Raw genomic sequence first — 57671 nt, 5'->3', positions numbered from 1 at the left:
ACGATCCCGGCAAGGCCTACCGGAAGGCATGCGAGAAGATCGACAGAATAGTCGAAAAGCTCAAAAAAGATCTGCCGGAGCCTGAAGATCTTCCTGTTAAGGACTCCCGGCATGAAACCGATTCCAATTTCACTGAGGAGCAGTTCCGGGAAGCGGTCGAAAGAACAAAGGAATACATCCGCTCGGGAGAGGTCATACAGCTTGTCCTTTCCCAGAGGTTCCGCAGAAAGACCGAGGCCGATCCATTCATGGTCTACAGGGCGTTAAGGTCTATAAATCCTTCGCCGTACATGTTCTATCTTAAGCTCGACGGTTACAGGCTGGTCGGTTCTTCTCCTGAGATACTCGTAAGATGTGAGGATAGCCTCGTGGAAGTAAGACCCATAGCCGGCACGCGCAAACGGGGAAAAGACGAAGAGGATGACCTTACAATGGAGAGGGAGCTCTTGGCCGATCCCAAGGAAAGGGCCGAACATATCATGCTCGTCGATCTGGGGCGTAACGACATCGGAAGGGTCTGCGAATATTCTTCGGTCAAGCCAAGAGAGCTGATGCGTATCGAGCGCTATTCACACGTTATGCATATCGTGAGCGACGTGGTGGGCAAACTGCGGGAAGGGGAGGATGTTTACAGTTTGATACGCGCCACTTTCCCGGCGGGTACCGTGACCGGCGCTCCCAAGGTCCGGGCCATGCAACTCATAGACAGCCTGGAGAAGACAAGACGGGGGCCTTATGCCGGTTGCGTGGGGTATATAAGTTTTTCAGGCAATATCGACCTGTGTATTACCATAAGAACGATAATCATGATAGACGATACCGCGTATATACAGGCCGGTGCCGGTATAGTGCTCGATTCCGATCCCAGATTGGAATACAAGGAGACGAAGAACAAGGCCAGGGCCATGCTCAAGGCCATCGAGTTCGCCGAAAGAGGGCTGCAATGATCTTCGTAATAGATAACTACGATTCTTTCACTTACAACCTTGTTCAATACCTTGGTGAACTGGGGGAAGAGGTCGCGGTCTACCGTAACGACAGGATAGCCCCCGAACAGATCGAAAAGATGTCACCTGAAAGGCTGATCATATCCCCCGGCCCGGGGAATCCGGATGACGCCGGCATATCAAAGGAGGCCATAAGGCTTTTCGCGGGGAGGGTACCCATCCTCGGGGTCTGTCTCGGGCACCAGTGCATAGGCGAGGTCTATGGAGCACAGATAATACAGAGCGACAGGATAATGCACGGTAAGGTCAGTAAAGTATACCACGAGGGAGAAGGTATATTCAGTGGGATACCGTCCCCCTTCGTGGCGACAAGATATCATTCGCTCGTCGTTGATCCCGCTACCGTCAAGGACCCGCTCAGGGTTATAGCGAGGACCGGGGATGAGGAGATAATGGCTGTGGTCCACAAAGATCATCCGATCTGGGGGGTGCAGTTCCACCCCGAATCCATACTGACCGCCGAAGGGATGAACATATTGAAGAACTTTATCGAGGTATGAGGGGAAAAGCATGAAAATGAAGCAAGCCATACAGAAGATCGTTGAAGGAGTGGATCTTACCGAGAAGCAGACCCGTTCGGTCTTCACCGGCATTATGACCGGTAAAGCAACGCCCTCGCAGATAGGGGCCTTTATTACAGCCCTCAGGATGAAGGGAGAGACCGTTGAGGAGATAACAGGAGCCGCCAAAGCCATGAGACAGAAAGCGGTCAAGATCAGGGTTCCGGGAACTGTTCTGGATACCTGCGGTACCGGCGGCAGCGCAAAACACACCTTCAATGTTTCGACCACGGCGGCGTTCGTTCTTGCCGCCTGCGGGGTAAAGGTGGCCAAACACGGCAACCGGGCCGCTTCCAGCAAGTGCGGCAGCGCGGACGTTCTGGAGGAGCTGGGCGTAAAGATAACAGCTTCGAAAAGGGTCATGGAAAGATGCCTGAAAAAGATAGATATCGGCTTCCTTTTCGCTCCGCTTTACCACGGCGCGATGAAGCACGCGTTGATGCCGCGCAGAGAGATAGGTATCAGAACTGTTTTTAATATACTTGGGCCATTATCCAATCCGGCTTTCGCGAACTGCCAGATACTGGGAGTCTATGACAGGCGCCTTACTGATACCATGGCCCGGGTGCTGAAAAAACTCGGCACCAAGTCAGCCTATATCGTTTGCGGGGACGACGGTCTGGACGAGGTCAGTATAGCGGACAGGACGAAGATCAGCCGCCTCAAGGACGGGAAGATACGGTCATTCCTTGTCAGCCCCGAGTCTTTCGGTATAAAACGCAGGCCTCTATCCACCATAAAAGGCGGAACAGTGAAGCAGAACGCGAAAATGGTCAAAGATGTTCTTTCCGGGGGGAAAGGTCCCAGGCGGGACATAGTTCTTATGAATTCCAGTGTTGCGCTCATGGCCGCGGGTAAGGTGAAAAGTTTTAAACAGGGCATGCGCATGGCCGAGGAAGCTATTGATTCGGGCAGGGCGATGGAGAAGCTCGAGCAGCTCAGGCGCCTGGCGGGGTGACCGCACCGGGTGCGCGATAAAATGTAAGGAAGGATAAATGATACTTTCAAAGATAATTGAGGAGAAGCGCAGGGAGATAGACAGGTCTCAGAAACAGGTGCCGCTCAATGAGCTTAAGGATAAGGCCTCTTCGATGTACACCAAGAGCATGTTCAGAAAGAGCATTTCAAGGAGAGGGCATATTAACCTGATCGCCGAGATCAAAAGATCCTCTCCTTCCAAAGGGATAATACGCCAGGACTTTGATCCGCTGAGGATCGCTCTTGCTTACCAGGCTTCGGGTGCCAGCGCGATCAGCGTTCTTACGGATGAAAGGTTCTTTGACGGAAAACTGGAATATCTGAAGCTGGTCAAGGAGAGAGTGACCATACCGGTTCTCAGAAAAGATTTCATTATCGATGAATACCAGATCTATGAAACACTAGTAAGCGGCGCGGACGCGCTTCTTCTCATTGCGCAGATCCTCACGCAGGAAGAGCTGACCAGGTACCTGGCTTTTACAAGGGAACTGGGGATGGACGCTCTGGTCGAGGTCCATAACGAGGAGGACGTCGAGAAGGCACTTGCCAGTAACGCCGCCATAATCGGTATAAATAACCGTGATCTTTCCGATTTTAACGTGGATATTTCCAATACCCAGAGGCTTATACGTCTTATACCGGAGACAAAGGTCATAGTTTCCGAAAGCGGGATCGAGACCTACGAACAGGTGATGTTCCTCAAGAGCCTCGGGGTGAACTGCGTGCTTATAGGGGAGACTTTCATGCGTGCGGAGAACATCGGGCAGAAAGTCAGGGAGCTTATCAGGGAATAGAGGGACCGTCAAGAAGGAGCTTTTATTTTGGTCAAGGTGAAAATATGCGGTATAACCAATTTCGAGGATGCCAAAAGGTCCTCTGAATACGGGGCGGACCTTCTGGGGTTCATATTCGTTAAAGGGACTCCAAGGCATATCGAGCCCGATGAAGCTGTGGGTATAATAGATCGCGTTAAGAAAAGATACCCGAAGGTGGGCATGGTGGCTCTTTTTAAGGATGAGCGGCTGGAGACGGTAAAGCAGTTCCTCTCCGGCCAACGGTTCGACCACGTCCAGCTTCACGGAACTGAATCGCCGGAATACTGCATGTCGGTTGCCGGATCAGCACCTGTTGGCGTTATGAAGGTCTTCAAGGTCGACCGTGCTATCGTGCCCAACGGGGGTAATTACCCGGAAGACTACAAGAACGCTGATTATTTTGTGTTCGACACATACCACCCCGAAAGGGACGGGGGTACCGGATTAAGGTTCGATTGGGATGCGCTGAATGACCTGTCGGAGGACGTCCGGGGCCGCACTTTCGTGGCCGGAGGACTCGACCCGGATAACGTGGCCGATGCGGTCAGAGCGGTTGCGCCCTACGGAGTTGATACTTCAAGCGGGGTTGAGAAGCAGCCCGGGAAAAAGGATGCCACATTATTAAAGGAGTTCATCGAAAATGCGAAAAACACCTAAATTACCCGATAGTAAGGGATACTTCGGTCAGTTCGGGGGCGAATACGTGCCCGAGACGCTTATGCCTGCCCTGAGGGAACTGACAGACGCCTATAAGAGGATATCCCGGTCAGCTTCGTTCAAGGAACGTTTCCGGTATTTCCTGCGCGATTATGCGGGAAGACCGACGCCTCTTTATTTCGCGGAGAACCTTACTAAACGGCTGGGAGGGCTGAAAATATACCTCAAACGCGAGGATCTCCTGCACACCGGAGCCCACAAGATAAACAATACTATCGGTCAGGGGCTTCTGGCCGTTGAGATGGGCAAGAAAAGGCTTATCGCTGAGACAGGCGCCGGGCAGCACGGAGTGGCCACCGCTACCGTTGCTGCGCTGTTCGGTCTTGATTGCGACGTGTACATGGGCACCGAAGACATACACAGGCAAAGCCTTAATGTTTTCAGGATGAAGATGCTGGGAGCGAACGTTATACCGGTTGAAAGCGGTTCCCGCACCCTCAAGGATGCGATGAACGAAGCTATCAGGGACTGGGTCACTAACGTGCGTGACACTTTTTATGTTATAGGTTCGGTCGCGGGCCCCCATCCCTATCCCATGATGGTAAGGGATTTCCAGACAGTGATAGGAAAAGAAGTGCGCGAGCAGATCATGGAAAAGGAAAAGAAACTTCCCACGCATCTTGTTGCCTGCGTCGGAGGAGGTAGTAACGCGATGGGTCTTTTCCATCCTTTCTTTGACGATAAGAAGATAAAGTTCATAGGCGTCGAAGCTGCTGGTCTGGGTATAACTACGGGCAAACACGGGGCGGCCCTTCTGAAGGGTAAAATAGGGGTGCTTCATGGGAGCAAAAGCTTTCTTCTTGAGAACCGGGACGGACAGGTGCATCTGGCACATTCTGTTTCAGCGGGGCTTGATTACCCCGGAGTGGGGCCTGAGCATTCGTACTACAAGGTGACCAAGCGGGCCGAATATGTTTATGCGACGGATAAGGAAGCGCTTGATGCCACCAGGCTGTTGTCCGAGGTGGAAGGTATAATACCCGCTCTGGAAAGCGCCCATGCCATCGCCTATCTTCAGACCCTTGTCAAGAAGACCCACAAGAACGATTTGGTTGTCGTATGCCTCTCCGGCAGGGGGGATAAAGATATAGACATATTGAGGGAACATTTGTACGTAAAATGACGGGACAGCAAATGAACAGAATAAACAGAAAATTCAAAGAGCTCAAGGAAAAAGGCCATAAGGCTTTCATAGCTTATGTTGCCGCGGGAGACCCAGACCTTAAGACCTGCAAGACGGTCGTTACCTCTCTGGCTAAGGCGGGAGCGGACATTATCGAGCTGGGCATACCTTTTTCGGACCCGCTCGCGGACGGGCCGACCATCCAGAAAGCCACCCAGCGGTCGCTCAAGGCGGGATGTACCGTAAGAAAGGTCATGGATATGGTCAGGCAGCTAAGGCGCGAGGTTGATGTCCCCATGGTCTTCATGACCTATTATAATATAGTTTTTAACTACGGCATCCGCGATTTTATTAAAGACGCCAAGACATGCGGCGTGGACGGGGTCATAGTCCCGGATCTACCGATGGAGGAATCCGGCGAACTAACCGAACACGGGGACAAGGAGGATTTCAACGTCGTATTGCTTGCCGCGCCGACGACCCCGCTTGAGCGGTTCAAGAAGATAGCGGCCCGTTCTCGCGGGTTTATTTACTATGTCTCGCTTACCGGTGTTACCGGTGCGCGGAAAAAGCTTTCCGCCAAGGTAAAGACCGAAATAAATATACTGAAAAAAATGACGAAAAAACCCGTTTGCGTGGGATTCGGTGTATCCACCCCTGAACAGGCCAAGGACCTGGCTGGTGCCGCCGATGGTGTCATAGTGGGAAGTGCTATCATCAAAGTCATTGAAAAGAACCTTGCCAGCAAGAGAAGGATGGTCTCGGGCGTCGAGAAGTTCGCCCGGTCCATGGCAAGGGCGGTTCATGGGGTTAAATGAGAATGAGGATAATGGGCCTTGATCTGGGTACCGAGAGAATAGGGGTTGCCGTAAGTGATGAAAGCCGGACACTGGCGCAGGGCAGGGCTCTTTTGCGGAGGGAAAGCGACACAGCCGTAATAGATCGCTTGATCAGCATGATCGGAGAACTGGGCGTGGGCGAAATAGTTGTCGGCCTTCCTGTAAACATGGACGGATCAAAAGGCGAACGGGCGCTTGACAGTGAACGGTTCGCCGATAAACTCAGGCGAAGAGCTGAATTGCCTGTACATTTATGGGACGAAAGATTAAGTACCAGGGAAGCCGAGGCGGTAATGCTCGAAGCCGACCTGTCGAGGAAAAAGCGCAAGAAATCCGTGGACAAACTCGCGGCGCAGTTAATCCTGCAGTCGTATCTTGATAGCAGAAAGAGGACTGATGTATAAAAAAACGCTGGGAAAGAACGGTCTAAAAGTTGTCGTATCCAGGATGCCGCAGATGAGTTCGGTATCGCTAGGGATCTGGATAGGTGTCGGGGGCAGGTACGAATCTGACCGGCAGAGCGGTATCAGCCATTTTATTGAGCATATGCTGTTCAAGGGCACCCATACCAGGACGACCAAGGACCTGAAAGAGACCATAGAGGGCGTGGGTGGATCGTTCAACGGGTTTACTTCGGACGAGGTGACCTGTTTCATGGTCAAGGTTCCCGCTAAATACATGGAACTGGGCATGGATGTTCTTGCCGACATGGTCATGAACGCGAAATTCGATAAGGAAGATATCCTCCGCGAGAAATTCGTGATATGCGAGGAAATCAAGATGTACCGCGATCAGCCTGCCGAACACGTGCTTGACGTTCTAAGCGGCATCATGTGGCCGGGGAACGCTCTGGGCCGTCCGCTTACCGGCAACATGGGTACTGTAAAAAAATTCACCAAGGACGAACTGGTGAGCTTCAAGGAGGAGAACTACCATCCGGGAAATATAGCCGTTGTTGCCGCAGGGAACATTCATCCCGACAGGCTCAGCCAGTATGCCATGGAAAAGTTCTCTGGGGAGAAAAGAAAGAAGAAGATCACGTTCGATAGGGCCGGGGTTTTTCATAAGGGACCGCGGATGAGGGTGTGCCGGGGCAACACCCAGCAAACGCACATAGCCCTGGGTTTTCGTGCGGAGGACCGGAATATACGCCAAAGGTTCGCGACTAAGATGATGAACATTATCCTCGGCGGGAACATGTCTTCCCGGTTGTTCGAGGAACTTCGGGAGAAGTACGGCTTGTGTTATGATATATCGTCTACCTACAAGCGTCACAGTGATGTTGGAGAGATACAGATACACGCCGGTGTGGATAATTTCAGCGCGAAACGTTCTTTGACGGCCATACTCGATGAGATCAAGCGGCTGAGGGATCTCGGGGTCACTGAAGAAGAACTCGATCGGGCAAAAAGATACGCGAAGGGACAGTTTCTCCTGGCCATGGAGGCGACGTCGACCAGGATGCTGTGGCTTGGGGACAGGCTTATGACGCATAATCTCATACCCGAGGTGAGTGATGTGCTGCGGAGGATAGACCAGGTCAGTATCGCTGACGTACAGAGGACATGTGACCGGCTTTTTTGCTCCAGCGGGGCCCATCTTGCCATGATCGGCAGCTTAAAAGACAACGTTAAAAGAGCTATCAAAAAGGAGCTGGGCAAACTATGAGGGGTTCATTCAGGCTGACCAGGGTTTTCGGAATAGATATAAAGATACATGTCACGTTTTTCCTGCTTCTTGCGTTTTTTGCCCTGATACTTGGGGCAAAGGGGCTGGTGCTTATAATTGGGATATTCTTTTTCGTGACCGTACATGAGCTTTGCCATAGTCTGGCCGCCGCTCATTTCGGTATAAAAGTAAAGAAGATCACGCTTCTTCCTATTGGCGGGGTCGCTTCCATGCAGGAAGTTCCAAAAAAACCTTATCAGGAGATGATCATTTCCCTTGCCGGTCCTTTATCGAATCTTGTCATAGTGGCGGTATTTTTTTATCCCCTTTACCTGTTCCTCGGCAGGGAGACCCTTATGTACCCGTTCAGGGTATTGACCGGGCAGGCCGAATATACCGGAGGTTTCAATGTATGGGCACATATATACTGGATAAATCTTGTGCTTGCCGTCTTCAACCTGATACCCGCATTCCCGATGGATGGAGGAAGAGTGTTAAGGGCGATACTTACATCCAGGATGGGTTTCAAGCAGGCCACCGCCGTTGCGGTAAGGTTGGGACACATATTCGCGCTTATGTTCGCTTATCTGGGGATAGTATACGGACATATATTCCTTTTGATCATAGCCGTTTTCATATATATGGCCGCTTCCAGCGAGGGGCTGCAGGTAGAGGTCGTAGAAACCATCAAAAAATATACCATAAAGGACGTTCTCCCGCGAGATTACATACATGTAGACCCGGAAACCAGACTGTCGAAACTTCTTGAGTTGATGTTCCACGCGCATCAGGAGGATTTCCCGGTTTTGGACGACGGCGAGTACATGGGGTTGATCACAAGGAAAGAGATCCTTCATGGCATGCATGTCAAAGGCAAGGAGATAACAGCCCAGGAGATAATGAGGACGGATATTGAGCCGGTAAGTGTCAGCGAAAGGCTCCACAAGGCAAGAAAGCTAATGATCGAACAGGCTACCAACGCTTTGCCCGTGGTCAAGAACGACCAGATAGTGGGGGTGGTCACTCTTGATGACATAAACAGGGTTTATGTGATGGTTCATGATCAGACCACATGACGGAAAGGCAAAAAAATGGCAGATAACAAGTTATTAGTCGCGCCGAGCATCTTATCGGCGGATTTCAGCAGGCTTGCCGAAGAAATACGGGATATAGCAAGCGCTGGGGCTGACTGGGTCCATGTCGATGTCATGGACGGGCATTTTGTTCCCAACCTTACTATAGGCGCGCCTGTTGTTAAGAAGATAAGACCTGTCACGGACCTTTGTTTTGACGTGCATCTTATGATCGACAGGCCGGAGCGATTTATAGATGAATTCGCTGATGCCGGGAGCGATCTTATCACTTTCCACGTGGAGGCTACCGATGATCCCCGCGGGGTCATCGAAAAGATCAGGAACAGAGGAAAACAGGCCGGCGTGACCTTGAAACCGGGCACCAGTGTTGGCAGTATCGAACCCTATCTCGGGCTTGTTGACATGGTGCTGGTAATGACAGTGGAGCCGGGATTCGGGGGTCAGGATTTCATGGAGGAGATGCTGGATAAGGTGCAGCATATAAAGAACCGTTTCGAGGGATATATAGAGGTCGACGGCGGGATCAATGATATTACTGCTAAAAGGGCGGTTGAAGCGGGTGCCAATGTACTTGTTGCAGGTTCTTATGTTTTCGGGTCCGGAGATTATTCCAAGGCGATAAAGTCGCTGAGGGTGTGAATACGCGAAAAAGAGGAGGAGAGTAGATGTCGAAGATCAAGTTCGGTACAGACGGATGGCGGGCGGTTATAAGCAAGGAGTTCACTTTTGATAATGTTGCGGTTGTCGCGCAGGCGATAGCGGATTTCGTGAAGTCCCGCAGAGAGAGAGTTTACAAGAAAAGAAGACTTGTTGTCGGTTATGATACGAGGTTCCTTTCGGACGAATATGCCAAGACCGTAGCTTGTGTGCTCGCAGCTAACGGGATAAAGACCTATTTAACCGACAGGCCGAGCCCCACACCGTCGGTGTGCGTTTACATAGATCAGAAGAAACTCACCGGGGGAGTCATCGTTACCTCAAGCCATAACCCTCCTGAATACAACGGAATAAAATACAAGGGTTTTTTCGCGGGATCTGCCAACAGCGACATCATAGACAGGATAGAGCAGCGCCTTAACAAATCCAAAGTGAAGACCATGCCTTTCGAGGAGGCGGTGAAAAAGAAAAAGATAGTGCTTGATAACATCGTAAAAATGCACCTTGGCGTTATCAGGGATTACGCGAATATGCGCCTTTTGAAAAAGGGGAAATTAAACGTTCTGGTCGACTCCATGAACGGTACCGGTCAGACGTATCTCAAGGAAATCCTCAAGGGCACGGACATCAAGCTTGACTTCATGTACTCTGAGATCAATCCGGGTTTTCACGGCAGGGCCCCGGAACCCAACGAACATCACCTGGGCGAGCTCGTCAAAAAGGTCAAGCGCGGCAGATATGATCTCGGTCTTGCCACCGACGGTGACAGTGACAGGCTGGCCGTTGTTGATGAGAAAGGCCGGTTGCTTTCAGGGCACAAGGTCATGGCGATACTGCTATTACATCTTTTGAGGCACAGGAAGATGAGGGGCGGTGTCGTGCAGACTATATGTGGAACAGGTCTTATCAACAAAATGAGCGAAGAATATGGACTTGAAACTTACGAGACCCCCGTGGGTTTCAAATACATATGTGATATCATGAGGGAAAAGGATATTCTTATAGGCGGCGAAGAGACCGGTGGGGTCGCTTTCAAAGGATACATCCCGGACAGGGACGGATTCATGTCGGCGTTATTGGTGTTGGAACTGCTTATTGCCGAGAAGAAAAAACTCTCCGAGATAACAGCCGAACTGGATGCAAAATACGGGAGATTCGTCTATGAGAGGAATGACATGGCTTTTCCCGGATCGAAAAGGGAAAAACTTGTGAAAGGGATAAAAAATAATCCTCTCGAGAAAGTGCTGGACAAGGAAGTCGTTGACATCAACGATTCCGACGGCACGAAATTCATATGTGAAGATGGAAGCTGGCTTCTGGTAAGGTTATCCGGGACAGAGCCTAAGCTGAGGATATACAGTGAAACACATTCAAAGAAAAGATCACTGGAATACATCGAATTCGGCAAAAAATACGCTTCAAAACTGCTTTGACGGCGACAAGAGAAGATAGATTATGGATAACCTTTCTAGGATCAGGAATTTCTGTATTATAGCGCATATCGACCACGGTAAGAGCACGCTTGCCGACAGGATAATACAGCTTACAGATACCGTCACCGGCAGGCAGTTCCGCGACCAGTTCCTGGATGATATGGACCTTGAAAGAGAAAGAGGTATAACCATCAAGTCCAGCGCGGTCAGGATACTCTACAAGGCCGGGGACGGAGAGGCCTACCTGCTGAACTTGATTGATACCCCTGGTCACGTTGATTTTTCATATGAAGTTTCCAAAAGTATAGCCGCCTGTGAAGGAACTCTTCTGGTCGTCGATGCGGTGCAGGGCGTCGAGGCCCAGACCATCGCTAACCTGTATCTCGCGATGGAACACGAGCTTAAGATCATACCTGTTATTAACAAGATAGATCTCAAAAGCGCGAGAATAGAAGAAATAACCAAACAGATGGAGGAGATAGCAGGTGTTGACCGGGATGAGATCCTGCACATAAGCGCAAAGGAAGGCACGGGTGTCGCGGAGCTTCTTGAGACGATAGTTCAAAGGATACCCCCGCCGACAGGCGAGCGAAATAAACCTCTTCAGGCGCTCATTTTCGATTCGTCTTATGATACGTACAGGGGTGTTATCGTTTACGTGAGAGTCATGAACGGCCAGATAAGCAGCGGCATGCAGATAGAGATGATGAACAGGCGCACAAGCTACGAGGTAAAAGAGGTCGGGGTTTTCACCCCGGAGGAACAGCCTGTCGAGAAACTTGACTGCGGCCAGGTCGGATATATCGTGTGCAATATCAAGGAAGCCAAGGAAGTCGTCGTTGGCGACACGATAACCGACGCGGTAAAACCGGCGAAGAAGCCGCTTCCCGGATATAAACAGGTAAAGCCTATGGTCTTCAGCGGTATATATCCTGTAAGCAACGAGGATTACGAAGACCTGAAAAGCGCCATGGAGAAGCTCAGGCTTTCGGATTCGTCATTCATATATGAGCCGGAGACATCCGCAGCCCTGGGCTTCGGATTCCGCTGTGGGTTCTTGGGGTTGCTCCATATGGAGATCATACAGGAACGCCTGGAAAGAGAGTTCAACCTCGATCTCATTGCTTCCTCTCCGAGCGTGAACTACAAGTTGAGGTTGACAGACGGAGAGTTGATAGAGGTAGATAACCCTACTAAATATCCTCAGAGAGAGACGATAGAATACGTGGAGGAACCTTTCGTGAGGTGTTATATCTTCGCTCCCTCCGATTCGATAGGGGCTCTGATGAAGCTTTGTGAGAGTAAAAGGGGTGAATTCGTTAGCACAAAATATCTGGATCCGACCAGGGTGCAGCTTACGTATAATTTTCCCCTAGCCGAGATCATAATCGATTTCTATGACAAGATAAAATCCTCCACTCAGGGATACGGATCTCTGGATTACGAGGTTATCGGCTATCGCAGAGCGGATATCGTTAAACTGGAGATACTGATAAATTCGGTTCCGTGTGATGCGCTTTCGGCCATCGTACACAAGGACAAGGCTCGCCGGATGGGTCTGGAACTGGTTCAGAAACTGAAAGAGACCATCCCCAAGCATCTTTTCAAGGTAGCGCTTCAGGCCGCGGTCGGAGGGGAGATACTTGCAAGGGAGAACATATCCGCCCTGAAAAAACACGTTACCGGAAAATGTTACGGCGGTGATATAACAAGAAAACGTAAACTTTGGGAAAAACAGAAAATGGGGAAGAAAAAGATGCGCAGGATAGGGAAGGTCGATGTGCCTAAAGAAGCGTTTCTGAAAGCGATGAGGATTTCATGAAATTAGAATTTAACAGAAGTACATGGCTTTATTGGTGGGAAGAATGGATCAAGCCTATATTGATAGCGGCGGTACTGGCGATGTTCATAAGGACATTTATAGTCCAGCCCTTTAAGATACCGTCTAATTCGATGTACCCAACATTGAAACCTGGTGACCGCATATTCGTGAACAAGTTCCTGTACGGCGCGCGCGTACCGTTTGTAAATATAAGACTTCCTGATGTAAGGGAGCCTGAACTGGGCGATATAGTGGTATTCACATCACCCGTGGAAAGAAAGAAGTATCTGGTCAAACGTTTCATAGCCGAAGGAGGCCAGACGGTGCGGATAACTGATGGAGAACTATTCGTGGACGACCAGAAAGTTTCAAAGAGACCGCTCAGGAGTATTTTTTATTACAACAAGGGAAAATACGGTACCGAGGGAGAGGCTGTTCACGTTCCCGAAGGATACTTTTACGTTCTCGGGGACAACAGCGCAAATTCAATGGATTCGAGGTACTGGGGTTTCGTTCCTGAGAATAACCTCGTGGGTAAAGCATTCCTTATACACTGGCCCCTAAAGCGCATCCGGCTCATTAGGGAAGGCGACTAGTCACCAAAAGAAAGGCGGGCATAAAATCAACACCCGCCTTTTTTTGTAAGATACTTGACAAGTATTAATACTTGCTATATACTTGTTATTTATAAAAGGAGATAAATAAATGGGAAAAGGCAAAACAAGGTTCAGGTTCTATGCCACGGTATCTGACAGGGGGCAGATATTCATACCGAAAGCCCTTCAGGAGTATTTCAGGATAAAGAGCAGGGACAAAGTGGCATTTATCGTGGATAATAACGGCAAGGTGATCTTTCAGAGAAAGGAGGGGGCTGACCGATCATGAAGAAAAAATATTCTCATTCATGTAACATGCCGAATCGCTCGCGGAAAAGCAACAAGATCCGAAAGAAGATGGCAAGTAACGTAAGCAAGAAAGCGCTGACCGATGTATATAACAGGTTCTACCGTGACCAGGTGACGGCGCTTTACCGTGTTATCGCCGATGATTGACCGGAACACTTTATTCGCAGAAAGGGGGGTAGATGAAATACAAGACAGTTATAGAAATCGTTTGCGATGCGTATGACGAAGATGATGCCTGTCATATTGCCGGAGAATATCTGCGAGGTAACGAAGAGTTCGGCGTCCTGATGACCTTTAACACCCACAGCATGAATCCGCATAACAAGGCTGAAGCGCATTAAACAGAAAACCGAAAGCCTTTTGCTCTGGCCGATACTGTTTCCTTGACTTGTAATATACGCTATGCTATAAAAAATTAATTCGGAAGGTTGAGGAAATGAATTGGGCCACCAGATTTACAGTTTTCAGGATAGTCCTAGTTCCGGTTTTCATAACGACTATCCTTTATCACCGGCTGAACCTGGCTTTTCTGGTATTTCTTGTCGCTACCTGTACTGACGCCCTTGACGGGTATCTGGCGCGTGTGCGAGAAGAACAGACGCGCCTTGGAGCAATCCTGGATCCTATTGCCGATAAGATGCTGATAGGAAGTGCCTTTGTCTCGTTCAGTGTTGTTTCAGGGTTGCCGGAATATCTCAAGATGCCGGCATACGTGCCTATAGTGGTCATATCCCGTGACGTTATAATATTGCTGGGAGTTGCTCTCATACATATAATTGCCGGACATATTGAGATCAAGCCCACTTTTATCGGGAAACTCACCACCGTCTTTCAGATGATGACCGTTATAGCTTTATTGGTCCAATTCGTCCATGCCAGCTGGTTATGGAATATAACAGTAGTGATAACCGTCATTTCGGGGCTTGACTACATCAGAATAGGATCGAATTACGTTAATGGAAAACTATAATTCCGTTCCCACAATTTGCATAGTTGGGCGTCCCAACGTGGGGAAATCATCTCTGTTTAATTGTCTGCTTGGCGAGAGGCGGGCAGTGGTCGTCGAACAGTCCGGGACCACCCGTGACAGACTGGAGGCGATAATTACCGTAGAGGGGGCTCATTTCAAGCTTGTTGATACCGGCGGATATCTGTCCGCCGATACCGACGGATTCTCCAAGCCGGTCAAGGAGCAGATATACAGGGCCATGGAAGAGGCCGCGGTGATAATCCTTGTGACTGACACCATCGCGGGCGCGACCGCGATGGACAAAGAAGTGGCGCTCATCCTGCGGAAATTTGGCAAGCCCGTCATTTTAGCCGCCAATAAGACCGATAATGATAAGCTTAAAACCCATGCTTTTGAATTTTACCAGCTCGGTTTCGGTGAACCGATCAATATCTCCTGTCTTCACAGAAGGGGCATCAAGGCTCTCAAGAAAAAGATAGCGCAGTCGTTTAAAAGTGCTGATCTTATGCGCAACATGGAGAATCCGGAAAAGATAATAAAGGTCGCTGTTGTGGGAAGGCCTAATGTGGGAAAGTCATCGTTCGTTAACAACCTTCTTGCCAGGAACCGTGTGCTGGTCAGCGATATTCCGGGCACTACCAGGGATTCGATCGACACGCATTTCAAATACAAGGGAGAGGATTATCTACTCATAGACACTGCGGGCATCCGCCACAAACGAAAGATAAAGACTGCTGTTGACACTTACAGTGTCATGCGCTCGAAAGAATCCATCTTAAGGGCTGATGTGGTTTTTCTGCTTCTTGATGCGGCCTGCGGGGTCACAAAGGATGATCTGGGCATTCTCAAGCTTATAGACCAAGCGGGTAAAGCGGCCCTTGTGCTTGTAAATAAATGGGACCTCTCCAAGAAGGCTGAGGAAGTTACGATGGAGGAGTATGCCAAGCATCTGTTGTACGCGGCCAACGAGCTCAGTAAATTCCCTCTTGAATTCATCTCCGCAAGGTCAGGCAGGAACGTCCTGCGCAGTCTTGAGATGGCAAGTGTTCTGGATTCGAATCTTGATCTGGAGGCCTCTACGCCGTATCTTAACAGGATATTCAAGAAGAATGATCCTTCCCAGGTTCCCATTCCCAGGAAGAAAAAACGGCCGAACTTTCTATATATCGTGCAGAGCGGATGCAGGCCCGTTGAGTTCAAATATTTCGTTAACGATCCCCATGCGGTGCTTCCTTCTCATATCAGTTACATCGAAAACCAGCTCAGAGCGAACCTGCCGCTAAAGGGGATACCGATCAAGGTTAGGATAAACAACGCAAAAAAGAGGTGATCATGGCAAGGACCGTTCTTTCAGTTATAACAGCATACCTAGTAGGGGCGATACCGACAGCTTATATTTTGGCCAGGCTCTTCCGCGGGGTTGATATCCGGCAGCACGGAAGTGGTAATGTCGGCGCTACCAATCTTGCCAGGATAATGGGCAAAAAGGCGGGCATCTTCGTGTTCATTCTTGATTTTGCCAAGGGTTTTGTGGGTGTCACGGTAATACCCGTTCTATTTTTTGACCTTTTCCGGGGTTCCGGTAGTCCCGCCGAGCTCATGCTCGTCCTTTCCGGAGGAGCGTCCATAATCGGGCATATATGGCCGGTTTATCTTAGATTCAAGGGAGGAAAAGGTGTTTCCACGACAGCCGGCGTTATCGCGGGATTACATCCGGGGATTTTGCTCGGCAGTCTGGTTATCTGGGGGATCGTATTCGCTGTTTGGAAATATGTTTCTCTTTCATCCATAACTGCAGCCATAGCACTGCCTGTGCTTGCTCTGGCTACCGGCCAGGACCTTGTTTTCGTGATCTTCAGCGGCATATTATGCATTCTTGGCGTTTATGCGCATAGAAAAAATATCCAGCGCCTCCTCAGGGGGGAGGAGACCCGAATAGTTAAGGTAAAAAAAAGTCAGTAATATAAGGCTTGCTTTTTCCTCAATTTAGGGTATACTAATAATAGTTAGTATTTACAAAAGGATACTATTTTTTTAGAAAAGTTATTCAAAACTTTTAAAAAGTCGTTAAGGAAGCATGGAAGGTGCTTGATGAAAGAGGTAGTATATAAAAATATCAGCGGGAATAATCCCAGAAAACACGAAGTGTCCATTGAGGAGATCACGGATAGTACCAGATCCAGGATCGCTAAAAAATGGATAACCAAATATTTTATTAAGGATTCATATACTTCCGATATACAGGAAGAACTGAAGGCCTGGGTTGCTCTGCAGAAGAACAGGCGTCCTGCAAAGAACTGCCATATACTCAGGCATTATGATGAAAAAACCGGGCAGAACATGATAGTCTGCAAGGTGCTAGGGAAATTCTTTGTTATCAAGGAGAACACGGCTTATTCCATTGTGTATGTTAACGAGATACGGATACAGATATTAGGTGAGATCAAGAGGGACGGTAAATTTTTGAAAAAGAGGTTCTGATGAAACATGTTATCGACAAACTGGCACATTTGGGTATAGTTGTTTTCGCATTGTGGAAGCTGAACCTGATAAAGTGCCAGATCATGATAACCGAACTTGCTACGAAGAGATAATTCCCGAAGACTGCACATAGTGTGTGGTCCTACCTCCGAAAAGGAAGGGGCGGTGTGTTGCCGCTCCTTCCTTTATTTTTACAGCAATATAGCATCATATTGACTATTAATATCATATATGTTAAACTTTTCTGAACTAATCATGGCTAAAGTCAGTGTTATAGGAGATGGGGGATGGGGTACCGCTTTGGCATGTCTTCTAGCGAAGAAGGGACATGATACCCTTTTGTGGAGCGTTTCGGCCGAATACGCCGAACATCTGTCGAAAAAGCGTGAAAATACCAAATTTCTGAAAGGTGTACCTCTTCCCGATGAGCTTAAAATAACCTCGGACGACGAGGTCGCCAAAGATTCGGAATACTGTGTTTTCGCGGTGCCCTGCGAATATCTGCGTTCGGTCGCAGACCGGTTCAAGGGCGCGCCGTTCGTATATATCACAAGCGCGACAAAAGGTATAGAGACTACATCGCTGAAGAGGCCCTCACAGATCCTGGCCGAATATTTTGACGCGAGCAGGATACATGTTCTTTCAGGGCCGAGTATTTCGTTCGAAGTGGCAAGGGAGGTGCCGACCACGGTCGTGGTCGCGGGTAATGGTACAGGGCAGATCGATCTCAGGAACCTGTTCACGACTGAGAGGTTCCGGGTTTATACGTCAGAGGATGTTACCGGTGTTGAACTGGCGGGCGCTTTGAAGAACATCATAGCCATAGCGGCGGGAATCTCAGACGGGCTCGGTTTCGGGACGAACACCAAAGCGGCCATATTGACCCGGGGGCTTGCCGAAATAACCCGCTTGGGCGTGAAGATGGGAGCCCGCCAAATGACTTTCAGCGGACTCAGCGGTATAGGGGACCTGGCCACGACCTGCATAAGCTCCCATAGCAGGAACCGGTGGTTTGGTGAACAGCTTGGCCGGGGTGCGGATATTGGCGAAGTTCTCTCTGGAACAGAGATGGTCGTAGAGGGCATGGCGACCTGCAGGTCGGCGAACGACCTTGCCGCCAAATACAAAGTTGAAATGCCAATAACCCAAAAGGTATATCAGATCATTTACGAACATAAGGATCCCGGAGTCGCGGTCAAGGAGCTTATGACCAGGGATCCGAAAGAAGAAGATTACGGTTAATTTTTTCAGCGTCGGGACGTAGCGCAGTCTGGTTAGCGTACAAGTCTGGGGGACTTGGGGTCGCCGGTTCGAATCCGGCCGTCCCGACCATTTTTTTCTGGTGCCGAGCGCAGATGAACTAATAACTGATAAAAGGAGTGGGCATGAAGCCTGTTAAGATAGGCCTGATCGGCCTGGGAACCATAGGAAGCGGCGTGTACGACGCCGTTCTTTCCAACGGAGGGATAATTCAGGAAAGGACCGGCGTTTCCCTGCAGATAAAAGGCGTATGCGACAAGGATCAAAAAGCGCTCGATGGTATAGACCGGGGCAAGGTCGAGGTAGTCACTTCAAATGCGGACGAACTTTTAAATGACGAGCAGATAGATATCATCGTTGAGCTTATAGGCGGGGTTCATCCGGCCAAGGATATTGTCATGAAAGCTATCCGGAACAAAAAGCACGTAGTTACCGCCAATAAGGCCCTTCTTTCGGAACACTGGAAAGAGATATTGACCACTGCCGGGGAGAGCAGGGTCTTCGTCAGTTTCGAGGCCAGTGTAGGTGGAGGCATACCCATCATCAGGACCCTTAAAGAAAGTCTCGCGGCCAACAATATCAGTACCATTTACGGTATACTTAACGGGACCACTAATTTCATACTCAGCCGTATGGTGAATACCGAATGCTCTTTCGAAGAGGCGCTGAAGGTTGCCCAGGAGAAGGGAATAGCCGAGAAGGATCCCGAACTTGATATAAGCGGCAAAGACTCGGCTCATAAGCTGGCCATTCTGGCGCTTCTGGGCTTTGGTCTTGATGTAAGACCCGAGGACGTGTATACCGAGGGGATAACTGATATAGCTCCGCAGGACCTTAAGAACGCTATGAAATGGGGTTACGGGGTTAAACTTCTGGCTATTGCCAAGGACACTCCTGAAGGTGTGCAGTTAAGGGTTCATCCAACTCTGCTTCCTCTGTCACATTTACTTTCGGATGTCAGGGGGGAAGACAACGCTATTTTTGTAAAAGGCGACCTTCTGGGAGAATCGCTTTTGTTCGGTAAAGGCGCGGGACGTAAACCTACTTCAAGTTCGGTAATGGGAGATATTATCGGCATAGCAAGACATTTGTCTTACTTTGGCAGGGATAACAGTGAACCCTTCGCGCTGGACTATGCTTCGGGCAAAAAGAAGGTCAAAGCCATGGATGAACTGGCCATATCGTACTATCTGCGCTTTTCCGTGATCGATAAGCCGGGCGTGCTGGCCGGTATATCCAGTGTCCTTGCCGAGCATCAGATCAGCATCGCTAGTGTATCTCAGGAAGAGAGGAATCAGGGAGAGACGGTCCCAGTCATCATACAGACCCACAGGGCTGAAGAAGGCCGCATGAAGAAGGCCATATCCAAAATCAACGGCATGGATTTCGTTACGGATAGAACAGTGGTCATCCGTATTGAAGAATAGAGGTGGAAATGGGAGTAATCGAAAGATATAAGAAGTACCTGCCGGTGACAGACAGAACGCCGATCATCAGCATCGAGGAGGGGAACACGCCTCTTATAAAGGCAGATCCCTTGTCGGAGATGGTGGGTCCGGGATATAACGTTTGGCTTAAGTATGAAGGCCTGAACCCGACCGGCAGCTTCAAGGACCGGGGGATGACCATGGCCGTATCCAAGGCCGTCGAAGAAGGCTCGAAAGCCGTTGCGTGTGCTTCTACCGGTAACACTTCCGCCTCGGCTGCCGCTTTTGCCGTGAGAGCAAGGATAAAGTGCATAGTGGTCATACCAGAGGGAGCCATCGCTCTCGGTAAACTTGCCCAGGCGCTTATTCACGGAGCTGATGTCATAGCTATCAGAGGCAATTTCGACCAGGCTCTTGAAATAGTATGTGAATTGACCGACAAGTATCCGATCACCCTGGTCAATTCCATTAATCCTTACAGGATAGAAGGCCAGAAAACGGCTTCATTCGAAATATGCGACAGACTCGGGCATGCTCCGGCGTATCATGCGCTGCCCGTGGGCAACGCAGGCAACATAACCGCATACTGGAAGGGTTACAAGGAATATGAAAAAGAGGGCATTATTGAGAGCCTCCCTAAAATGATAGGTTTTCAGGCGGCCGAATCTGCTCCCATTGTTGACGGACATCCCATAAAGGACCCGAAGACGATAGCTACAGCTATAAAGATAGGCAATCCGGCCAGCTGGAAAATGGCTGAAGAGGCAAGGGATGAGTCAGGCGGGCTTATTGAAAAGGTCACCGACGATGAGATTCTTGAAGCTTACAAGACCCTTGCGGCGTGCGTTGGTGTTTTTGTCGAGCCTGCTTCGGCGGCCAGCGTTGCGGGAGTCATCAAGAAGGCAAAAGAAGGTTATTTTCCTGAAAATCCCTCGGGTCCGGAGAAGGATATAGTTTGTGTTCTGACCGGACACGGACTGAAGGATCCTGACAGGGCCATCAAGTGTCTTGAACATCCGGTTGTCGTGGATCCGACACTGGAGGAAGTCGTTAAGGCGGTGGGGATATGAGAATATATTCGAAAGGCGAGGTTAGTAAGATATGAAGTATATAGTTCTGGTCCCGGACGGGATGGCGGGGGTTCCGCTGGAAGAGCTCAACGACCGTACATGTATGGAAGCAGCCAATGCTCCTAACATGAATATGATCGCCAGGAAGGGCATAGTTGGCACTGTGAGCAATGTCCCCAGAGGAATGACCCCGGCCAGTGATGTTGCCAACCTTTCGATCCTGGGATATGATCCCAAAAAATACTACTGCGGCCGCGGTCCTCTCGAAGCTGCCAATCTCGGCGTCGAGGTAAGCCCCAGTGATGTAGCTTTCAGGTTCAATACCGTAACCGTGCATGGTGACAGGATGGTCGATTACAGCGCCGGGCATATCAGCACCGGCGAGACTGCCGCGATCGTTAAACTCCTCAACGAGAAGCTTGGCACCGAGAAATTCAGTTTTTATACGGGCACCAGTTACAGGAACCTCATGATGGCGCATTGCGCTTCACCGGAGGAGGCCGACAGGCTTTCCAAGGTTACCTGTTATCCGCCTCACGATATACTTGACCAGTCGGTTTCCAAGCATTATCCCGATGAGGCCGAACTGGTCGATCTCATGAAAAGATCCAGGGACCTGCTGGATGGTCACGACATAAACAAGGTCCGTATAGACCTTGGGCAGAATCCGGCTAACATGATATGGACATGGGGCCAGGGCAAGAAGCCAGATATGCCGAAATTCGAGGACGCTTACGGCATAACCGGGGGCATAATCTCCGCAGTTGACCTGCTTAAGGGTATGGGGCGCGTGCTAGGTCTTGAGGTTGCGGAGGTGGAGGGAGCGACCGGTTATTACGATACCAATTACGAAGGTAAGGCCGAAGCGGCGATCGACATACTCACGAGGCATGACATGGTCTTTGTTCATGTGGAAGCACCCGACGAAGCCGGGCACAACGGTGATATCATGGAGAAGGTGAAGGCGATAGAGAACTTCGACCATAAGATCACCGGGAGGATCATCTCTTCGCTTCATGAAGCTGCGGAGGATTACAGGGTCATGATCCTTCCCGATCATCCGACACCCATCAAGAAGAGGACTCATACAGCCGATCCGGTACCCTTTGCCATGGCTGGCAAAGATATCGTCCCGGATGATGTTACCATCTTCACGGAAAGATCGGCAAGGGCCGGCAGCGCATCTATCGATGAAGGGTGGAAACTTATGAACATGCTTTTACATGGGAAGGAATGATGAAGAAGAAAGACATTATCGTACAGAAATTCGGCGGTACCAGTGTGGCCAATCCAGAAAGGATCAAAGGCGTCGCCCAAAGGGTCGCTGCCTGCAAGAGAAAAGGTAATAGTGTGGTCGTTGTGGTTTCCGCGCTCGGTGACACTACCGATGAACTTCTGGACCTCGCCGACCAGATAACCAAAGATCCCCCGGAAAGGGAGCTTGACATGCTTCTTGCCACCGGAGAACAGGTATCGGTGGCCTTACTGGCAATGGCTCTTAACAAGATCGGATGCCAAGCGATTTCTTTTACCGGTGCTCAGGTGGGGATAATGACCGATTCATCTCATACCAAGGCAAAGATAATCGATGTCAGCACGACGCGTATCAAGAAGGAGCTGAAGAAGAACAAAGTGGTTATCGTTGCCGGCTTCCAAGGTATTAACCTCGACCAGGAGATAACAACTCTCGGTAGAGGCGGTTCGGATATGACCGCCGTCGCTCTTGCCAAAGTGCTTAACGCTAAAGTATGCGAGATATATACCGATGTCAAGGGAGTGTATACGGCCGACCCCAGGGTAGTGAAGAACGCGCGCAAACTCCCGACGATAAGCTACGAGGAAATGCTCGAACTGGCTTCATTGGGCGCTCAGGTCATGCAGGCAAGAAGCATGGAGGTCGCCAGCAAGTTCAACATTCCTATGCACGTACGTTCAAGTATGCAACATGATACCGGCACACTGATAACCAGGGAGGTAAAAGAAATGGAAGACGTTCTTGTCAGAGGCGTTACTGCCGATAAAAGCGAAGCAAAGGTCACTGTCTGTGATGTTCCGGATAAGCCTGGCGAAGCCAGCAGGATGTTCGAAAAGCTGGCCAAAGCCAGTGTCAACGTTGATATGATCATCCAGAATATTTCACGCACGGGATCCACCGATATATCGTTTACCGTTTCGAAGAAACAGCTTCATAAGACCCAGGGCGTGATAGAAAAGATCAGCAGGCAGATAGGCGCCAAGGGGGTGAAATTCGACAGGAATATCGCCAAGATATCCGTGGTGGGTATAGGGATGCGGAGCCACTCGGGTGTGGCGGCGAGAATGTTTAGCGCTCTTGCTTCCAAAAAGATCAACATCGAGATGATATCCACAAGTGAGATCAAGATCTCCTGTGTCATTGAGAACAAATACGCCGATAAGGCCGTTAAAGCCATTCACAAAGCGTTTGAACTTGGCGAAAAGTCCAAACAGAGAAGGACCGCCAGAAAAAAATAGAATACGGGGTTTGTGATGAAGAACAGAAAAGTATTCATTTATGATACGACTTTGCGCGACGGCGCGCAATTCGAGGGGATATCTTTCACTGTTAAAGATAAGCTGAGGATCGCCCGCAAGCTTGATGAACTGGGGATAGACTTCATTGAAGGCGGCTGGCCAGGATCCAACCCGAAGGACGATGAATTCTTCAGGGAAGCGTCCAAGTCCCTTAAGCTTAAGAACTCAAAACTGGTGGCCTTCGGCAGTACGAGGAGATCGAATTCAAAGACCTCCACTGATCCCATTATCAAGAACCTGCTCAGGGCGAAAACAAAGTACATTACCATATTCGGTAAAAGCTGGGATCTTCACGTCAAGAAGGTCCTGAAGACCTCCATGAAGGAGAACCTGAACATGATCGAGGATTCGGTGAGGCACCTTAAGAAGAAGGGCAAAAGGGTCTTCTTTGACGCGGAACATTTTTTCGACGGGTACAGTGATAATCCCCGTTACGCGATCGATACGCTGAAAGCCGCAGAAAGAGCCGGAGCGGAATGCCTTGTTCTGTGTGACACCAACGGCGGCACCATTACCAGCAGGATATTCGAGGTCATAGAAGAGGTTTCACTAGAAGTGGATGCTCCGCTGGGGATCCACGTGCATAATGACGCGGATATGGCGGTAGCCAATTCTGTGACAGCGGTACAGGCCGGGTGTGCGCACGTACAGGGCACGTTCAACGGTTACGGGGAAAGATGCGGGAACGCCAATCTGGTATCCATACTTCCTGCTCTTAAGTTCAAACTCGGGATGGAGTGTCTTTCCAAGTTCGAGTTCAAGGAGCTTACCGAGGCCGCCATGTACGTTGCGGAGATATCGAATATGAAACTCCAGGATTCACAGCCGTATGTCGGCAAAAGCGCTTTTGCCCATAAAGCCGGGGTACACGTCAACGCCATGCTCAAGAATTCCAGGACCTATGAACACATAGACCCGGAAAAGGTGGGAAATAAAAGAAGGATGCTTATCTCGGAACTTTCGGGTAAATCCAGCATCATCGGTAAGGCTGAGGAACTTGGCATGCAGATAGAAAAAAGTTCAGAAAAAGCGCGGAACATCCTTGGTCATGTGCAGAACCTTGAAAAGGAAGGATATCAGTTCGAGCTGGCCGAGGCTTCGTTAATGCTTTTGATGAGAAAAGCCGCGAAAACCTTCAAGAAACATTTCCAGATGAACGATTTCAGGGTTATCGTGGAAAAGCGGGCGGACGGACCCATCGTGTCCGAAGCTACCGTTAAACTGAAGATAGGCGATAAATTCAGACATACCGTTTCGCTTGGCGACGGTCCGGTCCATGCCATGGACCAGGCTATCCGCAAGAGCCTCCGAGAATTCTTTCCCTCTCTTGCCCAGATGCATCTTTCCGATTTCAGGGTCAGGGTGCTTGATGAGAAGTCCGGTACCGCTGCAAAGGTCAGGGTTCTGATACAGTCACATGACAGGGATGACTCCTGGTGGACGGTCGGAGTTTCGGAGAACATCATTGAGGCCAGCTGGCTGGCGCTCAGGGATTCCATTGAATACAAGTTCGTTAAGGACGAAGGGAAAAAGAAGAAACGGAGCCGCAGGAAAAAGAAGAAATGAAAGATATCCCCACGAAGTACGATGCACGTCAGATAGAAGATGATATTTACCGTGCCTGGGCAGATGAAGGCCTCTTTCATGCAGATGAGAAGTCTAGGAAGGCGCCTTACAGCATAGTCATTCCCCCTCCGAATGTTACCGGCATATTGCACATGGGCCATGCCCTTAATAACACCATACAGGATATACTTATCCGCTGGAAACGTATGCAGGGATATGAAGCCATGTGGATGCCTGGTACCGATCACGCGGGTATAGCCACCCAGAATGTCGTGGAACGGCAGCTTGCGAAAGAAGGCACCAGGCGCACGGACCTGGGAAGGGAGAAGTTCCTCGAAAAGGTCTGGCAGTGGAAGGAAGAGTACGGGTCCACGATAATTCGCCAGCTCAAGAAACTGGGCTGTTCCTGCGACTGGGAGCGTGAGCGCTTTACCATGGATGAAGGTCTTTCAAGCGCCGTCAAAGAGGTGTTTATCCGTCTTTACCAGGACGGTTCCATTTACAAGGGCGATTATATCATAAACTGGTGTCCTCGCTGCGGAACCGCGTTGAGTGATGAAGAAGCCGAACACCGTGATATTGACGGGAAACTGTATTACGTAAAATATCCCGTTAAGGGAAAAGAGAAACTTGATAAGGAAAATGAAGATTACATCGTTATAGCCACTACCCGTCCTGAGACCATGCTGGGTGATGTGGCCGTGGCCATGAATCCCAAAGACCCACGTCGGGATAAGCTTGAGGGAAAGACATTGATCCTCCCCATACTGAAAAGGGAACTAAATATCATTTTCGACGAGGATGTTGACCCCGAATTCGGTACCGGAGCGCTCAAGGTTACCCCCGCGCATGACCCGGTTGACTTTGAACTGGGGGTTAAACACGATCTCCAGAGTATTAACGCCATGAATGCTGACGGGACCATAAACGAGGTCGGCGGCGAGTATGAAGGGCTTGACAGGTTCGAGTGCAGGGAAGCCATTATCGAGGACCTCAAGCAAAGACAGCTTTTTGTCAAGAGCGAGGATCACCGCCATGCTGTAGGCCATTGTTATCGATGCCATGTGGTTGTCGAGCCGCGCCTCTCCAAGCAGTGGTTCGTTAAGATGAAACCCCTAGCCAAAGAAGGCATCGAAGTTGTAAGGCGCGGGCGCATAAAGTTCTATCCCGACAGGTGGACGAAAGTTTACCTTAACTGGATGGAGAGTATCCGTGACTGGTGCATATCGCGCCAGATATGGTGGGGGCACCGGATACCGGTATGGTACTGTAAAGACTGTCTTGATTATGATCATGTCAGGGATGTCAACGTCGAGGGCCCCGGCGGAAAAGGTATCTATGTGGGAGCTGAGCCGCCTGAGAAATGTCCCCATTGTGGGGGTGTAAACATCGAGCAGGACCCGGACGTGCTGGATACCTGGTTCAGTTCCTGGCTCTGGCCTTTCTCGACGATGGGGTGGCCTGAAAAGACAAAGGAACTGGAAGTCTTCTACCCGACCGATGCCCTGGTAACGGCTCAGGAGATCATCTTCTTCTGGGTGGCCAGGATGATCATGGCGGGGCTGAAGTTCCTCGGGGACATACCGTTCAGTGACGTTTATATACATGGCACCGTGCGTGACGCGACCGGGACCAAAATGTCCAAATCCCTGGGAAATGTCATAGATCCCCTTGATGTAATATCGGAAGTGGGAAGTGACGCTCTCCGGTTCAGCATAATCTCGATAACTTCCCAGGGGCAGGACGTCTTTCTTTCAAAGGAGAAGTTCGATCTGGGCAGGAATTTCGCCAACAAGCTCTGGAATGCCTCAAGGTTCGTTCTTATGAACCTGGATGAGTCACAACTTGCGGGCGGCATAGAGCCCTCGAAGCTCGATCTGTCGGATAAATGGATACTGAGCAGTTTTAACAGGGTAGCGGAGAAGGTTCTCGCCAGCCTGGAGGCCTACAGGTTCAATGATGCCGCGTCGGCGCTTTATGATTTCATCTGGCACAAATACTGTGATTGGTACCTTGAAGTTTCGAAACTTTCGGAAGATAAAGAGACCACCCAGAAAGTGCTCATAAAAGTTCTCCGGGGATGCCTCAAGCTTCTACATCCCTTCATGCCGTTCATTACCGAAAAGATCTGGCAGAATATACCGGGTGATGCCGAAAAATGGATAATGGCCTCTTCCTGGCCGGAACCCGAGGAAGCATACGAATATGGTAAAGCTGTCGAGGACATGGAGAAGCTCATCGGTTGCATAACTTCCATTCGCAATATCAGAGCTTTCTGGAATATCGAGAATAAGTCCGTGGTCGATGTCATTTTTTCAGTAAGTGACGGCAAGGATGCCGATATGCTGCGCCGGAACTCTCAGTACATCGAAAGGCTGGGCAAATGTAAGATAAGCGATGTGGGAGAAGGTCTTGACCGGCCCGAGAAATCCGTTGCCTCGCTCGTAGGCGAAATCAAGCTTTTTGTTCCGCTGGGAGAAGCCGTTGACATAGAAAAGGAGCTTACACGCATAAACAAAAAGATCAGTGATATCGAGAAATACCTTATCGGGGTGGACAAGAAGCTCTCCAACGAGAGATTCCTGGAAAATGCTCCGGCCGAAGTGGTGGACAAGGAAAAGTCAAAAAGGGACAAGTTCCAGGCAGAGGTCGATACCCTTAAAGAGAACGTCAAGGCTCTTAAATAATCCTAATGGAAAAACGGTTGCAGAACGTGCTGGCTCATGCGGGAATCTCATCAAGAAGAGGTGCAGCCGATCTTATCGCCCGTGGCAAGGTCAAGGTGGATGGAAGGGTCGTTACTGAAAAAGGGTACAAATTAGACCCCCGGCGGCATGAGATCTTTGTTAACGGCCAGGCGCTGCCTCGTGAAGAAAAGAAATATTATATTCTTTTCAATAAGCCGACCGGCGTCATTTCTACCGTCAAGGACACTCACGGACGTAAAAAGGTAACGGACTTTTTCAAGGATATCAAGGCACGGCTTTATCCCGTGGGTCGGCTTGACAAGGACACGACGGGGATCCTCATAATAACTAATGACGGGGAACTGGCCAATAAGCTGATGCACCCAAGGTTCGAGATCGAAAAAGAGTATCAGGCCATGGTAAACGGGTTTCTCGCCCCGGCGGATAAAGAACGCCTTGAGAAGGGTATCATGCTCGAAGGCATAAGAACATCGCCGTGCATCATCCGCAGGGTCAAAAGGACCAGGGATAGGGATGTGCTCAGGATCAAGATTCATGAGGGACGCAAACGCCAGATAAAACGCATGTTCGAAGAAGTCGGCCTCAAGGTGACTGAACTTGAGCGTACCGGTTATGCGGGGCTCAGGCTCGGTCGGATTAAGCGGGGGGATTACCGGTTCCTTACCGAAAGTGAAGTAGAAAGGCTTTCAAGGATAGGGGAAAATGACCGATCTGGATAAAAAGAGAGTTGACGCGATAATACGCTTCGCCTTGAAAGAGGATATCTGGACAGGGGATCTAACATCCAGGGCCGTACTTGAAGAGGGGCTGGCCGCTGATGGTGTCGTTATATCCCGCGATTCCGGTATTGTTTGTGGGATATCCATTATGGAAAGGGTTTTTGCCGCTGTCGATGCAGCCTTACGGTTCCGTTCGCAGGTAAAGGAAGGCGATGTGGTTGAACCCGGGCAGGAGATCGCTTTTGTCGAGGGACCCGCAAGGTCCATTATGGCAGGTGAAAGGGTCGCGCTTAATTTCCTGAGCATAATGAGCGGGGTCAGTACGAGCACAAGACGGATGGCGGACGAAGCGGATAAATACGGGGTTAAGATCTACGACACCAGGAAGACCATACCTCTTCACAGGTATCTTCAGAAATACGCCGTCACGGTGGGCGGGGGGCATAATCACAGAAAAGGTTTGTGGGATATGGTGCTCATCAAAGATAACCATATCAGGGCATTCGGTCAGCAGCTTAAGACCCGGGACACCGAGAAGATCATAAAAGGCGTGCTTGAGCGCGCGCATTCTTCCGTCCAGAAGAACATAAAGATAGAAATAGAGGTAGAGACCCTCAGAGAATGCGAATACGCACTTGATGAGCGGCCGGATGTCATCATGCTGGATAACATGGACCCGGACACCATCAAAAAAGCCGTATCTTTACGCAAGGAAAAAGGATTGGAAAAAGATGTGCTTTACGAGGTCTCGGGGGGGATTGATCTCAGTAACCTCAAAGATTACGCGTCCACTGGCATAGATATTATCTCATCCGGCTCCATTACCGGTGTTGTCAAGCCTCTGGATTTCAGTCTGGAGATCATCGTCAGATAATGGATAGATTCCAGCTTTTAACCGATCTTAAACCGGCGGGTGACCAGCAGCAGGCGATAGATAAGATCGTCTCCTCTGTAGAGAACGGGTCCCGCTATCAGACACTGCTTGGTGTTACCGGAAGCGGCAAGACGTTCACCATGGCTAATATCATCGAAAAGGTGAACAAACCCACCCTTGTTATTTCCCACAATAAAACCCTAGCTGCACAGCTATATTCCGAGTTCAGGGGCTTTTTCCCCGACAACGCAGTTGAATATTTCGTCAGTTACTATGATTATTACCAACCTGAGGCCTATGTCCCGCAGACTGATGTTTATATTGAGAAGGACGCTTCGATCAACGACGATATTGACAGGTTGAGGCTATCCGCCACCAGTTCTCTGTTCTCCCGCAAGGATGTTCTGATAGTGGCTAGTGTATCGTGTATTTACGGCCTGGGTTCCCCTGAAGATTACTCGACCATGCTGGTTAATCTCCATAAGGGGGAAAATATATCCCGGGAAGAGTTCCTTAAGAAACTGGTCGATATACAGTACGAAAGGAACAATATCGATCTCCAGCGGGGTAAGTTCAGGGTGCGCGGGGATATTGTCGAAGTACTTCCTGCATACAAGGAAACCGCCTACCGGGTGGAGTTCTTCGGGGACGAAGTAACGCGTCTTTCCGAGGTGCATGTCGTAAGCGGGGATATTCTGACGGACCTTGAGAAGATGGCAATATATCCGGCGAAACATTTTGTTACTACCGAGGACAAGATAAAGGCGGCTTTGAGGTCTATAGCCGTTGAGCTCCGGGAAAGGCTCGCCGAGCTTCGTGATGCCGGCAAGCTTCTGGAAGCGCAGAGGCTCGAGACCCGCACCAAATATGATATGGACATGCTCGGCGAACTGGGTTATTGTAACGGCATAGAGAACTACTCAAGGCATATATCGGGCAGGGAGCCGGGCAGCCGCCCATGGTGCCTTCTGGACTATTTCGGGGACGACTTTCTTGTGCTCATAGACGAGTCACACGTTACCCTGCCTCAGCTGAGAGCCATGTATAACGGGGACCAGGCCCGCAAGAAGACCCTCGTTGAATACGGCTTCAGGCTGCCCTCGGCCCTGGACAACAGGCCTCTTAAATATGAGGAGTTCATGGATATAGTCAGGCAGATCCTTTTTGTTTCAGCTACGCCTGGGCAACTCGAAATATCCAAAAGTTCAGTTGTCGCAGAGCAGATCATACGGCCAACGGGCCTGGTGGATCCGCCTGTCGCGGTAAGACCTACCAAGAACCAGATATATGATCTTGTTGAACAGGTACGAATCCGCGCTCAAAAAAAGGAGCGGGTTCTTGTTACCACTCTTACCAAGCGCATGGCGGAGGAGCTTACGAGATATCTGAAGGAAATGAAACTGCGAGTAAGGTATTTGCATTCGGAGATCAACGCGCTTGACAGGATCGAGATAATACGGGATCTTCGCATGGGTAAGTTCGATTGCCTTGTCGGGATAAATCTTCTCAGGGAAGGGCTGGACCTTCCCGAAGTCTCCCTCGTGGCGGTCCTTGACGCGGACAAGGAAGGCTTCCTGAGGAGCGAGACATCGCTGATACAGGTGGCGGGCAGAGCCGCCAGGAATGTGAACGGCGAGGTCATACTCTACGCTGATAATATTACCGGTTCGATGAAAAGGACTATAGATATAACCAACGCGCGCCGGCGAAAACAGATCGAATATAACAAGAAGCATGGTATAGAGCCCAGGACGATCCGCAAAGCGATCAAGAACGGTATCGAGGCGTATCGACAGGCGAAAGAGATAGTGCAGGATGTTACCGGTGAAAGCGAAAAAGAATATGATATACTCGAAGTGATCACCCAGCTTGAAAAAGAGATGGAAGAAGCCGCCAGGAACCTGCAGTTCGAGAAAGCGATCGTTTACCGAGACCAGATACACCGCTTGAAGAAGATGCTCAATGAGGAAGAGAAGAAGGCGGCGGAGAATAAGGGGCCAGAGAACGATTAGGAGGGTCGAGTGACCGAAGAGATAGTGGAAAGAAACGTATACACCCCCGATCGCAAGTCGATCTACCGGTATATCGCGGAGGACCTCGAGCTGGAAACCGGTCCCGTTGTAAGCACTGTTGAACTCATCGTGGCGGGTGGCACCGTTCCTTTCATAGCCCGCTACAGGAAAGAGAAGACAGGCGGATTGGATGAGACACGGATCCGTTCCATCCAAAAGAAGCTCCATTATTACGCTGAGCTTGAGCAGCGCAAACAGACCGTTCTCAATTCCATAGATTCTCAGGACAGATTGACGGACGAACTGAAGAAGAAGATCGTGGACTGCCGTGAAAAACAGCTTCTGGAAGACCTGTATCTGCCGTATAAGCCCAAGAAGAACACAAAAGCTTCTCTTGCCAGGGAAAAGGGCTTGGAACCACTGGCGGGCATACTCATAAAGCAGCAGCCTGTCAAGGGTACACCCGAAGAGGTCCTCGGTTCTTTTGTTGATGCCGACAGGGGGGTCAAGACCCCCGCGGAAGCTCTTCAGGGGGCGGTGGATATACTTACCGAGCTTATTTCGGAGAATGCGGGATTCCGTTCTTATCTGCGGTCCCTCTTTGAACAGAAGGGTCTTATCGTGACCAAGGCGCGAAAGGAATGGCAGGCGCGCAAATCCAAGTTCGAAATGTATTATAATTCCAGAGAGTTCATTAAGGATGCGCCTTCGCACCGCCTGCTGGCAATAAGAAGAGGCAGCAACGAGAAAGTGATCTCCTGGAAGCTGGAGATAGATACCGAAGAGGCTCTTGAATATATCTCTTCAAAGGTAATAAAGGATGCGGGTTTTGTTTTTGCCGATTCGGTAAGAACTGCTTGCAGGAGCGCCTATACCAAGATGGCCATCTCCGTCGAGTTCGAAGTCTTCAATAAGTACCTCCAGAAAGCCGAGGAGGAAGCTATTAGGGTCTTTTCAAAGAATCTTCGCAATCTGTTATTGGAGCCACCTGCCGGGCATAAGGTCATTATGGGCATAGACCCCGGTTTCAGGACCGGTTGCAAGGTGGTCGTAATAGACAGCTACGGGCATTTCAAGGAGTATCTGCCGGTTTTTCCCCATCCTCCCCAGGAGTACCGGAAAGAAGCCGTCGATTCCATCCTGCAGCTTATCGCCAAATACAAAGTGGAGCTGGTGGCCATCGGTAATGGCACCGCTTCGAGGGAAACCGCGGTTTTCATCAAAAAGCTCATCGACAAACAGAATCTTGCCGAAAAGGTCAAGATGATCGTAGTAAGCGAAGCGGGTGCTTCGGTATACTCCGCTTCTGAGGTTGCCATCAGGGAATTCCCGGAGCTTGATGTTACTGTTAGAGGTGCCATAAGCATAGCTCGAAGACTGCAGGACCCGATTTCAGAACTCGTTAAAATAGACCCGAAATCCATCGGTGTGGGTCAATACCAGCATGATGTCAACCAGTCCTATCTCAGAAAGTCCCTGGAATCCATTGTTGAGTCTTGCGTTAATTTCGTGGGTGTTGAGCTCAATACCGCATCGAAGGAACTGCTCTCCTACGTGGCGGGCATAGGTTCTTTCCTGGCGGAGAATATCGTCGAACGAAGGAAGAAAAGAGGCCCGTTCAAGAACAGAGAGGAGCTGCTGGATGTATTCATGCTGGGCGATATGGCTTTTGAGCAGAGCGCGGGTTTTCTCAGGATACGCAACAGCGAGAACCCTCTGGACAATTCAGCCATACATCCGGAAAGCTATCATATCGTCGAGAAAATGGCCCGGGACCTTTCGGTGCCTGTAGCTAAGCTTATCGGTAACAAGGATCTGGTATCAAGAATATCCGTCAAGGATTACACCAGTGAACAGATAGGTTTTCCCACCTTGCGCGACATAATCAGGGAACTCGAGAAACCCGGTCTCGATCCGCGAAAAAAGTTCGAGAATATCGAATTCAGGCATGATATCATGGATATCGAGGACCTTAAGTCAGATATGCGTCTTTTCGGCAAGGTTACCAACGTTACGAATTTTGGAGCTTTTGTGGATGTGGGGGTGCATCAGGACGGGTTGATACATATCTCGAAATTAAGCAAAAAATTCGTAAAGGATCCCCATGAAGTTGTATCGGTTGGGGATAAAGTAAGGGTCAAAGTGCTTTCGGTGGATACCGAGCTCGGTCAGATAGATCTGGAGAGGATATGATAGCAGGCGCGAAATTCATATTAGCGGGACTTTTTATTGGTGCCGTGATCGGTTTGGGATTAAGTATGGCCTGCAGGGTATTTTTGGGCGGTGTATGCCCGCTGACAAGCGATCCTGTAACCAGTTCTTTGCTCGGTGCGCTTATAGGTTCATCTGTGAGCGCTGTTATTTCCGTTAACAAAGGAAGGTGAAAAGATGGTCGAAGACTCCTGTGCTCTTCTTAATGAGGTTTTCAAGGTCATACCGGTCCCTATACTTGTTGTTGATGGCGACATCCGTATCATATTTGCCAATCCTAGGGCGGAGCAACTATTCTCGGGCAAGGAAAAAGACTTTGCAGAACAACGGATTGGAGAAGTCCTGGTCTGCAAAAATTCACAAGAAAAAGGATGTGGCAGGAGTCAATTTTGTTCCGAATGTGTTTTGAGGAACTCTGTCAAAGAGGCCCTAAAAAAGGACGAGATGGTGCAGGGCAGGGCAAGACTTCATAAACTTGAGAACGGGAATGTCAGACAGGTGTATTTCTACGTCACAACTGTTCCCGTCAAATTAGGGAACAGGCCCCTTTCTCTTCTTATGCTTGAAGACGTTGGGGAGATAATGCCTCTTATGTCTCTTTTGCCAATTTGTTCCGGGTGCAAGAAAATCCGAGACGAAAATGGTCAATGGGTTGACCTGGTCGGTTATATGGAGAAGAATATGGACATTGATTTTTCCCATTCATTCTGCCAGGATTGTCTGAAAACGCTTTATCCTGACGTATGGGAGGATATGCAGAAAACAGACGATAAATGACCCCTTTCATCTGTTGCTCCAGAAGATCATAAAGCCCTAATCTGAAAAAAGATACAATGTCACATCCCGTTCACGTAAAATTTTCTAAAGTTTGATTTGTTTTGCGCCCATAACAATGCTAAAATTAGAATGCATTGAAGGCTTTAATATAAATAGAAGAGGTGAACGCATCATGATCAAAAAACTAAGGAATAAGATACCCATCATCAAAAAGGCCATAAAAAAGCGGATGGATGAAGAGCGCAGGATAATGAATAGATACTACAAAGATCACCGCTCGGAGAGTATCGTCGATCTTAAAATGGCAAAAGAGATCTCGTAGAGATGGGCCCGTTGACCCCAAGACAATGGCATTATTTCAAGCAATGGGTGCTTATCATCCTGGCGGCAGAGCTTCTTATGCTGTTACTCGTTGAGCATCTTGTTGCGGTTTATCTTTTGATCGCGGCCATTTTCATTTTCGGATTGTTGCTACGCACCGCGCACACATATCCCGGTAAAGAAGAGCCCTTGATCTTGGATGTTTCTGCTGTCCTTATCGCGTTTTTATGGGCGCTTTTTGCCCATTTGGCGGGGGCCGCCATGTGGCGCTTCCTTTTGATTTTTACTTCTTCGGCCATTATCCTGCCGCATCTGGTTCATATATTTAAGAACGGTGAAATTGAATAAGGGGAGCTTAACCGGTGAAGACCTTTATGGGCTCTATGCTTATATATCCTATTTCTTTCTTCTTTTCTTCGGCGGATATTCTCGAGAATACATATGCGGAGAACTCCGGACATTTCACTTTTCATACTTACAAGATATACATAGCTTCAAGCCCTGCCGGTTCTCTGGTTTTTTCATAAACGAGGAACCTGTTGGTGAAACACCGCGTACCTATGTTGTGGACGGTAATCTTTAGAAATTGTTTCTTTTTCTGATCCAAGTGTTTCCTCGGTGCAGAAGGTATTACTACACGCAGGAGGCGGCCATAGAACTTTTCAAGCCCATACCCCATGGCCTTTATTCCAATATGATGTTCCCCCTGAATATGCCTAATAGACGGGATCATTCCCTTAGCTGGGTTTCTGCGTCGATTATATCCCGGTTGATGAGCTTTATGGCGTTTTTGACATTTTCCTTTATCGAAGAGGAAGCGTGGGTGTCGAGTATCTCCCTCAGGATCTGCACCCCCATCCTGAAGTAACGGATGATTCCGCCCTCATCTGCATCCGCCATCGTGATAAGCCTGTCGAAATCCGAGCCTTTCATCCAGGCTTCGATAGCAGGGGACAGGTGATAACGGTATTCCTTGCTAAGGGGTGTGATATTGTATCTTTTCTCTGTCCGATGCACCATTTTCAACGTAAGATCGGTCACTTTTCTCAGCGCTCTGGCCGGTCTGCTGATTCTGGGCAATCTGGTGCCCTTGCGCGGTTCATAGACCGCTGCCACTGCGAGCACGCCGAGCTCGGCTTCGGAAAGCCCCTCAAGAACCCCCTGTTCGTAAAGTTCGGTAAGGGTGAGCTCATAACCATAGAGCTTGGAGGCAAAATCCCCCTTTGCCGTCACCTGAAATTGCTCGATGTAACCTAGGTCCTTTAGTATGCTGACCTTTGCTTCCATGGCCTTTACAGCCTTGTCTCTTGATCTTTGCTTTTGCTGGTAGTGGTGGAAAGAGCGGGGGTATATACTGTAGAGTTCCTCCCCGTAGCGGTTATAGAGGTTTATGATGGTGGCATATGAAGCGTTGAACCTGCTTTTGACTATTTCGGGATCTCCCTTGACGACGCGCTTAAGCTCATCGTATGTGATCCGGTTAAGGTTTACGCGGCTGTAGACGAACCCCTCCTTATCTATACCGCGCCTTCCGGCCCTTCCGGCCATCTGGTAAAAATCTCGTGTTTTGAGATTGCTGAAGAACCTGCCGTAGAATTTACGGAGCTCGTCAAATATGACAGTGCGGGCGGGCATGTTTATACCGAGCGCGAATGTCTCGGTCGTGAATATCACTTTCAGCAGGCGCGAAGTAAAAAGCCTTTCGACGACCTCCTTAAGGGTGGGGAGCATACCCGCATGGTGATAAGCTATTCCGCGTTCAACCAGAGGAAATAGATATTCGGCGCTTTTTTCTCCCTTGAGGTCGAATCTTTCGCAGAGGCCCTCCCACAATTCGATGATCTCGGCCTTTTCGTGGGTGTCCAGAAAATCAAAGTTATCCAGCTCTTCTGCCAGGTATTCGCATCTTCTGCGGCTGAAAGCGAAATATATGCAGGGCAGTTTATTGGTATCTTCAAGGTGCTTGATCAGGGTGTCCAGCCGGTTGGGTTTGAGGTGGTGTTTTTTGATGAATCTTTTACCGCGCTTGTAGTAGTATTTTTTCCTGCCGCCCCTCGGCATGTTTCGTTTTATCCTGTTAAGGTGATCGTGGAACTTATTCTCGCATTGATAGAAAAGATGGAGAGGGACAGGCCGTTCAGTTTCTTCTACTACTTTCAGGGGCTTGCCGTGTATTGAATGGATCCATTCGGCGAATTCGTTTATGTTAGGTATGGTGGCTGATAAAGCTAGCATTTTCATGTGCTCCGGCATGAATATAAGGGACTCTTCCCATATCGTGCCGCGCTCATAGTTGTCAATATAATGTATTTCGTCGAATACCACCCATGAATAATCCGCCAGCTCCGGATCCTCCGAAAGCAGTTTATTGCGGAAGATCTCCGTTGTCATTATCAGTATGGGAGCATGGGCGTTTATGCTAACATCCCCGGTAAGGATGCCGATCTTATCACCGTACAGCGCAGTGAAATCGCGGTATTTCTGGTTGGAGAGGGCTTTGATGGGGGCGGTATAAACGGCCCGGGTCCCGGCGGAAATACAGTCGTTTATGACGTGTTCTGCTATTGCGGTTTTGCCCGCGCCGGTGGGTGCCGAGACTATGACCGAGAAGCCGTTGTTTATATATTCTATGGCTTTTTGCTGAAAAGGATCATATTTCATGAGGTCATTATCGCATAACGGGCCGCCCGCTGCAAGCTCATCCCGGATTTAAATAATTTGCAGTGGAGCTTTTTTTAGCGTATAATTCAGCTATCAAGGAAATCAAAGCAATTATTCCGATCGCGTGAGGAGGAGGCGAATATGAAGGAAATGAATCAAATTCTCGAGATACTCGAAAAGGACGCCAGAGTTACACCAGAAGAGATCGGCAAAATGCTCAAAATGAAACCGGAAAAGGTGAAAAAGGCCATCAAGAAAATGGAGAAGGACGGTATTATCCTCAAGTATAAGACCGTTATAAATAAAGAGCTTATCAAGGACGAGGGTGACGGGGGCGTGCTCGCCCTGATCGAGGTCAAGATAGTGCCCGAGAAGAACCTGGGGTTTGATCATCTTGCTGAAAGGATCTACATGTTCCCGGAAGTTGCAAGCTGTTACCTGATGTCCGGAACGTATGACCTCCTTGTTATGGTGCAGGGAAAGAACCTGCATGAGGTCGCCAGCTTTGTTTCGGAAAAACTGGCCCCCATGGACAAGGTCCAGGGTACCGTGACCCACTTCATTCTTAAAAAATATAAAGAGGACGGGGACGTGCTCAAGCGGGTCAGGAAAAGCAAAAGGCCCGCCATAAGTCTCTGAGAAGATAAAGGGAATTGTTATGGATATATGCAAGAGAGTTAAGAACCTGCCGCCTTCCGGCATAAGGTCTTTTTTTGATCTGGTCCTCGGGATGAAGGACGTGATATCCCTCGGGGTGGGCGAACCCGATTTCGTGACCCCCTGGGGAATAAGGGAAAGCGCTATTTACGCCATAGAGGAAGGGTACACCTCGTATACCTCCAATAAAGGCATGTCGGAATTACGCAAGGATATTTCCAAGTACCTTGAACGCAAATATTCGCTCAAATACGACCCAGAGGATGAGATACTTATCACGGTCGGGGTAAGCGAGGGATATGATCTTTCCATGCGCGCCCTTGTAGACCCCGGGGATAAGGTCATTGTCCCGGAGCCGTATTACGTGGCTTATGGCCCGATCGTCAGTCTTTGCGGAGGAAAGCCGGTATATCTGCGTACCGGTCCGTCGGACGGGTTCAAGCTCGATCCCGACAAGCTTCTGGAAGCATGCGATAAAAAGACCAGAGCAGTGGTCCTGAATTATCCGAATAATCCCACCGGAGCTTCCTATACCAGGCAGCATCTCAGAAAAATTGCGGAGGTTGTAAGGAAAAAGGACCTTATCATGATAAGTGACGAGACTTACTGTGATCTCACATATGATTTTGACCACGTGGCTTTCCCGACACTTAAGGGCATGAAGGAAAGGACTATTTATCTCAACGGTTTTTCCAAAGCTTTCGCCATGACAGGCTGGCGCATCGGTTATGCTTGCGGTCCCAGAAAGGCCATACAGGCCATGACCAAGGTACATCAGCATACGATGCTCTGTGCCTCGATCATCTCCCAGATGGCCGCCAGGGAAGCTTTGAAGAGCGGTGAAAAGGACATGCGGCAGATGGTCAGGGAATACCGTCGCAGGAGACAGTTCGTGATATCCCGGCTTTGCGAAATGGGGTTGACCTGCCATAAGCCGGAGGGGGCCTTCTATGCTTTTCCCTCGGTCAACAGTTCTGGTCTTTCGTCCATGGAGTTCGCCGAGAAGCTTCTTAAAAAAGAAAAAGTCGCGGTCGTTCCTGGAACCGCGTTCGGGCCTTCCGGCGAAGGGCATGTGCGGATGTGTTACGCTTCAAGCTTTGAGAACCTCAAGGAAGCCATGAAGAGAATAGAACGTTTTCTTGCGTGATCCTTTCCGGGGCATGTATGTGTAACCTTAATATTCCATGAAACGTGATTCAACATTAAGATGAAGATCTCGATCCTCAGGATATCCGTTGCGTCTTTACTTTTCCTTTCTGTTGCCGGGTGCGCGACTTCTTCCAAAAAACCGGATGAACTGGGAATGAACGTGCACAAGATGCACATGAAGGCTCTCGGTGACCAGGAAGCCCTCGCGCTTTTTGAACGCGTGTATAACTATGATCCCAAAACGCCTGTCGACAGGAAAGCCAAAGATATCACTGTGACCGCTTTCATGAGCGCTCTGGACTACAGGTGTTCGAAGGTCATAGCCGATTCCGGGGTCTTCCAAAGGCCCTACAACAAAGTGGAACTTGGTAAGTGGAGCGACGAAGAGCTGCTGGATTTTTACAATTCTCTTTACCGGAAACGGGTCGAAAGTGATACCGGGCCGGAAGTGGTCAACGAGATAAGGGATGTAGACGGAAAGATCTACTGGACATTCTCGGACGCTCCGGAAGAGGAGATCGAAAAGGAAGATACTCAGGAGATAATCCAGTTAACGGCCTTATACGCCGTCGATGGCGAGAGGGATAAGCGCAGCAGGACAAAAGGCGCCTGGAAGGCGACCGGCAACGCGATAGCGACCGGGGTTAACGTTGCCGCTCGGGTAGCGATGATGCTGGCAGGATTTTTACTGGTCTAGCCGCTCTTAAAGGAGGATCCATGAAAGCGTTGGGAATATTAGCCGGTCCCAGAAAAGGATGGGCAAGTGACCAGATGCTAGATAAGGTGCTTGAAGGGTTAAAGGATAACGGAGCCGATGTAGAAAAAATACATCTTTATGATCTTGATATCCGCCATTGCACCGGATGCGGCAGCTGCACTCCGGATAAATGTGTTATAGAGGACGACCACCAGATGGTACTGGATAAGGTGGCATCTTCCGAGGTCGTTGTTTTCGCTTCCCCGACCTACTGGAGCAATGTGACATCCATGGCTAAAGCCTTTATAGACAGGGGAGGCAGCCTCTTCGAAATGACCTCGACCGGTCCCAGGAGAACTGCCGATAAACCGGCCAGGGTAGTGCTGATAACAAGCTGCGGCATGCCTTTCCCCCTTTCTCATTTACTGGGTACGGCTACCGGATGCATACGCGCCATGAAGGTCTTTTTCGGCCGTATGAACGTAAAGATCAAGACCCTTTACGCGACCGGAATGCTGGATTATCTTAAGAGCAAGCCCTCCAGAAGGCAGCTGGAAAAAGCTTACCGGATGGGCAAATGCCTTTAATCTCCTCAGAGCCTCTCATGTATATCATTTGAATACAGCGACTTATATCGATCCGGCTTGAGAACACGTGATTTTTTCGCTTTGTAAGTTCCAATGGCTTGAAATTATCAGCCAGTTATAGTATTATAATGCGGGCAATAGCGGAACGCTTTTTAAGCATAAACCGGTGAAAACGGGTTCAATTCTAACGAAAGAAAGCTTTATAACACACGTTGTCTTGCATCGGGGCAGTTAATGGAAATAAGGGTTAATTCTGATAAGAACAAAAAGGGCGAACTCCAGAGAGGGGAATTCGCCCTTTTTTAATTTAAAAGGCAAGGAGGAATGATGCCAAAACGAAATGATATCCATAAGATTCTGATAATAGGCTCGGGGCCGATAATCATAGGGCAGGCCTGTGAATTCGATTACTCAGGTACGCAGGCATGCAGGGCCCTCAAGGAAGAAGGGTATGAAGTGGTACTGGTCAATTCAAACCCCGCGACGATAATGACCGACCCGGAAACCGCCGATAAGACCTACATCGAACCGCTTACCGTGGAAAGCCTCGAAAGGATAATCAAAAAAGAAAAACCCGACGGGCTGTTGCCCAATCTGGGCGGCCAGACCGGTCTTAACCTTTCATCCAGTCTCAACAAGGCCGGCATACTCGAAAAATACGGGGTAGATATCATCGGTGTCAAATCCGATACGATAGAAAGGGGAGAGGATCGTATCGCTTTCAAGGAGACAATGAACAGGCTGGGGGTTCCGATGGCCAAGTCGGAACCGTGCCATTCTGTCGAGGAAGCCGAGAAGATCGCCGAACAGCTCGGTTACCCGGTGGTTCTGCGCCCTGCGTATACTCTCGGCGGCACAGGTGGCGGGATAGCTTATAACGTTGAGGAGCTGAGGACGATAGTGACACGCGGTCTGGCTGCAAGTCTCGTGCATCAGGTGCTGGTCGAGGAGTCGGTCCTGGGCTGGGAAGAGCTGGAACTGGAAGTAGTAAGGGACGAGAAGGGCCAAAAAATAACGGTCTGCTTTATCGAGAACATAGACCCCATGGGGGTGCATACAGGGGACAGTTTCTGTTCGGCCCCGATGCTGACGGTGTCCGAGAAACTCCAGAAGAAGCTGCAGGATGTCGCTTACAAGATCGTTGATGCTATTGGAGTTGTGGGGGGGACCAACGTTCAGTTCGCGCACAATGCCGAGGACGATAGGCTGGTGGTCATAGAGATAAATCCCCGTACCTCCAGGTCTTCCGCGCTTGCTTCTAAGGCGACGGGGTTTCCCATCGCCCGCATATCCACAAAACTCGCAGCCGGCCTGACCATGGATGAGATACCCTACTGGAAAGAGGGCACTCTGGAAAAATATGAACCCAGCGGGGATTATGTGGTGATCAAGTTCGCCCGGTGGGCCTTTGAGAAATTCCCTCAGGCCAAGGATGTTCTGGGGACCCAGATGAAGGCCGTCGGTGAAGTGATGAGCATAGGCAAGACCTTCAAGGAAGCTTTCCAGAAGTCTATACGTTCGCTTGAGATTAAACGATACGGGCTTGGCGGGGCGAAGGATTTCAGCGATCTTCCTGTTGATGAGATAAGGCACAGGCTTTCGCCTCCTTCAAGTGAGCGCATCTTTTTAATGTATGAGGCTCTGCGCAAAGGCATAAGCCCTGAAGACCTGCACGAAGTGACTTCGATACATCCATGGTTCATCAACGAGATGAAAGAGCTTGCCGATTTCGAGATTGACATGGCCAAGATTGGCTGGGACGGTGTGACTGACGATATGCTGGCCAAGGCCAAAGAGTGGGGTTTTTCCGACAGGTATCTCGCGGGGCTGTTTAAGGTGGATGAGAAAAAGATAAGGAAAAGAAGGCTAAAAATAGGCAAGGTCGCCCGTTATGAAGCAGTACCGGTAAGCGGTGTGGAGAACGCAGCCTATTATTATTCCACTTACAGCTGCGGTGAAGACAATGTTCCCGTGGACAAGAACAGGAAGATCATGATCCTGGGTGGTGGGCCTAACCGGATAGGGCAGGGAATAGAGTTCGATTATACCTGTGTGCATGCGGCTTTCGCCTTGCGGGAGAAAGGATTTGAAACCATCATGGTCAACTGTAATCCGGAAACGGTATCAACGGATTACGATACTTCGGACAAACTTTACTTTGAACCGTTGACCGTTGAGGATGTAATGGCTATATACGAAAAGGAGAAGCCCGAGGGTGTCATCGTGCAGTTCGGAGGACAGACGCCTCTTAACATAGCGCAGGAGCTCAAAGATAACGGCGTGAAGATCCTGGGTACTTCCCCCGAGAGCATTCATTTCGCCGAAGACAGGGAGCACTTTCGGGAAAAGATGATAGAGTTGGGAATACCGCAACCGGAGAGCGGGATCGCAAGATCCCTGGATGAAGCGATTAAGATAGCCAAAAATATCGGGTTTCCTCTTATGGTGAGGCCTTCTTACGTACTGGGCGGTAGGGGTATGGAAATAATCTATGACGAAGAATCCCTTACAAAATATGCAACCGAAGCGATAAAGGTCAGTCCGGAGCACCCGATGCTCATAGACAGGTTCCTCGAAAGCGCCACCGAGGCGGAAGTGGATGCTCTATCAGACGGGAAGGAGACCTTTATAGCGTCGGTGATGGAACACATAGAACTTGCCGGCGTGCATTCGGGCGATTCGGCCTGTTCTATCCCGAGCCGCACTATCAAGCCGGAACATCTCAAGAAAATCGAAGAATATACCAGCGCGATAGCCAAAGAGCTCAAGGTGGTCGGTCTGATAAACATACAGTATGCCATATGCGACGATGTCGTTTATATACTTGAAGCTAATCCCCGGGCTTCCCGTACGGTGCCGCTGGTATCGAAAGTGGCCGGGGTGCCGATAGCCCGTATCGCCACGGAGCTGATGATAGGTGAGAAGCTGAGCAAGTATGACGACTTGAAGAGCATGAAGCCCAAATTCTACGGCGTGAAGGAAGCGGTCTTTCCGTTCAATATGTTCCCCGAGGTGGATCCGCTTCTTGGGCCGGAGATGAGGGCGACAGGCGAAGTGATGGGAGCGGCCGATACTTTTGAATACGCTTTCTACAAAGCCCAGGAGGCCACTGGTGCCAAGCTGCCAATAGAGGGGAACGTGCTTCTGACGGTGGCAGATAAAGATAAACCGTTCCTTGTTCCGATAGCCAGGAAGATCAAGGATCTCGGTCTGAATATCTACGCTACCAAGGGAACACGCGAGCACCTCATCAGCAACGGCATAGATTGTGTCGAGGTAAAGAAGCTGTATGAGGGCAGACCTAATATAACAGACGCCCTCAAGAACGATGAGATACATATGGTCATAAATACGCCCATAGGCAAGGACAGCAAATACGACGATAGCTATATACGCATGGCTGCCATACAGCGCAAGACACCGTATGTCACGTCCATCGCGGCTGCTGAGGCAAGTGTCGCGGGCATAGAAGCGATCAAGAAGAACAGGGATATGGTGCCCAAGGCTCTCCAGGAGTACCACGGGTAAAATAGATAAGTTCGTTATTGCAAGAATTAAAGAGGAGAAAAATATGAGCGGTGTTTTCGGAGCTGTATCAAAAGGTAACTGCGCGTCAACGGTCCTGTACGGGACGGATTATCATTCACATCTGGGTACCGAATTCGGTGGCATGGCGGTTTTGGGGGATATTTTCCAGAGACAGATACATGACATCAGCCAGAGTCAGTTCAAGTCCAAGTTCTACACCGATGCCAAACGTATGCGTGGCAATATGGGTATTGGCGTTATAAGCGATTGCAACGAGCAGCCGATGTACCTTAATTCCAAGTTCGGCCCTTTTTGCATAGTTACCAGTGGCCTGATCGAGAATGCCGAACAGCTCGCCGAGCAACTCCTCAGCGAGGGCGTTTCGTTCAGTGAGATGAGCCCGGTGTCCGTGAATATTACCGAACTCATAGCAAAGCTGATAAATCAGGGCACCAGCATAGTGGATGGCATCGAAAGGATGATGGAGAGAATAGAGGGTTCCTGCTCGCTACTTTTACTGAACGAACAGGGGATCTATGCTGCAAGGGACCGTTTGGGGTATACGCCTCTTGTGCTGGGAAAGCGGGATGATACCTGGGCCGTTACTGCTGAAACCAGCGCTTTCCCGAATAACCGGTTTGAAATAGTAAAATATCTTGAACCCGGAGAAATAGTGCTTATTACAGAAGATGGTCCCGTTCAGAAGAAAGAGTCCGGGGAGAAAACCCAGATCTGCACATTCCTGTGGATATATACGGGTTTTCCGGCATCCTCTTACGAAGGCATAAATACCGAGATAGTAAGGGAGCGGGCCGGAAGAGCTCTGGCAAGGCATGATAAGGATGTAGAACTTGATCTGGTTGCGGGGATACCGGATTCGGGAATGGGACACGCTCTGGGGTATGCCATGGAAAGCGGCAGACCTTTAAGAAGGCCGCTTGTTAAATATACTCCCGGATATGGGCGCAGTTACACCCCGCCCTCCCAGGAAACCCGCGATCTTGTCGCAACCATGAAACTTATCCCCATCAAAGAGGTTATAGAGGATAACAGGATAGCTATTTGCGAGGATTCAATAGTCAGGGGCACTCAGTTGAAGAACTTTACCGTTAAAAAACTCTGGGACGCCGGTGCCAAGGAAGTACACGTGAGGCCGGCTTGTCCGCCCCTTATGTTCCCCTGTAAATTTTGCTTATCAACACGCAGCATCAACGAACTGGCGGCCAGGAAAGCGATCCGGGCGATAGAAGGGCACGATATTGAGGACGTCACAGAATATGTTGATGAGAGCTCAGATAAGTATGAACAGATGATCGAGTGGATAAGAAAAGATATTGACGTTACCACACTGAAATACCAGACTATGGAGGACATGATCAAAGCCGTTGGTTTGCCCAGAGAGAAGCTGTGCACTTATTGCTGGAACGGTGAATGTCCCGGAAGTTCTATCCGTAAGGAGAATAAGAAAGCCGTAAAAACGGAGGCCTAGATGGATATAAGGACCAGGATGTTGGATAAGGCCGGATTTGATAACGGCAAATACCTGGAAGAACAGACCAAGGCCATCCTACAAAGGGTGGAAAAGTTCGGGGACAAGCTTTATCTCGAGTTCGGCGGCAAAATAGTGTATGATTTCCATGCCGCGAGGATACTTCCCGGGTTCGCTCCGGATGTAAAGATGCAGCTTTTGCAGAAGCTCGCCGATAAGGCCGAGATAATCCTTTGTATTTACGCAGGGGATATCGAGAGGAAAAAAGTCCGGGCGGATTTCGGTATAACATATGACTCCGACGCGCTAAGGATGCTGGATGAGCTCGGTGAACGCGGATTGCGTGTTGCGGGGGTCGTCATTACCCGTTATGAGAATCAGCCATCGGCTAAGATATTCAAGAATAAACTGGAACGCCGCGGTGTCAAGGTCTATACACACCGGTACACCAAAGGATATCCGACCGACGTAGACCTTATCGTCAGCGATGAGGGGTACGGGGCGAATAAATTTATCGAGACGACAAGACCGCTTGTGGTGGTAACAGGCCCGGGTCCGGGCAGCGGAAAGCTCGCCACAAGCCTTTCGCAGGTATATCACGAACACCGCAGAGGAGTAAATGCGGGATACGCGAAGTTCGAGACCTTTCCCATATGGAACCTGCCTCTCAAGCATCCGGTGAACGTCGCCTATGAGGCGGCTACTGCAGATCTTAAGGATTTCAACATGATAGATCCTTTCCATCTTGAAGCTTACGGTAAAACGGCGATAAATTATAACCGTGACGTGGATGCTTTCCCTCTTCTGAAGAGGATACTGGAGAAGATAATGGGAGAGGATACCGTGTATAAGTCTCCTACCGATATGGGTGTTAACAGGGCGGGGTTCGGTATAGTTGATGATGATGCCGTGCGAGAGGCCGCTAAGCAGGAGATCATAAGAAGGTATTTCAGGTATTCGTGCGAGTATGCCATTGGTTTTGCGGACAAGGATACCGTTGAAAGGGCGCGTCTTATAATGCAGGAGATAGGAATGCGGCCTGAGGATCGCCCGGTGGTCGAACCGGCGAAGAAAGCAATGGTCGAAGCACAGAACAAGGGGAAGGGTCACGAAGGTATATTCTGCGGTGCTGCCATGCTTCTCGCCGACGGCAGGGTCGTTACAGGAAAGAATTCATCGAGCATGCATGCCGCTTCAAGCCTCATTCTGAACGCAGTAAAGGAAGTTGCTGAGATTCCCGACAAGATACACCTGCTTCCCCCCGCAATAGTTGATTCTATCAGCAGGTTCAAGAAACAACTTGCTAGGGAAAGGAACATGAGCCTTGACCTGGATGAGACCCTGATAGCGCTGAGCATAAGCGCGGCTACCAATCCGACCGCGCAGCTCGCTCTGGATAAGCTCAAGGAACTTAAAGGTAACGACGTTCATCTGACCCATATGCCGACCCCCGGAGATGAAGCCGGACTTCGAAAACTTGGCATAAACCTTACCAGCGAGCCGAATTTCGCCACCAAGAGTTTTTTTGTGGCCTGAGACCAAATGATAGCATCTAACGGGCTTTTATCCCCATAGTGTAAAACTCTAGAGGTCTAAGGTCTTCTTCTGATGGAGAAGGGGAATATGTCTCTGCAGATCGCCACGGTGTGTAGCAGGCAGGATCAATCCAATATTTCCGCGGTGATATGCTCCGCGTCGGTGACCGTTATCTTTATTTTGATGCCTCTTGCCAAGAAGGTTCCGGTCGAGACAGTGAACCCCCCAAGAGGAACTGAGCTTTCGGAATATTCTTCATCGGTTATCAAGTACAGGGGCAATTGGATCTTTGCTTTGGTCATGCCTACCGTCACGTAGTGCTTGTCGATCTTATTCAGGATGTAATACTCGATTATGTTGTAGCCCTCTTCCTCAAGCAGCGAGGAATCAAGATAAACGCATATATAATCCCCTTCGCTTATGGGCGAGTCCTTGAATACGGTAAGTCTCTTGTTTTCCGAGATGATTGCTTGGTCGCCCTCCTCGGTCTTAATGATCTCGACTTGGGCGTAAGATGAAGCTGCAACGAACAGACAGAAAACAAGCAAAATAGTGATCTTCTTCATATGCACTCCCTTCAGGCTTTTTCTGATAGCAGATTTATTATACCATATCTTATGCCGCCCGAGAAAAGCATATAGAGAACAGAAATCGCAGAATTTTTCAGGAATAACTTGCGTGTGACATTCCAGTATCTCTACAGCAAATGATACAGGTCCTCAAGGATGTTACCCGCTGGAGGGATATTCAAAACGGCAAAATGACCCCGGGGTGATTTTTGCGAGCCTGGACTTGCCCGCCCATAAACTTTAGCGTATAATATATTCGTTCTTTTTATCATTGAAGGGAGGGTATTATGAAGAAGCTCATAGCGGTTGTACTGGTTGCGATGCTGGTCATGGGCAGCACTGTCTTGTTTGCCGCCGAAAAACAGCAGGGTACCGAACAGGAACAATCCATGGTAAGGAAATTTTGGGGCGATTTTGCGGATCTTTTCAGGAAACAGATACCGGAAACTCCCGAGCAGAAAAGCGATACACACAATGTCTGGAAACAGACCAAGGGAAGAGGAAAGAACTGACGGGTTCAATCTGAAAAACAGCGTTTAGTTGAAGAACCCCGGGGGCGGAGAAACACCGTTCCCGGGGTTTTCACGTACAGAGGTGAGTTATCGTCGTCCTTGTGGGTCTCATAGATCTCTTCTATTTTCTTATGGTTTTTTCTGAAGCTTTCCAGGATGCCCGGATCAAAATGTCCGGGTGATGTCCTGCCATCACCTTTGGTGATGATGAAGCGGACTTTTTCATGGCCGAAAGCCGGTTTATAAGGTCTCCTGCTTCGGAGGGCGTCATACTGGTCGGCTATATTGGTTATTCTGGCTTCAAGCGGTATGTCTTTGCCTTTGATACGATTCGGATAACCGCTTCCATCCCATCTTTCGTGGTGGGATAATGCAATTTTTTCGGCCATTTGAATGAACGGGGAGTCCGAACCGTTCAGGATCTTCTGCCCGATCGTGGTGTGTGTTACCATCACCTGCCATTCCGTCCGGGAGAGGGCCGCGTTCTTAAGCAGTATCCTGTCGGGTATGCCGACCTTACCTATGTCATGCATGGGGGAGGCATAATAAATGGTATCCACGAATTCCGCGTCCATACCGACGGACCTGGCAAGGAAACGGCTGTAGAGACCGATGCGCCGAATATGCACCCCGGTATCTTCATCTTTATATTCGGCCGTAAGAGCCAGTTTCTGGACGGTGTCCATATACCCCAGCTTGATCTTGATGTACGCCTGGTCAAGTTCATCGAGCGTTTCGCTCAGTTTATGCGTTCTGTCGCGCACCTGTTTTTCAAGTTCAAGATTATGAACGTTCAGGAAATCCTGATATTCTTTTATTTTTATGTGATTTCGCACTCTCAGTGAGAGTTCGTGCATGTCTATGGGCTTTGTTATGTAATCGTTCGCGCCTCTGGAGATGCCCTTAAGGACATCTTTCTTCGAGTCGGGTTCGGTAAGGATAATTATTGGGATATGGGCAGTGTTTGAGTCGTTTTTGAGGGAAGTAATGATCTTGAAGCCGGAAAGATCGGATAAGTTAACGTCCAGAAGGATAAGGTCGGGGAGGTACTTTTTAGCTTTACGGACGGCCTGTTTACCGGTCGCGGCATTTATGCCTTCATAGCCCAGTTTGCGCAACAGCGCGTTGAAAAGCTGCGAGTTGATATTGTCGGCATCGGCTATGAGGATCCTTTTTTTACGGGTCTTAGCCTTCATGTCCGACTCCTCTCTAACTATTATACCCCTAAACATGGATGTTCGCCACAACATTTTATGTGAATTTTATAATCATTTTAAAATCTGTCCTCGATAGATCAATTCCGCTTATTTTCATAGCGGACTTGAAAACGCCCGTAAATACAGATATTATATATGAATACGATACTGGTCATACAAACGCTAAGGGGGGGATTCCATGAAGAAACTCCGGGGCTTTTTCTTTTTGGTTTTTCTAATTATAGTTCCTTCAACCGTTTTCCCGCAACAAGCCGTAAGATCCATCGATCCGAACCTGCCGACTGTAGCTATTATCACAACAGGGGGCACCATAGCCGAGAAGACCGATCCGGAAACAGGCGGGGCCGTGCCAGCACTTTCCGGCCAGGCACTTTTAAAAGCCGTACCGGAGATTTCCGGTGTCGCAAATATCAAAGTTATTAATTTCTCCAATATTGACAGTTCCCAGATGACCCCTGAGATATGGGCTAATTTGAGCAAAAAAGTGGATGAGACCCTCCAGGACCCGATGATCAAGGGAGCCGTTGTTACACACGGTACCGATACCATGGCAGAAGGAGCGTTTTTTCTGGACCTTACCGTGAAGAGTGATAAACCCGTGGTTTTTGTCGGAGCCATGCGCGACGCTTCAAGTGTCTCGCCAGACGGCCCGGCCAATATACTCAACGGTGTCATTCTTGCATCTTCAGAAGAGGCCCAGGGGTGGGGCGTTACCGTCGCGCTCAACCAGTATGTCAATTCCGCCCGCGATGTCAGGAAAACACAAACCACCAATGTACAGACCTTTAATTCCGGAGAAAAAGGTTATCTCGGGTATATACATGGCGGCAAAGTGATAAAATTCAGGGAAAGATCAAAACGCGTGAGGCTTCCTCTTCCAGAGAAACTCCCCGAGGTGGTGCTTCTTGCCACTTATGCGGGGGATGACGGAAGTCTTTTAAGACATGTTGTTGATTCGGGGGCAGAAGGCGTTGTTATCGAGGGAGTGGGAGCCGGGAATGTTAACGCCAAGGTCAATCAAGTAATAGAATATGCTCTTAGCAAGAACGTTATCATCGTCATATCGACAAGGGTTTACCACGGTGGGGTTTTTCCTATTTACGCTGACAAGGGCGGCGGGGCGACCTTGAAAAAAGAAGGGGTCTTTTTGGGCGGTGACCTTACTCCGCCGAAAGCCCGTCTGCTTCTTATGCTCTCGTTGCCACATACCGCCGATGACAGGTCCAAGCTCGAGGGATATTTCGAAACTTAAACAAGGAGGACATGATGACCCGGTTGGAAGAGAAAAAATACGAAGCCTTAAGTCCATTCGAACTTAAGAACAAACTTATGAATATGGCCGGGACGCATCATGAGCGTATGATGCTTAACGCAGGAAGGGGCAACCCTAACTGGATAGCCATGACACCACGCCGGGGGTTCTTCCAGCTGGGGCTTTTCGCGGTCCAGGAATCCGAAAGGGCGCCCCACCGGGAAAGGCTCGGGTCCACCCCGGAGAAAAAGGGGATAGGCAAAAGGTTCGAGCAGTTCATGGACGAGAGGTGGGAGTCCGAAGGCGTGCCTTTTTTGAAGGAAGCGTACAAGTATGTATGTAATGATCTCAAGCTGGACGCGGATGATTTCATTTGTGAGATGGTGGATGCCATACTCGGGGATCATTACCCGACCCCGGACAGGATACTTGTGAATACCGAGAAGGTTATCCAGAGATATCTTGACCAGGAGATGTGCGCGGGCGATCCCCCAAAGGGCAAATTCGATCTTTTTGCCACCGAGGGCGGTACAGCCGCCATGGATTATATCTTTACCAGCCTCATGGAGAACAAGCTTCTTCATAAAGGGGACAAGATAGCCCTCGGCACGCCCATATTCACCCCTTACATAGAGATCCCGCGTCTTAACGATTACGAGCTGGTGGAACTTGAGGTGCAACAGGATGAGAACGCTGACTGGCAGTATCCCGAGTCCGAAATAGAAAAACTTGCCGATCCGGACGTAAAGGCTTTCTTTCTTGTTAACCCGTCGAACCCGACCTCCGTTAGCATGGCTCATGGGGCTCTTGAGAAGATATCCGAACTGGTGAGGACCAGACGAAAGGACCTCATTCTGCTGACGGATGATGTCTATGGTACATTCGTCAACGGGTTCAAATCGCTTGCCGCAGTAGCGCCGTATAACACCATTCTCGTTTATTCCTATTCAAAATATTTCGGGGCTACAGGATGGCGTCTGGGAGTCATAGGCTTGCATGAGAACAATGTCTTCGACAAAATGATAGCCGACCTGCCGGAACCGGACAGAAAAGCTCTGCACAAGAGGTACAGCACCGTGGAGCTCGACCCCGATAACATGAAACTCATAGACAGGATGGTCGCCGACAGCCGTTCCGTCGCTTTGCACCATACCGCGGGGCTGTCGACGCCTCAGCAGGTCATGATCGTTCTTTTTTCGCTGTACTGTCTTATTGACAGGGACGATAAATATAAACAGGAGGCTCAGTCCATCGTGGCCGAAAGGTTCAACACGCTTTATGAGGCGGTCGGAGCGCCTGCCCCGGATAATTCGTGGGACGCCCATTACTATACGACCATAGATGTGCCTTCTCTGGCCAGGCAGAGATACGGCGACGAATTCGCTGAACACCTGGTAAAGGATTACGAACCGATAGATTTTGTCTGGCGCCTGGCCGATGAGAAGTCAGTCGTTCTTATGGACGGGGGCGGGTTCGATGCTCCTGAGATGTCGGTGCGGGTTTCACTGGCGAACCTGCCTAACAAGGCATACAGTGACATCGGCAAAGCGATAAGCGATCTTTTGGCGGATTATCATGATAAATGGGCATCATCCAGAAAATAACGGCTAAAAGGGGGAACTATGTGGCAAGAAGTGGTAAATGTTTGTAAAGAGTATCCCCAGATACTTGTATTTTTAGCAATAGCGGCAGGATACTACGTCGGTAAAATAAAAATATTCGGCTTTAACCTCGGATCCACTGCGGGTGTGCTCATAGCTGCGTTGGTGCTCGGTCAGATCAATGTGCAGATACCCCCGCTGCTCAAAGCGGTCGCCTTCGCACTGTTCATATTCACCATCGGTTACAAGGTCGGACCCCAGTTTTTCGGGGGCCTCAAGAAAGAGGGACTGAGTTATATCTGGTTGTCGCTCTTCTTCGGGGTGGTGGGGCTGACCGCCGCCATACTCATCGCTAACGCGTTCGGTTTCGGGAAGGGGACCAGTGCCGGAATGCTCGCGGGTGCTCTGACCCAGTCCTCGGCCATCGGGACGGCAGAAGGGGCGATAAAGCATATTGCCGGTTCCGCCGCGCAAAGGGCCACGATGGACAGTAACGTCGCGATCGCGTACGCTATCACGTACGTCTTTGGTACAGCGGGCATGATCGTCTTCTACAAAATAGTTCCCCGTCTGATGAGGATCAACCTCAAGGAAGAAGCGCGGAAGCTCGAGAAAGAGATGTCGGGTGGCAGCGAAGAAGAGCTGGGGCCAGAACTTTTTTCATGGTTCAAACAGCTGAATCTAAGGGCTTACCGCGTGACAGAGAACGCCTTTATCGGTAAGAGCGTTAAGGATGTAGAAAATATGTTTCCGGGGAAGGTTTTCGTCGACAAGATCAAAAGAGAAGACAAGGTGTTGGACCCGGGACCGGATATCATTCTCCAGCTGAATGATGAGATCGCGCTGGTCGGAGATCGCAAGGAGTTCCTAAAGGCCGATTCGATGATAGGCCCTGAAGTGGACGATAAAGGCATAGTGGACCTGGTCGGGGAGATACTGGATATATGCGTGATCAATAAAGAGGTTGTGGGAAAGACCCTAGGCGAGATAAGCGCCGAACACGGACACGGTTGTTTTTTAAGACGTATCACACGCCAGGGGCATGAACTTCCTTTGACCAGGGATACCGTGGTCCATAAATGTGATGTTCTTCAGGTAGCCGGTTCTCAGAAGGACGTTGATAAAATAGCTGAATATCTGGGATACCCGGAGAGGCCCACTGCCGTTACGGACCTGATTATGGTGGGAATAGGATGTGTTCTGGGAACGCTTCTGGGACTTCTGGCGGTACGGGTGGGGGATATCCCCATTACACTGGGTGTAGGGGGAGGTGTGCTGGTCTCCGGTCTTGTTTTCGGCTGGTTGAAATCCGTGCACCCGACCTTCGGACAGATACCGACTGGCGCTCAATGGATCTTCACCGATCTGGGGCTTAATCTTTTTATCGCCTGTCTGGGCTTGGCGGCAGGACCAAGAGCGATCCATGCTCTGCAGACCACGGGGCTCGCTTTATTCTTTGCGGGAGCGACCCTTACACTCGTTCCGCATATACTGGGTATATTCTTCGGTAAATACGTGCTTAAACTGAACCCGGTCCTACTTTTCGGGGCGCTTACCGGATCGGGCACCGTGACCGCCGCGCTTAACGCACTTAAGGAGGAATGCGACAGCGCTATACCCGCTCTTGGTTACACCATACCTTACGCTTTCGGTAACGTGATACTTACCGTATGGGGGACAGTGCTTGTTCATGTTATCAAGATCTAAACAGCCTGAGAAAGGATAAGACATGAATCCGATAAATATAATCAATACTTCGTTATGCGCCATCATCCTCGTTCTGGGGTGCTGGGCATTCAAGAAGAAAAAGGACAATGTGCCTCTGTTCATAGGGGTCGCTTTCGGGCTTTTCGGGGTATCCCACTTGATCAACATTCTTGATCTTACAGAGATATTTGAGATATTCATTATCATGTTGAGGGTGCTGGCGTACCTTATAGTCATATTTGCTTTATACAGGAGTATAACCAGGGAAGAATACTGACCCGAACTTTTTCAGGGGGGGCGGATTCTTTTCAGGAGGAGGTAAGGATGAAGAAGGTTCTGATTGCTATATGTCTATTTATGCTTGTTCTGTCGCAGGGTGTATTCGCGCACTCACCCTCCAGGATAGATCTCGATTATAATCCGCAGACCAGCATTCTTTCAGTTGTTGTTTTTCATAATGTCACTGATCCGGAGAACCATTATGTAGCAAAGGTTACCGTTGCGATCAACGGCAAGAGCCTCATCGAGGATGTCCGGACCGTCCAGGATGATAAAGATAAACAGACAATTAAATACAGGCTGCCGGAATTAAAAAAGGGCGATTCGGTGACGGTCGAGGCTTCCTGCAGTATACAGGGCACACACAGTGCACTTCTAGAACTGGAATGATCCTGACAGGAGGGCGGTAATGATAAGAATACTTGTCGAATCGGATAAGGGCAGGATAGAGCTCGAGGCAGAACTTTTTGAAAAGTCTGCGGCGGATCGGATAAAAGAAGAGCTTCCAATAACTTCCACCCTCAGGACCTGGGGCGATGAGATATATTTCGATACAGGAATCGATGAGGTTCCGGCGGACGACGCTACGCTTGAAGTTGATCCAGGTGATGTGGCTTTCTGGCCGGAAGGTAAGAGTCTGTGTGTGTTCTTCGGCCCTACACCGGCCAGCCGAGGAGATAGACCGGTCCCAGCCAGTGAAGTGGTCCTAGTCGGTAAAACGCGCAACGACCCTTCGGTCCTTCGTCTTGCAAGATCAGGGGCGAAAGTGACCGTGGAACAGGGATGAAAACAAGTCAAAGGAGTTAGTATGGGACTTAAAAAAAGAAAAAAAATAAAGGCCAAACAGAAGAAAAAACGTCATAAAAAGCGCATGAAACTCGCCGAAGAGGGGCTTGACCCGAATGATTATTATTTCGGGAAATATTATGTCGGTTCCGATGAGTCCGAAGAGGAGTAAGTCTGATGGGCCGGTTTTTTATAAAAGCAAGCTCTCTGGTTGTAGCCCAAAGACTTTCAGCGTTCTTTTGGCCTGGTATTCAGTGAAGTCACCGGCTCAGGATCAATAAATCATTCTATGAGAAAATACCTCCTTATATTCATCTCTATCATAATCTGTGTTTGTGTCTCTGGATGTACTGCCAGGGTAAAAAATACCGGCTCTGGTGGAACTAATATCATCTGCTTCGGCAACAGCATTACTTACGGACAGGGGGCGGAAGCTGACCAGGCATATCCTTTTTTTCTGGGAGAGATGGTCAAAAGGAACGTAATAAACTCAGGGGCTCCCGGGGAAACCAGCGAGGATGCGCTGGAGCGGATTGACGAAGATGTTCTGCAAGCCGATCCCTATATCGTAATAATAGAATTCGGCGCGAACGATTATTTCCAGAGACTGCCGGAGGAGAGGACCATCGTGAATCTCGAGGCCATGATTGATCGCATCCATGACAGAGGAGCCATGGTGGCGTTGTGCGACATAAGTGGAGGTTCTTTATTCGGGATCTATAACATTTATCATGATGAACTTAAGGACCTGGCAAAACGAAAGGAAGCTATATTCGTTCCGTATCTGATGAAAGGGATAATGACCGATCCGGATCTCAGGTCCGACAAGATCCACCCTAACGCTGAAGGTTACAAAATAATAGCTCAAAGAGTGTACAGGGCGATAGAGCCGTATCTGTGAACCGGCAAAATATCTTGTCAAACTCGCTTAACCTTGTTAGGATATTAAACTATCGAGGGTTAAAAATGACCGAACAGTATAAAAACCAAGTTATAGCCTTAGTCGACGATGATCCGGATATAATCACTACCGTATCCGATTTTCTTGGTAAAGAAGGTTTTGAAGTAAAAGGCTTTACAACCGCTCAGGCCTTTTTTAAATATCTTCACACGCAGAGGCCCAACCTGATAATACTCGATATTGTTCTTCCCGATATGAACGGGTTCCAGATATGCAAGACGTTAAAAGAGGCTGAACAATTCGCCGATATACCAGTTATAATTCTCTCTGGACAGGACAAGGACACCGATCAGATATTTGGGATGGACCTGGGTGCTATTGATTATCTTGTAAAACCCTATTCTCTTGATGTTCTTCTGGCCAAGGTCAAGGCAATACTCAAAAGGCAGGATGAACAGATCGAGGAAGACAAGATCAAGGTCGCCGACATGCTCGAGATAGATCTTAAAAGATACCAGGTCAAGGTCGACGGCAAAAAGATAGCGCTTACCCCCACTGAATTCAAGATACTCCAGCTTCTTTGTTCGAGGCCCGGCCAGGTTTTCAGCCGGGAGAAGATCCTTCACCATCTCTGGGGTAATGAAAAGGTCGTACTGGACAGGACGATTGATGTCCATATCCGCCATTTGCGCAGAAAACTGGGTAAAGCCAGTGATCTGATCGAGATGGTAAGAGGTGCTGGTTACAGGCTTCGTGAAGAGTTCTGAGACGACCCTTTGAATAAAAAATCCCTTTCCAGCGTAATAAAATATACGCAAACCCTTGTCAAATAAGCACTTATATCTTAACATAGAATTAATGCATATTTAATATCGGTTTAATACCGATTTAATAGGCAAGTGTTATACTTATTATAGATATGAACCAAAAGGAAAAAACACCTACCAGCTACCGGAGTAGGTAAAAAAACCGCGTTTGGGCAGCGCGGTTTTTTATATGTCGCAGGCATTCGACGAATCCGGAACACATGTCTCCAAGAACTTGTCGCATCAATTCCTATAGCGTATAATAATTAGAACGGATCATTACCGTTTGTTCGAAAGCAGAAGGCAAAAGGTGCTTACATGAAAAGATGTCCCTATTGCGCCGAGCTGATACAGGATGAGGCGAAGGTCTGCAGGTATTGCCATAAAAAAGTCAGCGGGCTGTGGGGTCGCAGGATAATCCTGATAGCCGTTATAGCCGCGCTACTTTTTTTTCTGGTTTTCTATCTCGCTGAAGCCCAGAAAACGATTGGCGATATACGGGGTCTATTTATAGAGTTCAGGCAAGCTTGGTCCTCTTTCGGAGAGATGATGCGAGATGTCAGAAAAGGGCTTGAGGCGCTTAGTTATTATCTTAAAGACATCGAACAAGTTCCCAGCCAGAAGATCTAGGCCCGGGACACGAAAGGAATGGCATATGAGAAGACTGACAATGTTTATGGTCATATGTATTTTTATGTTTTCACAGGTCCCGGTCTATGCTCAAAGCTCCGCTGCCGGCGGTACCTATACCTCCGGAATGGAGCCTGAAGAATGGGCCGAAGATATGGACGAGAAGATTGATACCACTATAAAAGTCCTAAACGTGGTAAAAGAAGAACTTGAAGATTACAAAAGAGCCGAGGCTGAGGGCCTCTCCGAAGCAGAAAAGGGGGAACAGAGCCCGGAAGGCTTCGCTGCTAGAGCCGCTGCCACCATACGCAGGATACTGAGAGGCTGGAGAAAGATACGCCGGGCGACTGCGGATGACCCGGATGCCGCGGACCGGGCCACAGAACAGACATACAAACGTACCGAGGAAATGAGCCGGGAGCTGAGTGACAAACTTGATAAGACCATCAGATCCATGTCGGCGATCAAGGAGGAGCTGGACAAAATGGAAGAAGAGATGCGCGCAGAGGAGAGTGAATAAATGGATTTTCCTGGAAGTCT

At 49.4% G+C, this 57671-nt stretch carries 58 protein-coding genes and 1 tRNA gene (1 of these 59 running past the window's edge); 56 read left to right on the top strand and 3 right to left on the bottom strand.

What is annotated here, in order from left to right; translation table 11 throughout:
• The 37 genes from trpE to GF409_01095 all read left to right on the top strand — a co-directional run.
• Window positions 1–947: the 3' portion of an anthranilate synthase component I gene (gene trpE, locus GF409_01275; protein MBD3425843.1), read on the top strand. It extends 532 nt beyond the left edge of the window; 947 of the gene's 1479 nt are visible here — the last part of the coding sequence; its start codon lies off the left edge, out of view; it ends in the stop codon at window positions 945–947.
• A complete protein-coding gene (locus GF409_01270) occupies window positions 944–1507 on the top strand; it encodes an anthranilate/aminodeoxychorismate synthase component II (GenBank protein MBD3425842.1) in 564 nt (187 codons plus the stop codon). The genes trpE and GF409_01270 overlap by 4 nt, the downstream gene beginning before the upstream one ends.
• Before the next feature lie 16 nt (window positions 1508–1523).
• On the top strand, window positions 1524–2525 hold the full coding sequence (gene trpD / locus GF409_01265) for an anthranilate phosphoribosyltransferase (protein MBD3425841.1): 1002 nt from the start codon (window positions 1524–1526) through the stop codon (window positions 2523–2525).
• Window positions 2526–2562: 37 nt separating this feature from the next.
• Complete coding sequence (gene trpC / locus GF409_01260; protein MBD3425840.1) at window positions 2563–3339, top strand: indole-3-glycerol phosphate synthase TrpC; 777 nt, start codon at window positions 2563–2565, stop codon at window positions 3337–3339.
• Between the two features lie 27 nt (window positions 3340–3366).
• Window positions 3367–4017, top strand: coding sequence for an N-(5'-phosphoribosyl)anthranilate isomerase (locus tag GF409_01255; protein ID MBD3425839.1), 651 nt, complete (start codon window positions 3367–3369; stop codon window positions 4015–4017).
• A complete protein-coding gene (gene trpB / locus GF409_01250; GenBank protein MBD3425838.1) occupies window positions 4001–5200 on the top strand; it encodes a tryptophan synthase subunit beta in 1200 nt (399 codons plus the stop codon). Before GF409_01255 ends, trpB begins: the two co-directional genes overlap by 17 nt.
• A gap of 11 nt (window positions 5201–5211) precedes the next feature.
• Entirely contained in the window at window positions 5212–6018 is an 807-nt protein-coding gene (locus GF409_01245; GenBank protein ID MBD3425837.1) for a tryptophan synthase subunit alpha, read from the top strand.
• Between the two features lie 2 nt (window positions 6019–6020).
• Window positions 6021–6443, top strand: coding sequence for a Holliday junction resolvase RuvX (ruvX, locus tag GF409_01240; protein MBD3425836.1), 423 nt, complete (start codon window positions 6021–6023; stop codon window positions 6441–6443).
• Window positions 6436–7707: a hypothetical protein gene (locus GF409_01235; protein ID MBD3425835.1), complete on the top strand. Its 1272-nt coding sequence runs from the start codon at window positions 6436–6438 to the stop codon at window positions 7705–7707. The genes ruvX and GF409_01235 overlap by 8 nt, the downstream gene beginning before the upstream one ends.
• The gene (locus GF409_01230; protein MBD3425834.1) at window positions 7704–8783 is read left to right on the top strand and encodes a CBS domain-containing protein; all 1080 of its coding nucleotides are present in this window, start codon (window positions 7704–7706) and stop codon (window positions 8781–8783) included. The genes GF409_01235 and GF409_01230 overlap by 4 nt, the downstream gene beginning before the upstream one ends.
• Window positions 8784–8798: 15 nt before the next feature.
• Entirely contained in the window at window positions 8799–9440 is a 642-nt protein-coding gene (locus GF409_01225; GenBank protein ID MBD3425833.1) for a ribulose-phosphate 3-epimerase, read from the top strand.
• A gap of 26 nt (window positions 9441–9466) precedes the next feature.
• On the top strand, window positions 9467–10891 hold the full coding sequence (locus tag GF409_01220) for a phosphoglucomutase/phosphomannomutase family protein (GenBank protein MBD3425832.1): 1425 nt from the start codon (window positions 9467–9469) through the stop codon (window positions 10889–10891).
• 22 nt (window positions 10892–10913) lie between these two features.
• Entirely contained in the window at window positions 10914–12713 is a 1800-nt protein-coding gene (gene lepA / locus GF409_01215) for an elongation factor 4 (protein MBD3425831.1), read from the top strand.
• Entirely contained in the window at window positions 12710–13309 is a 600-nt protein-coding gene (lepB, locus tag GF409_01210; GenBank protein MBD3425830.1) for a signal peptidase I, read from the top strand. The genes lepA and lepB overlap by 4 nt, the downstream gene beginning before the upstream one ends.
• A 109-nt stretch (window positions 13310–13418) precedes the next feature.
• Window positions 13419–13598, top strand: a complete 180-nt coding sequence (locus GF409_01205) for a hypothetical protein (GenBank protein ID MBD3425829.1) — start codon at window positions 13419–13421, stop codon at window positions 13596–13598.
• Entirely contained in the window at window positions 13595–13765 is a 171-nt protein-coding gene (locus GF409_01200) for a hypothetical protein (GenBank protein MBD3425828.1), read from the top strand. The genes GF409_01205 and GF409_01200 overlap by 4 nt, the downstream gene beginning before the upstream one ends.
• Before the next feature lie 32 nt (window positions 13766–13797).
• Window positions 13798–13959 carry a hypothetical protein gene (locus tag GF409_01195; GenBank protein MBD3425827.1) on the top strand — a complete coding sequence of 54 codons (162 nt, stop codon included), beginning with the start codon at window positions 13798–13800 and terminating at the stop codon, window positions 13957–13959.
• Between the two features lie 95 nt (window positions 13960–14054).
• Complete coding sequence (locus GF409_01190; GenBank protein MBD3425826.1) at window positions 14055–14588, top strand: CDP-diacylglycerol--glycerol-3-phosphate 3-phosphatidyltransferase; 534 nt, start codon at window positions 14055–14057, stop codon at window positions 14586–14588.
• Window positions 14575–15918 carry a ribosome biogenesis GTPase Der gene (gene der, locus GF409_01185; protein ID MBD3425825.1) on the top strand — a complete coding sequence of 448 codons (1344 nt, stop codon included), beginning with the start codon at window positions 14575–14577 and terminating at the stop codon, window positions 15916–15918. Before GF409_01190 ends, der begins: the two co-directional genes overlap by 14 nt.
• A gap of 2 nt (window positions 15919–15920) precedes the next feature.
• Complete coding sequence (gene plsY / locus GF409_01180) at window positions 15921–16550, top strand: glycerol-3-phosphate 1-O-acyltransferase PlsY (GenBank protein ID MBD3425824.1); 630 nt, start codon at window positions 15921–15923, stop codon at window positions 16548–16550.
• Window positions 16551–16679: 129 nt separating this feature from the next.
• A complete protein-coding gene (locus GF409_01175; protein ID MBD3425823.1) occupies window positions 16680–17069 on the top strand; it encodes a hypothetical protein in 390 nt (129 codons plus the stop codon).
• Window positions 17070–17324: 255 nt separating this feature from the next.
• Window positions 17325–18311: an NAD(P)H-dependent glycerol-3-phosphate dehydrogenase gene (locus GF409_01170; GenBank protein ID MBD3425822.1), complete on the top strand. Its 987-nt coding sequence runs from the start codon at window positions 17325–17327 to the stop codon at window positions 18309–18311.
• Window positions 18312–18323: 12 nt separating this feature from the next.
• A tRNA-Pro gene (locus GF409_01165) sits at window positions 18324–18401 on the top strand.
• 53 nt (window positions 18402–18454) lie between these two features.
• Window positions 18455–19756 (top strand): homoserine dehydrogenase, encoded by a 1302-nt coding sequence (locus tag GF409_01160; protein MBD3425821.1) that lies wholly within the window; start codon window positions 18455–18457, stop codon window positions 19754–19756.
• Between the two features lie 8 nt (window positions 19757–19764).
• The gene (locus tag GF409_01155; GenBank protein ID MBD3425820.1) at window positions 19765–20826 is read left to right on the top strand and encodes a threonine synthase; all 1062 of its coding nucleotides are present in this window, start codon (window positions 19765–19767) and stop codon (window positions 20824–20826) included.
• 31 nt (window positions 20827–20857) lie between these two features.
• Window positions 20858–22063, top strand: a complete 1206-nt coding sequence (locus GF409_01150; GenBank protein MBD3425819.1) for a cofactor-independent phosphoglycerate mutase — start codon at window positions 20858–20860, stop codon at window positions 22061–22063.
• The gene (locus tag GF409_01145) at window positions 22063–23319 is read left to right on the top strand and encodes an aspartate kinase (protein MBD3425818.1); all 1257 of its coding nucleotides are present in this window, start codon (window positions 22063–22065) and stop codon (window positions 23317–23319) included. Before GF409_01150 ends, GF409_01145 begins: the two co-directional genes overlap by 1 nt.
• A 15-nt stretch (window positions 23320–23334) precedes the next feature.
• On the top strand, window positions 23335–24945 hold the full coding sequence (locus GF409_01140; GenBank protein MBD3425817.1) for a citramalate synthase: 1611 nt from the start codon (window positions 23335–23337) through the stop codon (window positions 24943–24945).
• Window positions 24942–27632 carry a valine--tRNA ligase gene (locus tag GF409_01135; protein MBD3425816.1) on the top strand — a complete coding sequence of 897 codons (2691 nt, stop codon included), beginning with the start codon at window positions 24942–24944 and terminating at the stop codon, window positions 27630–27632. The genes GF409_01140 and GF409_01135 overlap by 4 nt, the downstream gene beginning before the upstream one ends.
• Before the next feature lie 5 nt (window positions 27633–27637).
• Window positions 27638–28372 carry a pseudouridine synthase gene (locus GF409_01130; protein MBD3425815.1) on the top strand — a complete coding sequence of 245 codons (735 nt, stop codon included), beginning with the start codon at window positions 27638–27640 and terminating at the stop codon, window positions 28370–28372.
• A complete protein-coding gene (gene nadC / locus GF409_01125; protein MBD3425814.1) occupies window positions 28356–29246 on the top strand; it encodes a carboxylating nicotinate-nucleotide diphosphorylase in 891 nt (296 codons plus the stop codon). Before GF409_01130 ends, nadC begins: the two co-directional genes overlap by 17 nt.
• Window positions 29246–31258, top strand: coding sequence for an excinuclease ABC subunit UvrB (uvrB, locus tag GF409_01120; GenBank protein MBD3425813.1), 2013 nt, complete (start codon window positions 29246–29248; stop codon window positions 31256–31258). The genes nadC and uvrB overlap by 1 nt, the downstream gene beginning before the upstream one ends.
• A 24-nt stretch (window positions 31259–31282) precedes the next feature.
• Window positions 31283–33451 (top strand): S1 RNA-binding domain-containing protein, encoded by a 2169-nt coding sequence (locus GF409_01115; GenBank protein MBD3425812.1) that lies wholly within the window; start codon window positions 31283–31285, stop codon window positions 33449–33451.
• The gene (locus GF409_01110) at window positions 33448–33642 is read left to right on the top strand and encodes a hypothetical protein (GenBank protein ID MBD3425811.1); all 195 of its coding nucleotides are present in this window, start codon (window positions 33448–33450) and stop codon (window positions 33640–33642) included. The genes GF409_01115 and GF409_01110 overlap by 4 nt, the downstream gene beginning before the upstream one ends.
• A gap of 4 nt (window positions 33643–33646) precedes the next feature.
• Window positions 33647–34246: a PAS domain-containing protein gene (locus GF409_01105; GenBank protein ID MBD3425810.1), complete on the top strand. Its 600-nt coding sequence runs from the start codon at window positions 33647–33649 to the stop codon at window positions 34244–34246.
• A gap of 172 nt (window positions 34247–34418) precedes the next feature.
• The gene (locus GF409_01100; protein ID MBD3425809.1) at window positions 34419–34568 is read left to right on the top strand and encodes a hypothetical protein; all 150 of its coding nucleotides are present in this window, start codon (window positions 34419–34421) and stop codon (window positions 34566–34568) included.
• A 2-nt stretch (window positions 34569–34570) separates the two neighbouring features.
• Complete coding sequence (locus GF409_01095; GenBank protein ID MBD3425808.1) at window positions 34571–34915, top strand: hypothetical protein; 345 nt, start codon at window positions 34571–34573, stop codon at window positions 34913–34915.
• 381 nt (window positions 34916–35296) lie between these two features.
• Here the strand turns inward: GF409_01095 and GF409_01090 are convergent, their stop codons facing one another.
• Entirely contained in the window at window positions 35297–37228 is a 1932-nt protein-coding gene (locus tag GF409_01090) for a DEAD/DEAH box helicase (GenBank protein ID MBD3425807.1), read from the bottom strand.
• A gap of 150 nt (window positions 37229–37378) precedes the next feature.
• Here GF409_01090 and GF409_01085 point away from each other — a divergent pair, with 150 nt between their 5' ends.
• The 7 genes from GF409_01085 to GF409_01055 all read left to right on the top strand — a co-directional run bounded on the left by GF409_01085 (window position 37379) and on the right by GF409_01055 (window position 46871).
• Window positions 37379–37867, top strand: a complete 489-nt coding sequence (locus GF409_01085) for a winged helix-turn-helix transcriptional regulator (GenBank protein ID MBD3425806.1) — start codon at window positions 37379–37381, stop codon at window positions 37865–37867.
• A 19-nt stretch (window positions 37868–37886) separates the two neighbouring features.
• Window positions 37887–39032, top strand: a complete 1146-nt coding sequence (locus GF409_01080; protein ID MBD3425805.1) for an aminotransferase class I/II-fold pyridoxal phosphate-dependent enzyme — start codon at window positions 37887–37889, stop codon at window positions 39030–39032.
• 60 nt (window positions 39033–39092) lie between these two features.
• Window positions 39093–39731 (top strand): hypothetical protein, encoded by a 639-nt coding sequence (locus GF409_01075; GenBank protein MBD3425804.1) that lies wholly within the window; start codon window positions 39093–39095, stop codon window positions 39729–39731.
• Window positions 39732–39751: 20 nt separating this feature from the next.
• Window positions 39752–40318, top strand: a complete 567-nt coding sequence (locus GF409_01070) for a hypothetical protein (GenBank protein MBD3425803.1) — start codon at window positions 39752–39754, stop codon at window positions 40316–40318.
• 327 nt (window positions 40319–40645) lie between these two features.
• Window positions 40646–43846 carry a carbamoyl-phosphate synthase large subunit gene (gene carB / locus GF409_01065; GenBank protein MBD3425802.1) on the top strand — a complete coding sequence of 1067 codons (3201 nt, stop codon included), beginning with the start codon at window positions 40646–40648 and terminating at the stop codon, window positions 43844–43846.
• Window positions 43847–43889: 43 nt separating this feature from the next.
• Window positions 43890–45335 carry an amidophosphoribosyltransferase gene (locus GF409_01060; protein MBD3425801.1) on the top strand — a complete coding sequence of 482 codons (1446 nt, stop codon included), beginning with the start codon at window positions 43890–43892 and terminating at the stop codon, window positions 45333–45335.
• An 18-nt stretch (window positions 45336–45353) separates the two neighbouring features.
• Window positions 45354–46871, top strand: coding sequence for a DUF1846 family protein (locus tag GF409_01055; protein MBD3425800.1), 1518 nt, complete (start codon window positions 45354–45356; stop codon window positions 46869–46871).
• A 125-nt stretch (window positions 46872–46996) separates the two neighbouring features.
• On the opposite strand, the gene GF409_01050 is transcribed toward GF409_01055, so the two are convergent.
• Entirely contained in the window at window positions 46997–47437 is a 441-nt protein-coding gene (locus tag GF409_01050; GenBank protein MBD3425799.1) for a hypothetical protein, read from the bottom strand.
• A 290-nt stretch (window positions 47438–47727) separates the two neighbouring features.
• On the opposite strand from GF409_01050, the gene GF409_01045 reads away from it, so the two are divergent.
• Entirely contained in the window at window positions 47728–47952 is a 225-nt protein-coding gene (locus GF409_01045) for a hypothetical protein (GenBank protein MBD3425798.1), read from the top strand.
• Window positions 47953–47957: 5 nt separating this feature from the next.
• On the opposite strand, the gene GF409_01040 is transcribed toward GF409_01045, so the two are convergent.
• Window positions 47958–49148: a response regulator gene (locus GF409_01040; protein MBD3425797.1), complete on the bottom strand. Its 1191-nt coding sequence runs from the start codon at window positions 49146–49148 to the stop codon at window positions 47958–47960.
• Between the two features lie 199 nt (window positions 49149–49347).
• Here GF409_01040 and GF409_01035 point away from each other — a divergent pair, with 199 nt between their 5' ends.
• The 11 genes from GF409_01035 to GF409_00985 all read left to right on the top strand — a co-directional run bounded on the left by GF409_01035 (window position 49348) and on the right by GF409_00985 (window position 57651).
• Entirely contained in the window at window positions 49348–50421 is a 1074-nt protein-coding gene (locus tag GF409_01035; protein ID MBD3425796.1) for an asparaginase, read from the top strand.
• 14 nt (window positions 50422–50435) lie between these two features.
• The gene (locus GF409_01030; protein ID MBD3425795.1) at window positions 50436–52025 is read left to right on the top strand and encodes a bifunctional aspartate transaminase/aspartate 4-decarboxylase; all 1590 of its coding nucleotides are present in this window, start codon (window positions 50436–50438) and stop codon (window positions 52023–52025) included.
• Between the two features lie 18 nt (window positions 52026–52043).
• Window positions 52044–53729, top strand: coding sequence for an aspartate-alanine antiporter (aspT, locus tag GF409_01025; protein ID MBD3425794.1), 1686 nt, complete (start codon window positions 52044–52046; stop codon window positions 53727–53729).
• Window positions 53730–53751: 22 nt separating this feature from the next.
• Entirely contained in the window at window positions 53752–54006 is a 255-nt protein-coding gene (locus GF409_01020) for a hypothetical protein (protein ID MBD3425793.1), read from the top strand.
• 47 nt (window positions 54007–54053) lie between these two features.
• Window positions 54054–54398, top strand: coding sequence for a hypothetical protein (locus GF409_01015; GenBank protein MBD3425792.1), 345 nt, complete (start codon window positions 54054–54056; stop codon window positions 54396–54398).
• Window positions 54399–54417: 19 nt separating this feature from the next.
• Window positions 54418–54795 (top strand): hypothetical protein, encoded by a 378-nt coding sequence (locus tag GF409_01010; GenBank protein MBD3425791.1) that lies wholly within the window; start codon window positions 54418–54420, stop codon window positions 54793–54795.
• A 21-nt stretch (window positions 54796–54816) separates the two neighbouring features.
• On the top strand, window positions 54817–54966 hold the full coding sequence (locus GF409_01005; GenBank protein MBD3425790.1) for a hypothetical protein: 150 nt from the start codon (window positions 54817–54819) through the stop codon (window positions 54964–54966).
• Window positions 54967–55083: 117 nt separating this feature from the next.
• Window positions 55084–55695 carry a hypothetical protein gene (locus tag GF409_01000; protein MBD3425789.1) on the top strand — a complete coding sequence of 204 codons (612 nt, stop codon included), beginning with the start codon at window positions 55084–55086 and terminating at the stop codon, window positions 55693–55695.
• A gap of 65 nt (window positions 55696–55760) precedes the next feature.
• Window positions 55761–56462 (top strand): response regulator, encoded by a 702-nt coding sequence (locus GF409_00995; GenBank protein MBD3425788.1) that lies wholly within the window; start codon window positions 55761–55763, stop codon window positions 56460–56462.
• Between the two features lie 357 nt (window positions 56463–56819).
• Window positions 56820–57131, top strand: a complete 312-nt coding sequence (locus GF409_00990) for a hypothetical protein (GenBank protein MBD3425787.1) — start codon at window positions 56820–56822, stop codon at window positions 57129–57131.
• A gap of 25 nt (window positions 57132–57156) precedes the next feature.
• Window positions 57157–57651 (top strand): hypothetical protein, encoded by a 495-nt coding sequence (locus GF409_00985; GenBank protein ID MBD3425786.1) that lies wholly within the window; start codon window positions 57157–57159, stop codon window positions 57649–57651.
• Window positions 57652–57671: the final 20 nt, after the last annotated feature.

It is taken from the genome of Candidatus Omnitrophota bacterium, assembly GCA_014728045.1.
Classification (GTDB): domain Bacteria; phylum Omnitrophota; class Gorgyraeia; order Tantalellales; family Tantalellaceae; genus WJMH01.
Note: the sequence above shows the minus strand (reverse complement) of the source record. Positions and strands in the feature narration are given on the sequence as shown.

Coding starts and splice junctions, on each gene's coding strand:
- GF409_01040 (MBD3425797.1), bottom strand. CDS start 49,148: ATGAAGGCTAAGACCCGTAAAAAAAGGATCCTCATAGCCGATGCCGAC.
- GF409_01105 (MBD3425810.1), top strand. CDS start 33,647: ATGGTCGAAGACTCCTGTGCTCTTCTTAATGAGGTTTTCAAGGTCATA.
- GF409_01150 (MBD3425819.1), top strand. CDS start 20,858: ATGAAGTATATAGTTCTGGTCCCGGACGGGATGGCGGGGGTTCCGCTG.
- GF409_01245 (MBD3425837.1), top strand. CDS start 5,212: ATGAACAGAATAAACAGAAAATTCAAAGAGCTCAAGGAAAAAGGCCAT.
- GF409_00990 (MBD3425787.1), top strand. CDS start 56,820: ATGAAAAGATGTCCCTATTGCGCCGAGCTGATACAGGATGAGGCGAAG.
- GF409_01035 (MBD3425796.1), top strand. CDS start 49,348: ATGAAGAAACTCCGGGGCTTTTTCTTTTTGGTTTTTCTAATTATAGTT.
- GF409_01080 (MBD3425805.1), top strand. CDS start 37,887: ATGGATATATGCAAGAGAGTTAAGAACCTGCCGCCTTCCGGCATAAGG.
- GF409_01030 (MBD3425795.1), top strand. CDS start 50,436: ATGACCCGGTTGGAAGAGAAAAAATACGAAGCCTTAAGTCCATTCGAA.
- lepB (MBD3425830.1), top strand. CDS start 12,710: ATGAAATTAGAATTTAACAGAAGTACATGGCTTTATTGGTGGGAAGAA.
- trpD (MBD3425841.1), top strand. CDS start 1,524: ATGAAGCAAGCCATACAGAAGATCGTTGAAGGAGTGGATCTTACCGAG.
- GF409_01230 (MBD3425834.1), top strand. CDS start 7,704: ATGAGGGGTTCATTCAGGCTGACCAGGGTTTTCGGAATAGATATAAAG.
- GF409_01235 (MBD3425835.1), top strand. CDS start 6,436: ATGTATAAAAAAACGCTGGGAAAGAACGGTCTAAAAGTTGTCGTATCC.
- GF409_01100 (MBD3425809.1), top strand. CDS start 34,419: ATGATCAAAAAACTAAGGAATAAGATACCCATCATCAAAAAGGCCATA.
- GF409_01055 (MBD3425800.1), top strand. CDS start 45,354: ATGTTGGATAAGGCCGGATTTGATAACGGCAAATACCTGGAAGAACAG.
- trpB (MBD3425838.1), top strand. CDS start 4,001: ATGCGAAAAACACCTAAATTACCCGATAGTAAGGGATACTTCGGTCAG.
- GF409_01130 (MBD3425815.1), top strand. CDS start 27,638: ATGGAAAAACGGTTGCAGAACGTGCTGGCTCATGCGGGAATCTCATCA.
- GF409_01220 (MBD3425832.1), top strand. CDS start 9,467: ATGTCGAAGATCAAGTTCGGTACAGACGGATGGCGGGCGGTTATAAGC.
- GF409_01085 (MBD3425806.1), top strand. CDS start 37,379: ATGAATCAAATTCTCGAGATACTCGAAAAGGACGCCAGAGTTACACCA.
- GF409_01190 (MBD3425826.1), top strand. CDS start 14,055: ATGAATTGGGCCACCAGATTTACAGTTTTCAGGATAGTCCTAGTTCCG.
- GF409_01095 (MBD3425808.1), top strand. CDS start 34,571: ATGGGCCCGTTGACCCCAAGACAATGGCATTATTTCAAGCAATGGGTG.
- GF409_01075 (MBD3425804.1), top strand. CDS start 39,093: ATGAAGATCTCGATCCTCAGGATATCCGTTGCGTCTTTACTTTTCCTT.
- GF409_01090 (MBD3425807.1), bottom strand. CDS start 37,228: ATGAAATATGATCCTTTTCAGCAAAAAGCCATAGAATATATAAACAAC.
- GF409_00985 (MBD3425786.1), top strand. CDS start 57,157: ATGAGAAGACTGACAATGTTTATGGTCATATGTATTTTTATGTTTTCA.
- GF409_01010 (MBD3425791.1), top strand. CDS start 54,418: ATGATAAGAATACTTGTCGAATCGGATAAGGGCAGGATAGAGCTCGAG.
- GF409_01200 (MBD3425828.1), top strand. CDS start 13,595: ATGAAGAAAAAATATTCTCATTCATGTAACATGCCGAATCGCTCGCGG.
- GF409_01135 (MBD3425816.1), top strand. CDS start 24,942: ATGAAAGATATCCCCACGAAGTACGATGCACGTCAGATAGAAGATGAT.
- GF409_01070 (MBD3425803.1), top strand. CDS start 39,752: ATGAAAGCGTTGGGAATATTAGCCGGTCCCAGAAAAGGATGGGCAAGT.
- GF409_01145 (MBD3425818.1), top strand. CDS start 22,063: ATGAAGAAGAAAGACATTATCGTACAGAAATTCGGCGGTACCAGTGTG.
- GF409_01225 (MBD3425833.1), top strand. CDS start 8,799: ATGGCAGATAACAAGTTATTAGTCGCGCCGAGCATCTTATCGGCGGAT.
- trpC (MBD3425840.1), top strand. CDS start 2,563: ATGATACTTTCAAAGATAATTGAGGAGAAGCGCAGGGAGATAGACAGG.
- GF409_01270 (MBD3425842.1), top strand. CDS start 944: ATGATCTTCGTAATAGATAACTACGATTCTTTCACTTACAACCTTGTT.
- GF409_01170 (MBD3425822.1), top strand. CDS start 17,325: ATGGCTAAAGTCAGTGTTATAGGAGATGGGGGATGGGGTACCGCTTTG.
- lepA (MBD3425831.1), top strand. CDS start 10,914: ATGGATAACCTTTCTAGGATCAGGAATTTCTGTATTATAGCGCATATC.
- GF409_01000 (MBD3425789.1), top strand. CDS start 55,084: ATGAGAAAATACCTCCTTATATTCATCTCTATCATAATCTGTGTTTGT.
- ruvX (MBD3425836.1), top strand. CDS start 6,021: ATGAGGATAATGGGCCTTGATCTGGGTACCGAGAGAATAGGGGTTGCC.
- GF409_01140 (MBD3425817.1), top strand. CDS start 23,335: ATGAAGAACAGAAAAGTATTCATTTATGATACGACTTTGCGCGACGGC.
- GF409_01020 (MBD3425793.1), top strand. CDS start 53,752: ATGAATCCGATAAATATAATCAATACTTCGTTATGCGCCATCATCCTC.
- carB (MBD3425802.1), top strand. CDS start 40,646: ATGCCAAAACGAAATGATATCCATAAGATTCTGATAATAGGCTCGGGG.
- nadC (MBD3425814.1), top strand. CDS start 28,356: ATGACCGATCTGGATAAAAAGAGAGTTGACGCGATAATACGCTTCGCC.
- plsY (MBD3425824.1), top strand. CDS start 15,921: ATGGCAAGGACCGTTCTTTCAGTTATAACAGCATACCTAGTAGGGGCG.
- GF409_01205 (MBD3425829.1), top strand. CDS start 13,419: ATGGGAAAAGGCAAAACAAGGTTCAGGTTCTATGCCACGGTATCTGAC.
- GF409_01110 (MBD3425811.1), top strand. CDS start 33,448: ATGATAGCAGGCGCGAAATTCATATTAGCGGGACTTTTTATTGGTGCC.
- GF409_01160 (MBD3425821.1), top strand. CDS start 18,455: ATGAAGCCTGTTAAGATAGGCCTGATCGGCCTGGGAACCATAGGAAGC.
- GF409_00995 (MBD3425788.1), top strand. CDS start 55,761: ATGACCGAACAGTATAAAAACCAAGTTATAGCCTTAGTCGACGATGAT.
- uvrB (MBD3425813.1), top strand. CDS start 29,246: ATGGATAGATTCCAGCTTTTAACCGATCTTAAACCGGCGGGTGACCAG.
- aspT (MBD3425794.1), top strand. CDS start 52,044: ATGTGGCAAGAAGTGGTAAATGTTTGTAAAGAGTATCCCCAGATACTT.
- der (MBD3425825.1), top strand. CDS start 14,575: ATGGAAAACTATAATTCCGTTCCCACAATTTGCATAGTTGGGCGTCCC.
- GF409_01050 (MBD3425799.1), bottom strand. CDS start 47,437: ATGAAGAAGATCACTATTTTGCTTGTTTTCTGTCTGTTCGTTGCAGCT.
- GF409_01195 (MBD3425827.1), top strand. CDS start 13,798: ATGAAATACAAGACAGTTATAGAAATCGTTTGCGATGCGTATGACGAA.
- GF409_01155 (MBD3425820.1), top strand. CDS start 19,765: ATGGGAGTAATCGAAAGATATAAGAAGTACCTGCCGGTGACAGACAGA.
- GF409_01015 (MBD3425792.1), top strand. CDS start 54,054: ATGAAGAAGGTTCTGATTGCTATATGTCTATTTATGCTTGTTCTGTCG.
- GF409_01175 (MBD3425823.1), top strand. CDS start 16,680: ATGAAAGAGGTAGTATATAAAAATATCAGCGGGAATAATCCCAGAAAA.
- GF409_01045 (MBD3425798.1), top strand. CDS start 47,728: ATGAAGAAGCTCATAGCGGTTGTACTGGTTGCGATGCTGGTCATGGGC.
- GF409_01005 (MBD3425790.1), top strand. CDS start 54,817: ATGGGACTTAAAAAAAGAAAAAAAATAAAGGCCAAACAGAAGAAAAAA.
- GF409_01060 (MBD3425801.1), top strand. CDS start 43,890: ATGAGCGGTGTTTTCGGAGCTGTATCAAAAGGTAACTGCGCGTCAACG.